This is a genomic window from Nocardioides sp. YIM B13467 (assembly GCF_042788075.1).
GTDB lineage: Bacteria > Actinomycetota > Actinomycetes > Propionibacteriales > Nocardioidaceae > Nocardioides.
This window is the reverse complement of sequence record NZ_JBHZPJ010000019.1, coordinates 1-56,802: the sequence shown is the minus strand read 5'-3', so window position 1 is coordinate 56,802 and position 56,802 is coordinate 1. Positions and strand designations below refer to the sequence as shown.

At 69.3% G+C, this 56,802-nt stretch carries 54 protein-coding genes, 1 tRNA gene and 1 pseudogene (1 of these 56 only partly in view); 31 read left to right on the top strand and 25 right to left on the bottom strand.

Annotated features, from left to right (window positions below):
* The 7 genes in view from ACFX43_RS04780 to ACFX43_RS04750 are tightly spaced (at most 5 nt apart) and all read left to right on the top strand, a layout consistent with a single transcriptional unit that may run on beyond the window.
* Positions 1–398, top strand: the 3' portion of a protein-coding gene (locus tag ACFX43_RS04780) for a glycosyltransferase family 2 protein (protein WP_378817681.1). It extends 283 nt beyond the left edge of the window; only the last 398 of its 681 coding nucleotides appear in the window; the start codon falls outside the window, past its left edge; it ends in the stop codon at positions 396–398.
* Positions 395–1,054 carry a DUF2064 domain-containing protein gene (locus ACFX43_RS04775; RefSeq protein WP_378817679.1) on the top strand — a complete coding sequence of 220 codons (660 nt, stop codon included), beginning with the start codon at positions 395–397 and terminating at the stop codon, positions 1,052–1,054. Before ACFX43_RS04780 ends, ACFX43_RS04775 begins: the two co-directional genes overlap by 4 nt.
* On the top strand, positions 1,051–1,743 hold the full coding sequence (locus ACFX43_RS04770; protein WP_378817677.1) for a methyltransferase domain-containing protein: 693 nt from the start codon (positions 1,051–1,053) through the stop codon (positions 1,741–1,743). Before ACFX43_RS04775 ends, ACFX43_RS04770 begins: the two co-directional genes overlap by 4 nt.
* Positions 1,740–2,882, top strand: coding sequence for a molybdopterin-dependent oxidoreductase (locus ACFX43_RS04765; protein ID WP_378817674.1), 1,143 nt, complete (start codon positions 1,740–1,742; stop codon positions 2,880–2,882). The genes ACFX43_RS04770 and ACFX43_RS04765 overlap by 4 nt, the downstream gene beginning before the upstream one ends.
* Entirely contained in the window at positions 2,882–3,316 is a 435-nt protein-coding gene (locus ACFX43_RS04760) for a hypothetical protein (RefSeq protein WP_378817671.1), read from the top strand. Before ACFX43_RS04765 ends, ACFX43_RS04760 begins: the two co-directional genes overlap by 1 nt.
* 5 nt (positions 3,317–3,321) lie before the next feature.
* Complete coding sequence (locus ACFX43_RS04755) at positions 3,322–4,011, top strand: response regulator transcription factor (RefSeq protein WP_378817669.1); 690 nt, start codon at positions 3,322–3,324, stop codon at positions 4,009–4,011.
* A complete protein-coding gene (locus ACFX43_RS04750) occupies positions 4,008–5,150 on the top strand; it encodes a sensor histidine kinase (RefSeq protein ID WP_378817667.1) in 1,143 nt (380 codons plus the stop codon). Before ACFX43_RS04755 ends, ACFX43_RS04750 begins: the two co-directional genes overlap by 4 nt.
* A gap of 10 nt (positions 5,151–5,160) precedes the next feature.
* On the opposite strand, the gene ACFX43_RS04745 is transcribed toward ACFX43_RS04750, so the two are convergent.
* Positions 5,161–5,754: a PadR family transcriptional regulator gene (locus ACFX43_RS04745; protein WP_378817666.1), complete on the bottom strand. Its 594-nt coding sequence runs from the start codon at positions 5,752–5,754 to the stop codon at positions 5,161–5,163.
* A 116-nt stretch (positions 5,755–5,870) separates the two neighbouring features.
* Between ACFX43_RS04745 and ACFX43_RS04740 the strand changes: the two genes are divergently transcribed.
* From ACFX43_RS04740 to ACFX43_RS04695, 10 genes are all read left to right on the top strand, one after another.
* Positions 5,871–6,974 (top strand): Rieske 2Fe-2S domain-containing protein, encoded by a 1,104-nt coding sequence (locus ACFX43_RS04740; protein ID WP_378817663.1) that lies wholly within the window; start codon positions 5,871–5,873, stop codon positions 6,972–6,974.
* Positions 6,975–6,984: 10 nt separating this feature from the next.
* On the top strand, positions 6,985–8,007 hold the full coding sequence (locus tag ACFX43_RS04735) for a PDR/VanB family oxidoreductase (RefSeq protein ID WP_378817660.1): 1,023 nt from the start codon (positions 6,985–6,987) through the stop codon (positions 8,005–8,007).
* A gap of 25 nt (positions 8,008–8,032) precedes the next feature.
* Positions 8,033–9,370, top strand: coding sequence for an MFS transporter (locus ACFX43_RS04730; RefSeq protein WP_378817658.1), 1,338 nt, complete (start codon positions 8,033–8,035; stop codon positions 9,368–9,370).
* A 103-nt stretch (positions 9,371–9,473) separates the two neighbouring features.
* Positions 9,474–10,169 (top strand): hypothetical protein, encoded by a 696-nt coding sequence (locus ACFX43_RS04725; RefSeq protein ID WP_378817655.1) that lies wholly within the window; start codon positions 9,474–9,476, stop codon positions 10,167–10,169.
* A 72-nt stretch (positions 10,170–10,241) separates the two neighbouring features.
* Positions 10,242–10,829: a superoxide dismutase family protein gene (locus ACFX43_RS04720; protein WP_378817652.1), complete on the top strand. Its 588-nt coding sequence runs from the start codon at positions 10,242–10,244 to the stop codon at positions 10,827–10,829.
* A gap of 50 nt (positions 10,830–10,879) precedes the next feature.
* Positions 10,880–11,368, top strand: coding sequence for a nucleoside deaminase (locus ACFX43_RS04715; protein WP_378817649.1), 489 nt, complete (start codon positions 10,880–10,882; stop codon positions 11,366–11,368).
* A 73-nt stretch (positions 11,369–11,441) separates the two neighbouring features.
* Positions 11,442–12,047: a TetR/AcrR family transcriptional regulator gene (locus ACFX43_RS04710; RefSeq protein WP_378817646.1), complete on the top strand. Its 606-nt coding sequence runs from the start codon at positions 11,442–11,444 to the stop codon at positions 12,045–12,047.
* A 95-nt stretch (positions 12,048–12,142) separates the two neighbouring features.
* Positions 12,143–13,735: an MDR family MFS transporter gene (locus ACFX43_RS04705; protein ID WP_378817643.1), complete on the top strand. Its 1,593-nt coding sequence runs from the start codon at positions 12,143–12,145 to the stop codon at positions 13,733–13,735.
* 92 nt (positions 13,736–13,827) lie between these two features.
* Positions 13,828–16,218: a DUF6351 family protein gene (locus ACFX43_RS04700; RefSeq protein WP_378817640.1), complete on the top strand. Its 2,391-nt coding sequence runs from the start codon at positions 13,828–13,830 to the stop codon at positions 16,216–16,218.
* Positions 16,219–16,255: 37 nt separating this feature from the next.
* On the top strand, positions 16,256–17,113 hold the full coding sequence (locus ACFX43_RS04695) for an alpha/beta fold hydrolase (protein ID WP_378817637.1): 858 nt from the start codon (positions 16,256–16,258) through the stop codon (positions 17,111–17,113).
* A 20-nt stretch (positions 17,114–17,133) separates the two neighbouring features.
* Here ACFX43_RS04695 and ACFX43_RS04690 read toward each other — a convergent pair whose 3' ends face one another.
* Complete coding sequence (locus ACFX43_RS04690) at positions 17,134–17,868, bottom strand: SDR family oxidoreductase (protein ID WP_378817635.1); 735 nt, start codon at positions 17,866–17,868, stop codon at positions 17,134–17,136.
* Between the two features lie 139 nt (positions 17,869–18,007).
* On the opposite strand from ACFX43_RS04690, the gene ACFX43_RS04685 reads away from it, so the two are divergent.
* Positions 18,008–19,309, top strand: a complete 1,302-nt coding sequence (locus tag ACFX43_RS04685; RefSeq protein WP_378817632.1) for an MFS transporter — start codon at positions 18,008–18,010, stop codon at positions 19,307–19,309.
* Between the two features lie 157 nt (positions 19,310–19,466).
* Here the strand turns inward: ACFX43_RS04685 and ACFX43_RS04680 are convergent, their stop codons facing one another.
* From ACFX43_RS04680 to ACFX43_RS04665, 4 genes are all read right to left on the bottom strand, one after another.
* Positions 19,467–20,957 carry a family 43 glycosylhydrolase gene (locus tag ACFX43_RS04680; protein WP_378817629.1) on the bottom strand — a complete coding sequence of 497 codons (1,491 nt, stop codon included), beginning with the start codon at positions 20,955–20,957 and terminating at the stop codon, positions 19,467–19,469.
* Between the two features lie 10 nt (positions 20,958–20,967).
* Entirely contained in the window at positions 20,968–23,523 is a 2,556-nt protein-coding gene (locus ACFX43_RS04675; RefSeq protein WP_378817626.1) for an alpha-L-arabinofuranosidase C-terminal domain-containing protein, read from the bottom strand.
* A gap of 9 nt (positions 23,524–23,532) precedes the next feature.
* Positions 23,533–25,809 (bottom strand): immunoglobulin-like domain-containing protein, encoded by a 2,277-nt coding sequence (locus ACFX43_RS04670; RefSeq protein WP_378817623.1) that lies wholly within the window; start codon positions 25,807–25,809, stop codon positions 23,533–23,535.
* Positions 25,810–26,393: 584 nt separating this feature from the next.
* Positions 26,394–27,524 carry a hypothetical protein gene (locus tag ACFX43_RS04665; RefSeq protein WP_378817621.1) on the bottom strand — a complete coding sequence of 377 codons (1,131 nt, stop codon included), beginning with the start codon at positions 27,522–27,524 and terminating at the stop codon, positions 26,394–26,396.
* 784 nt (positions 27,525–28,308) lie between these two features.
* On the opposite strand from ACFX43_RS04665, the gene ACFX43_RS04660 reads away from it, so the two are divergent.
* On the top strand, positions 28,309–28,545 hold the full coding sequence (locus tag ACFX43_RS04660; RefSeq protein WP_378817618.1) for an SPOR domain-containing protein: 237 nt from the start codon (positions 28,309–28,311) through the stop codon (positions 28,543–28,545).
* A gap of 260 nt (positions 28,546–28,805) precedes the next feature.
* On the opposite strand, the gene ACFX43_RS04655 is transcribed toward ACFX43_RS04660, so the two are convergent.
* Positions 28,806–29,528 carry a hypothetical protein gene (locus ACFX43_RS04655; RefSeq protein WP_378817616.1) on the bottom strand — a complete coding sequence of 241 codons (723 nt, stop codon included), beginning with the start codon at positions 29,526–29,528 and terminating at the stop codon, positions 28,806–28,808.
* A 424-nt stretch (positions 29,529–29,952) separates the two neighbouring features.
* Between ACFX43_RS04655 and ACFX43_RS04650 the strand changes: the two genes are divergently transcribed.
* Entirely contained in the window at positions 29,953–30,732 is a 780-nt protein-coding gene (locus ACFX43_RS04650) for a hypothetical protein (RefSeq protein ID WP_378817614.1), read from the top strand.
* 198 nt (positions 30,733–30,930) lie between these two features.
* On the opposite strand, the gene ACFX43_RS04645 is transcribed toward ACFX43_RS04650, so the two are convergent.
* From ACFX43_RS04645 to ACFX43_RS04635, 3 genes are all read right to left on the bottom strand, one after another.
* Positions 30,931–31,449: a hypothetical protein gene (locus tag ACFX43_RS04645; RefSeq protein ID WP_378817612.1), complete on the bottom strand. Its 519-nt coding sequence runs from the start codon at positions 31,447–31,449 to the stop codon at positions 30,931–30,933.
* Positions 31,450–31,690: 241 nt separating this feature from the next.
* A tRNA-Thr gene (locus tag ACFX43_RS04640) sits at positions 31,691–31,763 on the bottom strand.
* Between the two features lie 13 nt (positions 31,764–31,776).
* Positions 31,777–32,052, bottom strand: coding sequence for a hypothetical protein (locus tag ACFX43_RS04635; RefSeq protein ID WP_378817609.1), 276 nt, complete (start codon positions 32,050–32,052; stop codon positions 31,777–31,779).
* An 11-nt stretch (positions 32,053–32,063) separates the two neighbouring features.
* Here ACFX43_RS04635 and ACFX43_RS04630 point away from each other — a divergent pair, with 11 nt between their 5' ends.
* Positions 32,064–32,990 (top strand): LysR family transcriptional regulator, encoded by a 927-nt coding sequence (locus ACFX43_RS04630; protein ID WP_378817607.1) that lies wholly within the window; start codon positions 32,064–32,066, stop codon positions 32,988–32,990.
* A 100-nt stretch (positions 32,991–33,090) separates the two neighbouring features.
* On the opposite strand, the gene ACFX43_RS04625 is transcribed toward ACFX43_RS04630, so the two are convergent.
* The 4 genes from ACFX43_RS04625 to tmk form a co-directional block, all read right to left on the bottom strand.
* Positions 33,091–33,696, bottom strand: a complete 606-nt coding sequence (locus ACFX43_RS04625; RefSeq protein ID WP_378817604.1) for an excalibur calcium-binding domain-containing protein — start codon at positions 33,694–33,696, stop codon at positions 33,091–33,093.
* Between the two features lie 111 nt (positions 33,697–33,807).
* Positions 33,808–35,328 (bottom strand): alpha/beta hydrolase, encoded by a 1,521-nt coding sequence (locus ACFX43_RS04620; protein ID WP_378817600.1) that lies wholly within the window; start codon positions 35,326–35,328, stop codon positions 33,808–33,810.
* On the bottom strand, positions 35,325–36,485 hold the full coding sequence (locus tag ACFX43_RS04615; protein ID WP_378817597.1) for a DNA polymerase III subunit delta': 1,161 nt from the start codon (positions 36,483–36,485) through the stop codon (positions 35,325–35,327). The genes ACFX43_RS04620 and ACFX43_RS04615 overlap by 4 nt, the downstream gene beginning before the upstream one ends.
* A complete protein-coding gene (tmk, locus tag ACFX43_RS04610; protein WP_378817594.1) occupies positions 36,482–37,132 on the bottom strand; it encodes a dTMP kinase in 651 nt (216 codons plus the stop codon). Before tmk ends, ACFX43_RS04615 begins: the two co-directional genes overlap by 4 nt.
* 131 nt (positions 37,133–37,263) lie before the next feature.
* On the opposite strand from tmk, the gene ACFX43_RS04605 reads away from it, so the two are divergent.
* Genes ACFX43_RS04605 through ACFX43_RS04580 form a run of 6 tightly spaced genes read left to right on the top strand, consistent with a single transcriptional unit; the run spans position 37,264 to position 41,917 of the window.
* Positions 37,264–37,881 (top strand): DUF4178 domain-containing protein, encoded by a 618-nt coding sequence (locus ACFX43_RS04605; protein ID WP_378817591.1) that lies wholly within the window; start codon positions 37,264–37,266, stop codon positions 37,879–37,881.
* Positions 37,878–38,390 carry a DUF2617 family protein gene (locus tag ACFX43_RS04600; RefSeq protein ID WP_378817588.1) on the top strand — a complete coding sequence of 171 codons (513 nt, stop codon included), beginning with the start codon at positions 37,878–37,880 and terminating at the stop codon, positions 38,388–38,390. Before ACFX43_RS04605 ends, ACFX43_RS04600 begins: the two co-directional genes overlap by 4 nt.
* Positions 38,383–38,874 (top strand): DUF4247 domain-containing protein, encoded by a 492-nt coding sequence (locus ACFX43_RS04595; protein WP_378817586.1) that lies wholly within the window; start codon positions 38,383–38,385, stop codon positions 38,872–38,874. The genes ACFX43_RS04600 and ACFX43_RS04595 overlap by 8 nt, the downstream gene beginning before the upstream one ends.
* Positions 38,875–38,901: 27 nt before the next feature.
* Positions 38,902–39,324, top strand: coding sequence for a DUF350 domain-containing protein (locus tag ACFX43_RS04590; RefSeq protein ID WP_350660294.1), 423 nt, complete (start codon positions 38,902–38,904; stop codon positions 39,322–39,324).
* Positions 39,321–40,892 (top strand): polyamine aminopropyltransferase, encoded by a 1,572-nt coding sequence (locus ACFX43_RS04585; protein WP_378817583.1) that lies wholly within the window; start codon positions 39,321–39,323, stop codon positions 40,890–40,892. Before ACFX43_RS04590 ends, ACFX43_RS04585 begins: the two co-directional genes overlap by 4 nt.
* On the top strand, positions 40,892–41,917 hold the full coding sequence (locus ACFX43_RS04580; RefSeq protein WP_378817580.1) for an ion channel: 1,026 nt from the start codon (positions 40,892–40,894) through the stop codon (positions 41,915–41,917). The genes ACFX43_RS04585 and ACFX43_RS04580 overlap by 1 nt, the downstream gene beginning before the upstream one ends.
* A gap of 129 nt (positions 41,918–42,046) precedes the next feature.
* Here ACFX43_RS04580 and topA read toward each other — a convergent pair whose 3' ends face one another.
* A complete protein-coding gene (gene topA / locus ACFX43_RS04575) occupies positions 42,047–44,740 on the bottom strand; it encodes a type I DNA topoisomerase (protein WP_378817577.1) in 2,694 nt (897 codons plus the stop codon).
* A 292-nt stretch (positions 44,741–45,032) separates the two neighbouring features.
* Between topA and ACFX43_RS04570 the strand changes: the two genes are divergently transcribed.
* On the top strand, positions 45,033–45,788 hold the full coding sequence (locus ACFX43_RS04570) for a hypothetical protein (protein ID WP_378817574.1): 756 nt from the start codon (positions 45,033–45,035) through the stop codon (positions 45,786–45,788).
* Here the strand turns inward: ACFX43_RS04570 and ACFX43_RS04565 are convergent.
* The gene (locus tag ACFX43_RS04565; protein ID WP_378817571.1) at positions 45,736–47,214 is read right to left on the bottom strand and encodes a methyltransferase; all 1,479 of its coding nucleotides are present in this window, start codon (positions 47,212–47,214) and stop codon (positions 45,736–45,738) included. The genes ACFX43_RS04570 and ACFX43_RS04565 overlap by 53 nt on opposite strands.
* Before the next feature lie 51 nt (positions 47,215–47,265).
* Entirely contained in the window at positions 47,266–47,601 is a 336-nt protein-coding gene (locus tag ACFX43_RS04560; RefSeq protein ID WP_091044749.1) for an anti-sigma factor antagonist, read from the bottom strand.
* A 186-nt stretch (positions 47,602–47,787) separates the two neighbouring features.
* On the opposite strand from ACFX43_RS04560, the gene ACFX43_RS04555 reads away from it, so the two are divergent.
* Positions 47,788–50,100: a DEAD/DEAH box helicase gene (locus ACFX43_RS04555; protein ID WP_378817568.1), complete on the top strand. Its 2,313-nt coding sequence runs from the start codon at positions 47,788–47,790 to the stop codon at positions 50,098–50,100.
* Between the two features lie 9 nt (positions 50,101–50,109).
* Positions 50,110–50,406 carry a hypothetical protein gene (locus tag ACFX43_RS04550; RefSeq protein ID WP_378817565.1) on the top strand — a complete coding sequence of 99 codons (297 nt, stop codon included), beginning with the start codon at positions 50,110–50,112 and terminating at the stop codon, positions 50,404–50,406.
* Here the strand turns inward: ACFX43_RS04550 and ACFX43_RS04545 are convergent.
* The 7 genes from ACFX43_RS04545 to ssd form a co-directional block, all read right to left on the bottom strand.
* Positions 50,403–50,771 (bottom strand): Rv3654c family TadE-like protein, encoded by a 369-nt coding sequence (locus ACFX43_RS04545; protein ID WP_378817563.1) that lies wholly within the window; start codon positions 50,769–50,771, stop codon positions 50,403–50,405. The two genes, ACFX43_RS04550 and ACFX43_RS04545, sit on opposite strands and share 4 nt — an antisense overlap.
* Positions 50,768–51,151, bottom strand: a complete 384-nt coding sequence (locus tag ACFX43_RS04540) for a TadE family type IV pilus minor pilin (protein WP_378817560.1) — start codon at positions 51,149–51,151, stop codon at positions 50,768–50,770. Before ACFX43_RS04540 ends, ACFX43_RS04545 begins: the two co-directional genes overlap by 4 nt.
* 3 nt (positions 51,152–51,154) lie before the next feature.
* The gene (locus tag ACFX43_RS04535; protein ID WP_091044736.1) at positions 51,155–51,331 is read right to left on the bottom strand and encodes a DUF4244 domain-containing protein; all 177 of its coding nucleotides are present in this window, start codon (positions 51,329–51,331) and stop codon (positions 51,155–51,157) included.
* 276 nt (positions 51,332–51,607) lie between these two features.
* Positions 51,608–52,324, bottom strand: a complete 717-nt coding sequence (locus ACFX43_RS04530) for a type II secretion system F family protein (RefSeq protein ID WP_378817556.1) — start codon at positions 52,322–52,324, stop codon at positions 51,608–51,610.
* Positions 52,321–53,094, bottom strand: coding sequence for a type II secretion system F family protein (locus ACFX43_RS04525; protein WP_378817549.1), 774 nt, complete (start codon positions 53,092–53,094; stop codon positions 52,321–52,323). Before ACFX43_RS04525 ends, ACFX43_RS04530 begins: the two co-directional genes overlap by 4 nt.
* The gene (locus tag ACFX43_RS04520) at positions 53,091–54,257 is read right to left on the bottom strand and encodes a TadA family conjugal transfer-associated ATPase (RefSeq protein WP_378817547.1); all 1,167 of its coding nucleotides are present in this window, start codon (positions 54,255–54,257) and stop codon (positions 53,091–53,093) included. Before ACFX43_RS04520 ends, ACFX43_RS04525 begins: the two co-directional genes overlap by 4 nt.
* Entirely contained in the window at positions 54,254–55,309 is a 1,056-nt protein-coding gene (gene ssd, locus ACFX43_RS04515) for a septum site-determining protein Ssd (RefSeq protein ID WP_378817544.1), read from the bottom strand. The genes ACFX43_RS04520 and ssd overlap by 4 nt, the downstream gene beginning before the upstream one ends.
* Positions 55,310–55,433: 124 nt before the next feature.
* On the opposite strand from ssd, the gene ACFX43_RS04510 reads away from it, so the two are divergent.
* Positions 55,434–56,228 carry an HAD family hydrolase gene (locus ACFX43_RS04510; RefSeq protein WP_378817543.1) on the top strand — a complete coding sequence of 265 codons (795 nt, stop codon included), beginning with the start codon at positions 55,434–55,436 and terminating at the stop codon, positions 56,226–56,228.
* A gap of 269 nt (positions 56,229–56,497) precedes the next feature.
* Here the strand turns inward: ACFX43_RS04510 and ACFX43_RS04505 are convergent.
* A pseudogene (locus tag ACFX43_RS04505) lies at positions 56,498–56,802 on the bottom strand (oxidoreductase); the annotation flags it as partial.

Genomic DNA, 56,802 nt, shown 5'->3' with positions numbered 1-56,802 from the left:
CCGCGGCCGCTCTGCCTCTGGTCGAGGCGGTCAGGCGTGATGAGGCCGACCTGGCGCTGGGCTGCCGTAGGCCGGTGACTCGCAGCGCCCAGCCGTGGCACGCCAAGGTCGGCAACCGGCTGGTCCTGCGGGCGCTTCGGCGTAGCACCGGCCTGCAGGTGCGTGACATCGCCCCGCTGCGCGCGGCCCGACGAGAGGCGCTGCTCGAGCTCGGCGTGGAGGACCGGCGCTCGGGCTATCCGGTCGAGCTCCTCGACCGCGCGGCCCGCGCCGGCTGGCGGGTCCACGAGATCGACGTCGACTACCACCCCCGGACCGCCGGGACCCGATCGAAGGTCTCCGGCTCCGTGCGGGGCAGCCTGCGGGCGGCGTACGACTTCTGGCGGGTGCTCTCGTGACGGCGCCGACGCTCCTCCTCGTCGCCAAGGCACCGGTGCCCGGCCTGGTGAAGACCCGGCTCGCGGCCGGCGTCGGGGAGGCGACCGCCACCGCTGTCGCCGCGGCCGCGCTGCTCGACACGATCGAGGCGTGCACAATCGCGGTGGGAACGGACCGGTGCCGGCTCACCCTCTCCGGCGACCTCGCCGACGGGGTCCGGGCCGACGAGATCAGGACCGCGCTCACCGGGTGGACCATCGCCCCGCAGCGCGGGAGCGGGCTCGGCGAGCGGCTCGCGAACGCCCACGCCGAGGTCACCGGACCGGTGGTGCAGATCGGCATGGACACCCCGCAGGTGACCCCGGCCCGCCTCCTGGCCGTGGCCGACGGCCTGGACGCGGCCGATGCCGTGCTCGCTCCGGCCGAGGACGGCGGCTGGTGGGCCCTGGCGCTCCGCGACCCATCGGCGGCCACCGCGCTGCGCGACGTGCCCATGTCCACCCCCCAGACGTACGCAGCCACCCGCTCCGCCCTCGAAGCACTCGGCCTCCGGGTCGCCGCCGGGGAGCAGCTGCGCGACGTCGACCACCTCGCCGACATCGCGCCCGTCGTCGCAGCCGCCCCCGGGACCAGGTTCGCGAAGATCGCGGCCGAGATCGCGCGGGTCGCCCGATGACCGCCGTGACGGCCGAGTCGGCGTTCGCGCATGCCTTCGCCAGCGAGCAGTGCCGAGTGGTGAGCGTCGATGGCATGGCCTCGCGACTTCCGGTCGAGGACTGGACCCGCACCGCCGACGCTGCGGACCTCGCCCTGCTCTCCTACTGCGCCGGACCGACGGTCGACCTCGGCTGCGGCCCCGGGAGGATGACCGCCGCGCTGGCCGCCCGCGGGCTGCCATCCCTCGGCGTCGACATCGTCCCGGAGGCCGTTGCCCAGACCGAGGCTCGCGGTGGCCGCGCGATCTGTCGAGACCTCTTCGACCCGTTGCCCGGTGAGGGCTGGTGGACGACCGCTCTCCTCGCCGACGGCAACGTCGGGATCGGCGGGGACCCGCTCGCCCTCCTCGCCCGCGTACGCCGGCTGCTCGTGCCGGGCGGCCGAGTGGTCGCCGAGGTGCACCCGCCCGGGACGCCCAGCGGCCCACTGCTCGCGGAGCTGGTCTGCCAGTGCGGTGGCTCCTCGAAGTTCCCCTGGGCGGTCGTCGGGGCCGACGCGATCAGGTCGATCGCGGTCGAGGTCGGGCTCGCGGTGAGGCGGCTCGAGCCGCTGCCGCACCGCCGAGCACAGTCCCGCGGGTCAGCCCCCGCCCCGTTCACCCTCGCCGGCGACCGCTGGGTCGCCGTACTCGTGGAGGACGCCGCATGAGAATCCCCTCGGAGGACTCGTTCACCTCACGCCTGCGGAGCGCCGCGGTCGCCGCGCGGGTCGGACTCTGGCTCGGGATCTGCTTCCTGGTCGCGCTCGTGACCGGCCTGATCAGCCACTACGCCCAGCTCGACCATCAGCCGGTGCCACTTCCGACCAGCCCGTCGCGGCTCTACCAGCTCACCCAGGGTCTGCACGTCGTCGCCGGCACCGCCGCGATCCCGCTGCTGCTGGTCAAGCTCTGGGTTGTCTTCCCCAAGCTCTTCCAGCCGCTGCCGCGGCAGGTCCGCGAGGCACTGCCGACGGCGCTGGAGCGAGGCTCGATCGCCGTTCTGGTCAGCACCTCCCTGGCCCAGCTCACCACCGGCCTGCTCAACGTCGCGCAGTGGTATCCCTGGGGGTTCAGCTTCCGCAGCACCCACTACGCGCTCGCCTTCGTCGCCGTCGGAGCGCTGCTGGTGCACATCGCGGTGAAGCTGCCGGTCGTACGCGACGCCCTGAAGGGCGACGTCGACGACACCTCCCACGACCGGCCGAACGCGGTCCGGCCCGGGCCTGTCAGCCGGCGCGGCGTGCTGACCCTGGCCGGCACCTCCGCCGTCGCCGCCGCCGTGCTCTACGCGGCCGGCACCGTTCCCGGCGTCGGCCGCATCGCGGTCCTGTCCCCGCGGTCGCGGAAACACGGCATCCCGATCAACCGGACGGCCCACTCGGCCGGCGTGGTGGCCGAGGCGAGCAGCGCTGCCTACCGGCTCGAGCTCGTCCACGGCACCATGACCCGGTCGCTGACGCGCGACGACCTGGTCGCCATGGAGCAGCGCACCCACACCCTCCCGATCGCCTGCGTCGAGGGCTGGAGCGCCTCGGGCGAGTGGGGCGGCGTACGCCTCCGCGACCTGCTCGACCTGGTCGGCGCCCCGCGTGGGCGCGAGGTGCGGGTCCGGTCGATCCAGACGTTCAGCGCCTCCGCCGACACCGTGCTTCCGCCGAACTTCGCCGACGACGACCGGACCCTGATGGCCCTGATGCTCGACGGAGAGACGCTCTCGATGGACCACGGCTACCCGGTCCGCCTGATCGCGCCCGACCGTCCCGGGGTCATGCAGACCAAGTGGGTCTCCCGGATCGAGGTGCTCTGATGAGAGGAATCCGGGGAGCGCTGATCGTGCTCGGGGCGGTCGGGATGGCGTACGGCGCCTGGCTGCTGGTGAGCCGGCAGGACCTCGGCCAGATCGTCGAGGTCGCCGTCTGGCTGGCGGCGGCGGTGGTGATCCACGACGGGATCCTGGCGCCGGTGGTGCTCGGTCTCGGATGGGTCGGTGGCCGGCTGCTGCCCCGGGCTGTCGCCCGGGGCGCGGTGACGGTGCTCGTGATCCTGGGACCGGCGGCTCTGGTCGCGATCCCGGTCCTCGGCCGGTTCGGCGCGAAGCCGGACAACCCGACGCTGCTGGACCGCGACTACACCCAGGGTCTGCTGGCCTTCGCCGCCCTGTGCGTGTGTGCCGGTGTCGCCGTCGCGCTCGGCGAACTACGCTCACGACAGCCCGCCCAGGCGAACGTCGAGGAGGAGTAGGGCCCATGGCACGTGTGCTCGTGGTCGACGACGACCTCACCGTTCGCGAGGTGCTGGCCTCCTACCTGCGCGCGGGCTCGCACGACGTCGTCGAGGCCGGCGATGGCGAGCAGGCGCTGCGTGCGATGAGCGACCGGCCCGCCGACATCGTCATCCTCGACCTGATGCTGCCCGGCATCGACGGCCTGGAGGTGTGCCGTCGTCTGCGGCAGACGAGCGAGGTGCCGATCATCATGCTCACCGCGCTCGGCAGCGAGGCCGACCGGATCATGGGTCTCGAGCTCGGTGCCGACGACTACGTCGGCAAGCCGTTCAGCCCGCGGGAGCTGGTGCTGCGCGTCGACTCGGTGCTCAAGCGCACCGGCCACTCCGGCGAGGGCGGCGTCGTCTCCGACGGCACCCTGGTGGTCGACGCCGACCGGCGGGTGGCGACCAACGCCGGGGCGGAGCTGTCCTTGACCACCCGGGAGTTCGACCTGCTCCGCTACCTGATCGCCCATCCCGGCAAGGCCTTCACCCGGGAGGACCTGCTCGAGCACGTCTGGGGATGGACGATCGGCGACCGCTCGACGGTCACGGTCCACGTACGCCGGCTGCGGGAGAAGATCGAGTCCGACCCGACCCGGCCGGAGCGGCTGGTGACGGTCTGGGGCGTCGGCTACCGCTGGGAGACCGCGGAAGTGGGCGGCGCGTGAAGACCGCCGATGCGGTCCAGATCGCCCTCGTCGCCGCGGGCGCCGGTCTGGCCGTCGGTCTGGCCGGGCTCCTGGTCGCCTGGCTGACGCGCCGTTGGTCGATCCGCTGGCAGCTCACCCTGGTCGCCGCCGTCGCGGTGCTGACGGTCTTCGGTGGCGTACTCGGGATCGCCTGGCTCATGTTCCTCTCCGGCCACGACCTGCAGGTCATCACCGTGGTCACCTCGATCGCCGTGGTGGTGGCGATCCTGGTGGCGTTCGTCATCGGCTCCGCGATGGTGCGCTGGTCGGGCGCGGTCCAGCAGCAGGCCCGGCAGATGGCGCTCGGAGGTCATCAGCAGCCCGCGGAGAGCGGACCGCGAGAGCTCCGGTCGCTGTCGGCCGAGCTCGCCGAGACCCAGCGGCGGCTCGAGGAGGCGAGTGCGCGGGAGGCCCGGCTCGAGGAGTCCCGACGCGAGCTGGTCTCCTGGGTGGCCCACGACCTGCGTACGCCGCTCTCGGGGCTCCGGGCGATGGCCGAGGCGCTCGAGGACGGGATCGCCGCCGATCCCCACCGCTACCACCAGCGCATCCGCGTCGAGGTCGAGCGCCTGGCCCGGCTCGTGGACGACCTCTTCGAGCTCTCCCGGATCCAGGCCGGTGCCCTCACCCTGACACCGGAGCCGGTCCTGCTCGGCGACCTGGTCAGCGAGGCGCTGGCCGGGGCCGACCCGGTCGCCCGGGAGCGGCGGGTCCGGCTCGGTGGCCAGGTCGAGGACGGCCTCGAGATCACCGCAGACCCGGCCAGCCTGTCCCGCGTCGTCTCCAACCTGCTGATGAACGCCATCCGGCACACCCCCGCCGACGGCACCGTGGAGGTGCATTGCCAGATGGCCCCTGGAGACGTACGCAGCGTCGACCTCAGCGTCAGCGACGGCTGTGGCGGCCTGGATCCGGGCGACATGGAGCGGGTCTTCGACCTCGGCTGGCAGGGCAGCTCCGCGCGCACCCCGACCGCACCCGAGGACGCGGGCGCGCAGGGCGCCGGGTTCGGTCTCGCCATCGTCAAGGGTCTCGTCGACGCGCACCGCGGCAGGGTCTGGGTGGAGAACCTTCCGGCGGCGACCGGCTGCCGGTTCCACGTACGCCTGCCGGCATGACCACACCGGCTCAGTCGACGGTGGAGCCCTCCAGCTCGTCGACGAGCACGAGGCCGCGCTCGGCCCAGGCGACCGCGGCACGCGCCTGGTCGATCAGGCCGTCGTAGGCGAAGACCTTGTAGCGCACGATCCGGTCCCACTGGCTCGCGTCGTAGTGCTCGAGCCGCCGGGCCAGCGTGGGGTGGCTGCGGTCGACGAGCGTGGCACGGGTGGCCTCGAGCATCGCCAGGTGCTCGGTCCAGTGGTCGCGGAACTGCTCCAGCTCGGCGCGCGCGGCGCCGGGTTCGGCCCACTCCAGGTAGGCCGCCTTGAGGTAGGCGGGCTCCCGCTGCCGGCGGATCTCGATGGGCGAGTCCATCCACTCCCGGAAGGCCTTCACCCCGGCCTCGGTGACGGCGTACTCCTTTTTGGTGCCCTTCTTGCCCCACGGCACGACCGCGGACTCGAGCAGGCCGTCGCGCTCCATCCGGTTCAGCTCCGGGTAGATTTGCGAGTCGGGAGCGTGCCAGACGTGGGCCACCGACTGGCTGAACTGCTTGGAGACGTCGTAGCCGGTCATCGGGCGTGAGGTGAGCAGCGCGAGCAGCGCGAACCTCAGCGACATCGTGACCCCCTCTTCACGCAGTGATCGTGGCGCGAGCGTACCCGCCTCTTGCCACTAACTATAGAGATAGGTAGTTTGTGACGAGCACAACACCTATCTCCATAGGGAGTTTCCACATGACCATCCTGGATTCGCCTCCGGTCACCGCCGCCAGCAAGATCTTCAACTTCCCCCGCAACGCCTGGTACGTCGCAGCCTGGGACCACGAGGTGACCGCGAAGCAGCCGCTCGCCCGCACCATCGCCGACCGCCCACTCGCGCTGTGGCGCAACAGCGACGGTCGTGCCGTCGCCTTGGCCGACGCCTGCTGGCACCGGCTGGCGCCGCTGTCGAAGGGCAAGGTGCTCGGCGACGAGATCCAGTGCCCCTACCACGGGCTGCGCTACAACTCGGCCGGCCGCTGCACGAGCATGCCCGCGCAGGAGACGATCAACCCGAGCGCGATCGTCCCGTCCTACCCGGTCGTCGAGCGCTATCGCTACGTGTGGGTCTGGGTGGGCGATCCCGACCTCGCCGACCCCGACGCTGTGCCCGACATGCGCCAGATGGACTCCCCGGAGTGGGCCGGCGACGGCGAGACGATCTACGCGCCCTGCAACTACCAGCTGGTGCTCGACAACCTGATGGACCTCACCCACGAGGAGTTCGTGCACAGCTCGAGCATCGGGCAGGACGAGCTCTCCGAGGCCGAGTTCGAGGTGAGCCACACCGACCGCGGCGTGACCGTGACCCGCTGGATGCGCGACATCGACGCGCCCCCGTTCTGGCTCAAGAACATGCGCGACCGGTTCCCCGGCTTCAGCGGGAAGGTCGACCGCTGGCAGATCATCCACTTCGAGGCCCCCTCGACGATCCGCATCGACGTCGGCGTCGCCAAGGCCGGCACCGGCGCCCCCGAGGGCGACCGCAGCCAGGGCGTCAACGGCTTCGTGATGAACACGATCACCCCCGAGACCGCGCGCACGTCGCACTACTTCTGGGCCTTCATGCGCAACTACCGCCTGGAGAGCCAGACGATCACGACCCAGCTGCGCCAAGGCGTCCACGGCGTCTTCGGCGAGGACGAAGAGATGCTGGCCGCCCAGCAGCGCGCGATCGACGCCAACCCGGACCACGAGTTCTACAGCCTCAACATCGACGCCGGCGGGATGTGGGTACGCCGGATCCTGGACCGCATGCTGCAGGCGGAGGGTCTCCCCGCCGCCGCGGCTGCGAAGTGAGGCGGCCGCCATGGCAGTGAACACCCAGACCTGGTGGCAGCGGGGCCGTGTGGTCGAGACCGATGACCTCGCCGAGGGCGTACGCCGCATCGTGCTCTGCCCCGACCGCCCCGTCCACGCCGCGCCCGGCACCCACGTCGACCTCCGGCTCGAGCTCGACGGACACGTCCGCAAGCGGTCCTACTCGGTCGTACGCTCCGAGGACGGCGGCCGCCGGCTCACCCTCGGGGTGCAGCTGGCCGCGAGCTCTCGCGGCGGGTCCCGCCACATGCACGGCCTCCGCGTGGGGGACGTGGTCGAGATGACCGGTCCGGTCCAGAGCTTCCCGCTCGGGGTGGGCGCCGACCGCTACGTCCTGGTCGCCGGTGGCATCGGCGTCACCGCGCTGGTGGCGATGGCCGACACCCTGCGCCGCCGCGGTGCCGACTACACGCTCGTCCTGGCCGGCCGGCGGCGTGCGGTCATGGCCCACCTCGACGAGCTCGTCGAGGTGCACGGCGATCGCGTGCGCGTGTTCGTCGACGACGAGGACGTACGCCTCGACGTGGAGGCGCTGGTCGGCGAGATCGCCGCCTCGGCCGCCCCGACGCGGACCGAGATGTACATGTGCGGGCCGATCCGGCTGATGGACGCGATCCGCCGCGCCTGGGCGGCCCATGAGCTGCCCGAGCCCAACCTGCGGTTCGAGACGTTCGGCAGCAGCGGCGCCTGGGCGGCGGAGGACTTCGTCGTGCACCTCCCCCAGCTCGACCGCTCGGTCCGCGTCGGCAGGGACAGCTCGATGCTCGACGCGCTCGAGGACGCCGGCGTCGACGTGATGTGGGACTGCCGCAAGGGCGAGTGCGGGATCTGCCAGGTCAAGGTGCTCGACGTCAGCGGCCGGATCGACCACCGAGACGTGTTCCTGAGCCAGCAGCAGAAGGAGACGTACGCGTCCTTGTGCCTCTGCGTCGCTCGCGCCGCCCGCGGCGAACCCGGCGACACCGGCGAGGCCTCGGCCGAACCGGCCGCCGTGACCCTGCATCTTCCGTGAACCCCCACCCCGAAAGAGACCCGAGATGAACCTTCGTGCGCGCATCGACGCCGCCGCGATGACTCCCTACCAGTGGATGGTCGTCGCCCTCTGCGTCCTGCTGAACTGTCTGGACGGATTCGACGTGATGGCGATGGCCTTCACCGCCTCCTCGCTGACCGAGGAGTTCGCGCTGAGCGGCTCGGAGCTCGGCGTGCTGCTGAGCGCCGGGCTCGTCGGCATGGCGGTCGGCTCGCTGGCGCTGGCTCCGGTCGCCGACGTCATCGGACGCCGGCCGCTGATCCTGATCAGCGTCGGCCTGGCGACCCTCGGCATGCTGCTCTCCGCGGTCGCCCCGTCTGCCCTCCTGCTCGGCCTCGCCCGCGTCGTCACCGGGCTCGGGGTCGGCGGCATCCTGGCCAGCACCAACGTCATCGCGAGCGAGTACGCCTCGGCCCGCTGGCGCGGTCTGGCGATCGGCCTCTACACGGCGGGGTACGGCATCGGCGCCACCCTGGGCGGCGTGGCCGCGCGCGGCATGCTCGCCGACCTCGGCTGGCGCAGTGTCTTCGTCGCCGGCGGCGTCGCGACCGGGATCGCGCTGATTCTCCTGGTGGTGCTGCTGCCCGAGTCGGTCGACTTCCTGGTCCAGCGCCGGCCGCGGCAGGCCGTGGAGCGGATCAACCGGATCTTCGGGCGGCTCGGGCAGCCAGCGATCACCTCGGACGCGCTGGAGGCCGCGCCGCGGCCGACGACCCGCCACCGCAGCGGCAACCCCGGCGTACTGCTGAGCGCTGACCTGCGCCGCTCGACCCTGCTCATCTGGGTGGCGTTCCTGGCCACGATGTTCGGCTTCTACTTCGTCAACAGCTGGACCCCGCAGCTACTGGTGACCTCGGGGATGTCCGAGGCCGACGCGGTCACCGCCGGCATGATGCTGGCGCTGGGCGGCACCGCCGGCTCGGTCCTCTACGGCCTCGTCGCCTCCCGGCTGGACAGCCGCCTGGTCCTGATCGGCTTCACGGTGCTCTCGGCGCTGACGATGGTCGTCTTCATCACCAGCACGGCCCTGCTCACCGTCGCGCTGATCATCGGCGTGCTCGTCGGGGCGCTCATCAACGGCTGCATCGCCGGCCTCTACACGATCACCCCGGCCGTCTACGGCACCGAGATCCGCAGCACCGGTATGGGCTGGGCGATCGGCATCGGCCGCATCGGGGCGATCCTGTCGCCGATGCTCGCCGGGCGCCTGCTCGACGCCTCGTGGACGCCGGTCAACCTGTACGTCGGCGCTGCCGTCGTGGTCGCGATCTCCGCCGTCGCGCTGCTCTTCCTGCGGACCGGGCGGGCCGCTCGTACCGTTCCGGACATGGTCTCGGCCTAGGCGTCGAGAACCGGCCCGTCCCGGGTGCAACCGGGACGGGCCGTGGACCGTCTAGATCGGCAGGACGCCCGCTCGGGGCGTACGACCGACGAGGAGTCCACCCATGTCCACATCCCGCATCCAGCTCCGTGCCGCGCTCGCGGCGACCGCCGTTGTCGGTCTGCTCGGCCTCGCCGGGTGCGGGAGCGACCCGACCCCGTCGGCGGGCTCGCCCTCGGCAGCCCCCTCTTCGGCCCCGTCCACTCCGTCCTCAGCCCCGTCCTCAGCTCCGTCATCCGAGCCGCCCGCGACTCCCACGCCGACACCGGCCCCCTCAGAGGTCCCGGTCGCGGCCGAGCCGACGCCGAAGCTCGACTGGGGCGGCCCGCTGGCTCCTGGAGCCTTCGGGAGGATCAAGGCCGAGGGCAACGTACGTTCGCTCGTGCAGCAGGGCTGGATGACCCGCGACACCGCGCGCGAGAAGGCCTGCGAGGGCAAGCACTGGAGGTGGGCCGACCAGGTCGGCGACGGCGTCGACGTCACCTACGACCAGCAGGGCGAGATCGTCTCGTTCGGGATGAGCAAGCCCGTCCTGGAGACGGCTCGCGGCGTCACGATCGGCGACTCCCTGATGGTCCTCAAGGACATCTACGGGACCGGCGCCCAGCAGACCAACGACTACGGCCAGACGACCTGGGTCGTCAAGGACGGCGACCGCTGGATCGGCTTCCTGCTCTCCGGCAACACCCGCGACGCGAAGATCGAGTTCATCGAGGTCTCCGTCGGACGCCAGCCCGGCTTGCTCCGCGACGGCTGCTGATCCCTCACGCGGCAAGCAGCTCCCCCGGCGTACGGTGGGAATGACCGGATCCCGTTCTCGTGGAGGTATCCCATGTCCCGTCGCGCTACGGCTGCTGCTCTTGCAGCCTGTGGCCTGCTGACCCTCTCCGCCTGCGGGGAGGGGGCAGATGCCGACCCGGACGATCGCAACGAGGTGAGCGCGAAGTTCGCCGATCCCGACGGGAAGAACGTCGGCACCGTCGAGATCGAGGAGGACGACGGTGCCACCCAGATCAACGTCCGGGTGAGCGGCCTGTCGGCCGGCTACCACGGCTTCCACGTGCACACGACCGGCAAGTGCGAGGCCGACAGCGCTGCCCCGGACGACCCGTCGAAGACCGGCGACTTCCTCTCCGCGGGTGGCCACCTCAACCCCGACGACAGCGCCCACGGCGAGCACCTCGGCGACCTGCCGGCGCTCCTGGTGAACGAGGACGGCACCGCCAGCCTGGAGTTCACCGGCCCCTTCACGCTCGACGACCTCCGGGACGCAGACGGCAGTGCGGTGATGATCCACGCCGGCCGGGACAACTACGCCAACGTCCCGGAGCGGTACGCCCCCGAGGGCCCGGACGAGGACACCACCAAGACCGGTGACGCCGGCGACCGGATCGCCTGCGCGGTGATCGAGGCCGGCTGACCGTCGCGAAATGAAGCGACGTACGTCGCCGGGGACAGCAGACTGGAACGGTGACCACCGATCTCACCGAGACTGACATGACCCACCTGCGACGTTGCCTGGAGCTTGCGGCCGAGGCGCTGGCGGATGGCGACGGCCCGTTCGGGTCCGTTCTGGCCGACAGCGCCGGCAACGCACTTCAGGAGGGACGCAACCGGGAGCACTCGACCGGCGACCCGACCGCTCACCCGGAGATCGAGCTCGCGCGCTGGGCGGCGATTCACCTCGACCCGGCGACCCGGGCCGGGGCGACGATCTACACCTCCGGCGAGCACTGCCCGATGTGCTCGGCAGCCCACGGCTGGTCAGGGGTCGGGCGGATCGTCTACATCGCCTCCTCCGAGCAGCTGACGCAGTGGCGGGCCGGCTGGGGCGCCGGGGAGTCGCCGGTACGAGCGCTGCCGATCCAGGAGGTCGCGCCCGCCGTCGAGGTCGTCGGCCCCGTCCCCGAGCTGGTCGAGGAGATTCGCGCGCTACACCAGGCGGCCGCGGGGGCCTGAGCCCCTTCGGTGTAACTCCCAACACACTATTCTTGCATTGACTGCAACTTGCACTCACTGCAAGAATAGTCCCGTGTCCACGTCTGCCCCGCCTCCGAACGCCCGCGAGCGTCAGAAGCGGGAGCGTCGGCTGGCGCTGATCGAGGCCGCTCAGCGACTGGTCGGCGAGCGTGGTCTCGATGACGTCACCGTGGAGGAGATCAGCTCGGCGGCGGGATTGTCGACGCGTACATTCTTCAACTACTTCGACTCCAAGGACGACGCTGTCCTCGGCATCCAGGAGATCGACCTGGACGCCGACGTGAGGGCGGAGTTCGTCTCCGGCGGGCCGTCGGGGCGGCTGATGACCGACCTGGAGGCGCTGGTCGCCGGCTTTCTCACGAACGCCGCTCCCAACATCGAGCAGGGCGAGCGGGCGATGCGGCTGATGATCTCCGAACCCCGCCTCGTCCAGCGACACATCGCCTGGCACCAGCGCGTCATCGGCGAGCTCGAGCAGCTGCTCGCCGAGCGACGCACGGCACGGCCCTCCCCTGTCGACGACGACACGATCGGGATGGTCGCCGGGCTGCTGATGCGATCGAGCGCGCTCGCGTGGGCGCGATCGGGCTACGAGGGCGATGCGGCGGCGCATCTGCCCGAGGCCGTCGCCCAGCTCCGCCTGCTCCTCGACGACTAGCCGCAGCTCTCGGGACTTCTCATGTCACACGGGACCCGTGTGTCTCCACCTCTTCAACCCATGCCTGTTCAACTCCTGCCTGGAAGGTCCAACCCATGAGTCAAACGGTCGCGCCCGACGCGCCCGACAAGCCCTTGGTCGTGCTGACGCCGCGTACGATCTGGCTGATCTTCGGCGCCCTGATGGCCTCGATGTTCCTCTCCTCCCTCGACCAGACGATCGTGAGCACGGCGATGCCGACGATCGTCGGGGAGCTCGACGGGGTCGAGCACCAGGGGTGGGTGATCACCTCCTACATCATGGCGATCGCGATCGTGATGCCGCTGTACGGGAAGTTCGGTGACCTCTGGGGTCGCCGCTGGCCGTTCCTGGTCGCCGTCGCCCTGTTCACCCTCGGCTCGCTCTTCGGCGGGATGGCGCAGACCTTCCCCGAGCTGGTCGCCGCCCGCGGTCTCCAGGGGCTCGGCGGTGGCGGGCTGATGATCCTGTCCCAGGCGATCATCGCCGACATCGTGCCGGCCTCCGAACGCGGCAAGTACATGGGCCCGATGGGCGCGCTGTTCGGCATCTCCGCGGTCATCGGGCCGCTTCTCGGTGGCTGGCTCACCGACGGCCCGGGCTGGCGCTGGACCTTCTGGATCAACGTACCGGTCGGCATCATCGCGCTGGCCGTGGCCTGGTTCGCCCTGCGGCTGCCCTCGCACCGCTCCGGACGCCCGGTCGACTGGCTGGGGATCATGTTCATGGTGCTCTCCACCTGCGGCATCGTGCTGCTGACCTCGTGGGAGTCACTCGGCCAGGACGGCTACGACTGGTCCTCGCCGCAGCTGCTCGGCGTGCTCGTCGGCACCCTGGCCTCGGTGGCCGCCTTCATCGTCACCGAGACCCTCGCGCCCGAGCCGCTGATCCCGCTGCGCCTCTTCAAGAACCCCACTTTCACGGTGACCACGCTGATCGGTCTGGTGCTCGGGATGGGCATGTTCTCGGCGATGGCGATGCTGCCGACGTTCCTGCAGATGTCGACCGGCGCCTCGATCACCAGCTCCGGGCTGCTGATGCTGCCGATGATGGCCGGCCTGATGCTGACCGCGATCGGCTCGGGCATCGCGATCTCCAAGACGGGTCGCTACAAGATCTTCCCGATCGCCGGTCTGCTCATCACCGCGGCCGGGATCGCCTGGTTGACCACGATCACCGGCGACATGTCGATGGTCGTCTTCGGGCTGATGATCTTCGTGCTCGGCGCCGGGATGGGCCTGGTCATGCAGACCATCGTGCTCGCCGTCCAGAACGCCGTGGACCCGCACGAGCTCGGCACCGCGACCTCGGCGAACAACTTCTTCCGCGAGATCGGTGCGACCGTCGGTACGGCGCTGTTCACGACCGTGTTCACCACGCGACTGTCCGACAACTTCGGAGGCCTGGCCGAGAAGATGGCCTCCTCGGGGATGATGCCCGCCGACGCTGCCGGGTTCTCCGGTGGGAGCCTCACCCCGGCCGCTGTCGAGCAGCTGCCCGAGCCGCTCCACACCTGGGTCGTCGATGCCTTCACCGAGGCGCTCGCACCGGCGTTCTGGTATCTCGTGCCGCTGATCCTCCTCGGTCTCGCGCTCGCGCTGTTCCTCAAGGAGGTCAAGCTCTCCGACGAGGCCGGCATGGTCGCCCGCGGGGAGGCTGTCGCAGGCTGAGGCTTCCTTGACGGTCGCCGTGGCAGGGGGCATTCTCCTGTCACGGCGACCGTCCGCTCGAGGGACGTGCGCAGCTCTCGGAAAGGCATGCCATGCCCGCTCGCGCCCTGCCCCTCTCGATCGCGACGGTGTCCGCCCTCGTCGCCGGCCTGCTCGGCGCGATGCCGGCGTCGGCGTCTCCGGCGGCGGAGGCCGGGGACGTCGCCCTGGAGACGCTCTCCAACCGGGCCGACCTGGTCTCCGACGGCAACGCGCTGGTGCGGATCACCCTGCCGGAGGACGCCGACGCCGACGACCTGACGGTGGGCCTGACCGGCGACCGCGACGTCACCGCGGCCTTCGCCGAGCGGCCCAACGGCGAGATCGAGGGCGTCGTACGCGGTCTGCGGGTCGGGACCAACGAGCTGACCGCACGCCTGCCCGACGGTCGTGGCGCCTGGCTCACGATCACCAACCACCCACGCGGCGGGCCGATCTTCTCCGGACCCCAGCTGCAGCCGTGGCGCTGCCAGCCGACCGCGACGGACGAGCAGTGCAACCAGGGGCCGACGATCAGCTGGGTCTACCGGTCCACCAACCCGCTGCTCGACGGCCTCCAGCCCTACGACCCCGAGAACCCGCCTCGCGACATCGCCACCACGACCACCGACGAGGGCGTCACGGTGCCGTTCGTCGTACGTGTGGAGACCGGCTACCAGAACCGCGACCAGTACCGGATCGCCCTGCTCTGGCAGCCGGGCAAGCCGTGGCAGCGCTGGCGCCCGCAGCAGCAGTGGAACAACAAGCTGTTCATCCCCCACGGCGGCAGCTGCGGGGTGGACCACGAGACCGGGACCGCGCCGACCGCCGACTACGCCGGCACCTTCGACCTCGGCATCCCGGTCGTCGCGGACGCCCTCGGTGACAGCCCGACCGTCGCCCTCGGCCGCGGCTTCGCGATGCTCTCCACCGCGCTGGCCAACACCGGCCACAACTGCAACGTGACGAGCGCGGCCGAGTCGCTGATGATGGCCAAGGAGCATCTCGTCGAGACGTACGGCGACCTGCGCTACACGATCGGCAGCGGCTGCTCCGGCGGCTCGATCGCCCAGCAGACGATCGCGAACGCCTACCCCGGGATCTACCAGGGCCTGGTCGTGACCTGTTCCTACCCCGACTCGCTCTCGCCGGGCCTGCAGTTCTCCGACTACCACCTGCTCCGCAAATACTTCGAGAGCTCCGAGCGCCTCACCGACGGCAAGTTCTGGAACCCGCTGCAGTGGGCGGCGGTCGAGGGCCACCTGCTGCCGCTCAACGCGGTCACCGCCGACGAGGGCCTGTTCAAGCAGGCGGTCATGCCGACGCACCCCTGCGCCGGCGTCAGCGACCAGGAGCGCTACGACGCGAAGACCAACCCCGGCGGCGTACGCTGCTCGATCATCGACGGCGCGATCAACGTCTTCGGCCCGCGGCCGGAGAGCGTGTGGACGTCCCAGGAGAAGCAGATCGGGCGCGGCTTCGCGGGCTCGCCGCTGGACAACACCGGCGTGCAGTACGGCCTCGAGGCGCTGCGCTCCGGGGCGATCACCCCGGAGCAGTTCGTCGACGTCAACGAGAAGATCGGCGGGCTCGACATCGACGTGCAGCCGCGGGCACAACGCTCGGTCGCGGACCCGACGGCGCTCACCAACGCCTACCGCAGCGGGATGGTCAACACCGCCAGCAACCTGTCCGACGTGGCGATCATCGACCATCGCGGACCGGACCCGGGCGTCGCGCACGACGCGCGTTGGGCCTGGGCGATGCGCGACCGGCTGACCCGGGAGCAGGGGCACGCCGACAACCAGGTGATCTGGTACGGCGTGACACCTCTCATCGGCGACCCGAGCTACTCCAAGGAGGCGCTGCTCGCGATGGACCGCTGGCTGGCCTCGGTGGAGGCGGACGAGCGCGACGTGCCGCTGGCGGACAAGGTGGTCCAGGACCGCCCCGGCGACCTGCACGACCGGTGCACCCAGACCCAGGGCATCTCCAGCGAGGACGGCCTGTTCCTGCCGGTCGCGGACCCGCTCGTCGACGACCTGACGGGTGGCGCGCTCGACGGCCTGAACGGCGCCCTCAACCCGGTCCTGGACCCTGCGCTCAACCTCGTCGTCGACCCGGTCTCGGACGTGGTGTGCGGGCTCGGACCGGTCAGCGACCTGGTCAAGACCGACTTCGCGACGCCGCGGATCGTGGCCGGCGACAACAACTACTCCGACAACGCCAAGTGCCAGCTCAAGCCGCTGCGTCGCACCGACGACTACGGCGCCTTCGGCCTCAGCGATGCGCAGTGGGCCCGGTTGGAGGCGGCGTTCCCTGAAGGGGTGTGCGACTACAGCAAGCCGGGTGTGGGATTCACGAAGACCGAGCCGTGGCTGACCTATCAGCGGGCCGACGGCTCGGTCGTCTACGGCGGTACGCCGATGGGCGAGGCACCGCGGTCGGTGCCGTTCGATAATTGACCGGCACCTCTCGCTGGGCTGGCGCTAGGGTCTCGCCATGCCTTCCCCCGACCCGACCTTCGTCCTCGTCCACGGTGCCTTCGCCAACTCGTTCTCGTTCGCACCGCTGCAGGCCGAGCTGGCGCTGCGCGGGTTCCGCTCGCTCGCGGTCGACCTCCCCGGCCACGGCTTCGAGGCGACGTTCCCGGCGGCCTACCAGGCGCCCCAGGACCTCGCCGAGCTCGCTTCGGCCCCGGGCGGGATCAAGGGCGTGACCCTCGCCGACAACGTGGCTCGTCTCGTCTCGGCGCTGACCCGTGCCAAGGAGCACGGCCCGGTCATCGTCGTCGCGCACAGCCGCGGCGGGATCACCCTGACCGCGACCGCCAACGCCCGCCCGGACCTGATCGACTCGATGGTCTACGTCTCGGCCTGGGCCCCGGTGGAGCTGGATGCGGTTGCGCACAACGCCGAGCCGGAGATGGCCTCCTTCGACGCCTCCGTGCTGATCGGCGCGGCCGCCGCGAACCCCGCCGACGTCGGCCTGCTGCGCTGCAACTTCCGCACCGCCTCCCCCGAGGTCCTCGCCGGTCTCAAGCACGCCTTCATGGCCGACGGCACCGAAGACGAGTTCCGTACGTTCCTCAACACCTTCCAGCCCGACGAGAACCTCGACGCCGGCGGCCCCGAGGACCGCGCCCAGGCATCGACGTGGGGAACGGTGCCCCGTGCCTTCGTACGCCTCAGCGAGGACGTCAGCATGCCGACGGCGATGCAGGACCGGCTGATCCGCGAGGGCGACGCCCTCACCCCGGACAACCCGTACGCCGTCCACACTCTGAAGTCGAGCCACCTCGGCTGGCTCGTCCACCCCGCCCCGGCCGCCGACCTCCTCGCGGAGATCGCGGCCGGCTGACGAGGCCGCTCACACGGGACTCACCACGGCACCGGTCCGTTGACGTCGACGAACGTCCCTGACGGGGCGTCGTCGGGGAGGGTCGCCGCGCGAACGACCACCTCGGCGGCCTGGTCCGCCGTCGTGGGTGCGTTGTCCCGACTGATCGGGGTCAGGTCGGTCTGCACGAATCCGGGGCACACCGAGGTCACCTTGATGGGGGTCTCGGCGAGCGCCTTCGCCAGCGCGATGGTCACGTTGTTCAGCGCGGCCTTGGACGACTGGTAGGCGGGCACGACCGTGCCGTAGTAGGGAGATTCCGGGTTGGTCTGATCGGCCAGTGACCCCATCGTGCTCGTCACGTTCACGATCCGCCCGTCCTCGCTCTTGCGGATCAGCGGCAGGAACGCCTCCAGGACAGCGACCGCGCCGATCAGGTTGGTCTCGAAGGTGGTGCGGAACATCTCGAGGTCGACGACCTCGGCTGGGTCCGGGTTGGCGACCTCCGGAAGGATCCCGGCGTTGTTGACCAGCACGTCGAGGTGCCCGTACGTCGCGGCGACATGGTCAGCAGCGCGCTGCACGCTGTCGCGGTCGGTGACGTCCAGCTGGAGTGGCGAGACCGAGTGACCGTCGCGGTTGAGCCGTTCGACTTCGGCCTCGAGAGTCTCGGGACGGCGGGCGGTCAGGATGACGTGGCTGCCGCTCTGGGCCAGCTGGCGTGCCGTGGCCTCGCCGATACCGCGGCTGGCTCCGGTGACAAGGGCGACTTTCATGTGCTTCCCATCGTTCGAATTGGTTGCTTCATTAACCATTCAACCGCTGTCGGCCCGCCACTTCTGGCGGCAATCAGACGTCGCAGGAGCCCGACTAAAGCGTTTCCGCCCTTGATGTCACCCCTGGTTCACTGTCCCGGTGGCATCCTCCCCCGGCTCCCTCTGGCACACCCTGATCCACCTCCGTGGCAACCCACGCGCATGCGTGTGGACCGAGCCGATGTGGGGCCTGTCGATGGCGCTGGTGCTGCCGTACCTCTCCGTCTTCATGCTCACGCTCGGACTGCATGACGCACAGATCGGCCTGCTCGCGACCGCCGGGATGATCTCCCAGGTGTTCTTCGGGCTCGCCGGCGGCATCATCACCGACCGGATGGGACGTCGGCTGACGAACGCGGTCTTCGACGTGATCGCCTTCGTGATCCCGTGTCTGATCTGGGCGTTCGCTCAGGACTTCTGGGCTTTCCTGGCCGCGTCGCTGCTCAACGGCGCACTGCAGGTCACCGCGAACGCCTGGGACTGCCTGATGGTGGAGGACGCGGAGCGCGACCAGATCACCGGCATCTACTCACTCGTGCGGGTCGCGGCCGACTGCTCGGCGCTCTTCGCACCGATCGCCGCCTTCATGGTCGCGCAGTTCGGCATGGAGCCCGCGGTGCGGGTGCTCTTCATCAACGCCGCGGTCGTGATGCTGGCCAAGATCATCCTGTTGTACGCCGCCTCCCACGAGACCCGACAGGGCCGGATCCGGATGGAGCAGACCCGGCACGAGAGCCTCTGGCGACTCTTCACCGGCTACCGCGAGGCCGCGAGGCTGCTGGGCCGCTCGCGCGGCTCGCTGCTGGCGCTGGCCATCGCCGCCCTCGTCGCGGCTGTCACCCTTGTCAACGCCACCTTCTGGCAGGTCGTGGTCAACCAACACCTGCACGTGCCCGACTCGCTGCTGCCGTTCTTCCCGATGGTGCGTTCGCTGTTGTCGGTGCTCTTCCTCTTCACCCTCATCCGCCGGCTGACCTCGGGGCACGACCTCAAGCAGGCGACCTTGTGGGGCTTCGGCATCTATCTGGCCGGCCAGCTCGTGCTCGTCGCGATCCCCGCCGCCGAAGGTGACGCCGGCGTCGTGACGTACGCGCTTCTCGGGGTGTGCCTCCTCCTCGACAGCTTCGGCGCCGGGATGCTGTTCATGCTCTCGGAGTCGCTCGTCGCCTTCCACGTCGACGAGGCCGAGCGGTCACGAGTGATGGCGCTGCAGCGCACCGCGGTGATGCTCGCTGCCGCCCCGTTCGGCTTGATCTCCGGGTGGCTCTCCGGGATCGACCGCACCTATCCGTTCTGGATGACCGCCGCGTTGCTCGCGATCGGCTTGGTCACCACCGTCGTCTGGTGGACCGGGCCTCACGCCGAGCAGCCGGTCGAGGTCGTGTCGGCGGATCGGGCCTGACCATGGACGCGCCCAGGCGAAACTGGCGTGCGGTCCTGGACGCCCTCGCTACCGAGTGGGGGGACTCCAGCAGCACGGGCGCCCGGACCGCACTCGGAAGTGATAGCACGCATCCTGCGTCGAGCGTCGCCAAACCTCGACATCTGGTAACCGGTGTTCAGGTCAAGGTGAAGGTGCTGGAGCGCCGTCCCGCGGTGCCACCGACGGTGAGCGCACCGCGGTCGTGCTGGAGGTAGTCGCCGCGGTCCGTGGCCACCTGCAGCGAGATGCCGCCCTTGACCGGGATCCGGCGGAAGCTGGCCTCAGCTGCGTACGCCGGGCCGGGCTCGACCGGGTCGATCCGGACCGTGCCGCCGGCGACCCGGACATACCGGTCGGGGAAGTTGACCGACTGCAGCGACTCCGAGCCGTCGCCGGCCAGCCCGGGGACGAAGCGGAACTGGCTGTCGGCGAGCTCTTTCGGGGCATGGTCCACCCGCACGGCGTACTCGTAGTGGCGTACGAACGAGCCCGGCGCATCCAGCGGGGTGAGCCGCACGATCGGTCCGCCCTTCCCGACCGGGACCCCGAACATGGGTGTGCCGTCCGTGTGCCACACCACCTTCTGCACGCGAGCGTGCCGGTTCGGGTCGTAGAGGGGGTCGCCGGTGATGTCGCGGTAGTCCCGGGCGTGGTAGACGAGAACGTCGGTCACGCCGTCCTCGGCGACCGTGAACGAGTTGTGGCCCGGGCCGTACTGCCCGGTCTGCACGTTCGTCGTGAACACCGGGTCGGGGCTCTTGACCCACGACGCCGGGTCGAGCAGGTCGGCGTCCGCCGATGCGGTGAGCAGGCCCATGCAGTAGCGCGAGTCGGTGGCACTTGCCGAGAACGTCATGAAGACCCGGCCGTTGCGGACCAGCACGGCAGGCCCCTCGTTGACCTTGAAGCCCTGCACCTCCCAGCTACGGGTGGGGGTCGCGATCCGAGCCGGGAAGGTGCTGATCGCGAACGGGGAGCTCATCTCGGCGATGTAGAGGCTGGTGTTCACCGCGATCTCGGGCTCGCTCTGCGCCCAGACCAGGTAGCGGCGGCCGGCATGCTCGAAGGTCGTGGCGTCGAGGGCGAAGCTCAGCCACGGCGTGATGATCTGCTGCGGTGCGCCCCAGCCCGCGGGGTCGCGCGGGTCGGCGAGCGTCGACTCCATGACGTACATCCGGATCCGGAAGACGTCGTCGGAGTCGCCGGCGGCGAAGTAGACGTACCAGCGGCCGTCGATGCGGTGCAGCTCCGGTGCCCAGATGTGGCCGCCCATCTTCCCGCTGTCGGGGCGGCGCCAGATCACCGACTCCGCCGCGGTGGCGAGGCCGGCGAGCGAGGCCGACCCGCGGATCACCAGACGGTCGTACTCGGGGACGGAGCCGGTCAGGTAGTACATCCCGTCGACGGGTCTGGTGATGAACGGGTCGGCCCGACGCTCGACGAGCGGGTTGAGGGTCGGCACTCCCCAGATCTCGGCGTCGCTGGGCATCGGCGTGGAGGGCGCCGCAGCGGCGGGCGCGACCTGCCCGGCGAGGGCAGCCGCCGCTCCGAGGCCGACCCCGGCCTGCAGAAGGTGTCGCCTGCTGAGGCCGGCCCGGAGGCTGAGGTGGTTCAGGTGATCGGACATGGATGCTCCCCTACCGGGTCTGGATGCGGATGAAGGACACGGAGTACGGCGCGAACGTGCGCGTGAAGGTGCTGTCGACACCGCGGATGGTGCTGGTGACCGGCTTGATCGGCTGCGCCGTACGGGTGTTCTGCTCCTCCGGGTCGCCGCTGATGACGGTCATCTGCGCCCTGGAGGCGACCTTGACGCCGAGGTCGATGCGGGTGACCGCCGGCTCGGCCTGGGCGTTGACGACCTTGACGAGCAGGTCGCCGGTCGCCTCGTCCCGGGTGACCACCTGCGCGAACGGCTCGGTGACCTGGTCGTCGTCGAACTCCTGGAAGAGCTGGCCGTCGAGGAAGAGCCGGACGTGGGTGCCGCGGACCTCGATCCGTACGTCGTAGGTACGCCCGGTCTCCACCGAGTGACCCTCGCGGGCGACCAGGGTCTCCTTGCCGCCGTTGGTGGCCTTCTCGACGACGGTGCGGGTGTTGTTCCAGCCGCCGATGTTCCACCAGTAGAAGTTGCCGGAGTCCTTCACCCCGAACGCGACCAGGAAGCCCTCGGCGCCGGACAGCTTCTTGGCCTTGAGGTTGATGTCGTAGTCGCTCGCGGTGATGTCCGCAGCCCCGACCAGGGTGTCCTGGGCAGCGCCGTCCGTCTGGGTGTAGGCGCCGTCGACGACCGACCAGCTCCCCCGGTTTGCCAGAGGGCTCCAGCCCTCGGCGTCCCCGTCCTGGAAGTCGTCGGCGAACAGGGAGGTCCCGTCGGGTGCGGTGACCGACACGTCGTCGTACGCCGCGGAGGTGGCCCAGGTGGAGAGGCCGACGCCGCCGGTGATGGGCTTCGGCTCGATCACCTTGCCGGTCGCCTCGCTGGGCACGACCCGGTCACCGACGTTGTTCATGAACAGCTTCTGGACCTCGTAGTTGGCGGAGCTCCAGGACTGGTCGTTGTCGAACCAGATCATGTCCGGGCGCCACTGCACGTGGTCGATGTTGGCCAGCAGCGGGGCGTACGACGCAAGCCGCACGACGTCGGCGTTGCGCTCGAGCCCGGTCATGTACGCCGCCTCGGACAGCGCGTTGAAGAGCTTGTTGTCCTGGGAGGCGTACTCGCCGAGGAAGACCTTCGGCCCGTTGCGGTCGTAGCTGTCGTAGCGGTCGTTGTTCTGCAGGAACCAGGTCGGGGAGTTGTAGTAGTGCTCATCGACCATGTCGACGCCGGCGGCCCGGTTCTGTGCCCAGTGCTGGTCGAAGAGCGCACCCTGGTCGTCGGGGCCGGAGTTGCTGATGATCGTGATCTCCGGATAGCGCGCCTCGATGGCCGCGCGGAACCTCTCGAACCGCTCGAAGAACTCCGCCGGCAGGTTCTCCTCGTTGCCGACGCCGAGATGAGTGAGCCCGAACGGCTCTGGGTGTCCCATCTCCGCGCGCAGGGCGCCCCACTCGGAGTCGACCGGGCCGTTGGCGAACTCGATGAGGTCGAGGGTGTCCTGGATGTAGCGCTGCAGCAGGGCCTCGTCGTCGGTGACCCGGTTCTGGCCGCAGCCGGTGACCAACGCCGGCACGACCGGCAGCGGCATCGCCCCGACGTCCTCGGCGAACTGGAAGTACTCGTAGTAGCCCAGTCCGTAGGACTGGTTGTAGCCCCAGAAGTTCGCGTTCGTCGCGCGCTCCTCGACCGGGCCCACGGTGTCCTTCCACTGGTAGGACCGAGCGCGCTGCCAGCCGGAGGCGGCGTCGTAGCCGGCCATGCTGCCGGTGTTGACGAGACAGCCGCCCGGGAAGCGGACGAACTCCGGCTCGAGCGCCGCGATCTTCTCGGCGAGGTCCTTGCGAAGTCCGTTCTCGCGGCCCATGAAGGTGTCCTCGGGCATCAGCGAGACCATGTCGAGGCGGAGGGTGCCGACACCCTCCCCCTGCAACCACAGGCGTGCGGAGTCTGTCTTGGCGCTCGCGGTGAAGGTCCCGGCGTACTTCTTCCAGGTGTCCCCGTTCACCTGGAGCCGGACCGGATCGGCGTACGACGTGGTGCCGGACTCGTCGCGCAGCGACACGGTCAGGGGCATACCGCCGGCGGTGTCCGAGCGTGCCCAGACCGAGAAGTCGTAGCTCTTGCCGCCCTCGAGCGCGACGCCGTTGTTCCAGCCGCCGTTGGAGACGCCGTACGTTCCTCCGGCGGTGTTGGCCAGGGATAGCTGCAGATAGGTGCGGTTGCGCTCGTTGAGCCGGGAGCCGTCGTTGACCGGGGTCGCGGTGCCGTTGCCTCCGCCTTCTCCTCGCGGGGTCCAGGCGGTCAGCCCGGTGTAGGAGCGGTTGTCGGTCGGCAGGAACTCGAAGGAGCGGTTCTGCACGAGCTCGGCGTAGAGACCGCCGTCGGCCGCGTAGTTGATGTCCTCGAAGAAGACGCCGTACATCGTGTCGCTGATCTCGGGTCCGGACTGACCGGCGCGGGCCGTGATCGTGTAGTCGGGTTCGGGTGCAGCGGCTCGCCGGTCTGCGCCGAGGCTGGGCGCGGCGTAGGCCAGGGGCAGTGCGAGGACGGTGGCGGCGGACAGGACGGTCAGCAGACGGATTCTGTGCACGATGTCTCCTCAGAACACTCGGTAGGCGGTGCGGATGCGGTCCAGCTCGGCCTTCGTCACCGGCAGAACGGTCCCGTGGCGGGGGCGGCTGGGAAGCTGGTAGTCGCTGGAGATCCGGAAGAAGCCCGAGTCCAGGTCGGTGGTCTCGAACGGCACGTACCCGCGTCCGCCGAACTCGTCGATGAACAGGTACCACTTGTCCTCGGTGTTGGACTTGAAGATCGTCGGCCCCTCGCCGCGGTCGATGCCCGGGTTGTCGGCCGTCGCTTTGCCGATGCACTCCGCGACGAAGCTCCAGTCCAGGTCGAGCAGCGAGGTGGCCTTCTCCTCGACGATGAACTTGCTGCAGGGCGTGGTGGAGGTGTTGTTCCGCTCGTCCTTGGTGAACCGGTAGTAGGTCCCCTCGTGCTCGACGACGGTGGAGTCGATCACCGAGTAGCCCGGGTCGATCCACACCTGGGGCTCGCTGAAGGTCCGGAAGTCCCTGGTGGTGACGTAGACCATCCGGTTGTGGGTGTTGCCGGCGTGCTCGGGGTCGTCCTCGTCGTAGAGCTTGGAGGCCCAGAAGACGACGTACGCACCGATCCCCTCGTCGTAGTAGGCCTCAGGCGCCCACGTGTTCCCGGCCTGCGGCGAGGACACGCGTACGTGTCGCTGCTCGGACCAGTTCACGAGGTCCGTGGACTCCCAGATCTCGATGTAGCGGCTCCCGCTGCGCTGTGCCGCGTCCCAGTCCCCGTTGCCGTAGATCTTGAGGTCGGTGGCGATCAGGTAGAACTTGTCGCCCTCCGGGGAGCGGATGATGAACGGGTCGCGTACGCCCTTGTCGCCGTGCTGCGACCGCAGCACCGGCTGGCCGCCGTTGAGCTCGTCCCAGTGGAGCGGGTCGTTTCCCCTGCTGGCGGCGAGGTAGACCTGCTCGCCGTCGGCCGTCCCCTCACCGGTGAAGTAGGCGAAGGTGTAGCCCTCGAGCGGCTCCTGCTTCGGCAGCGGCAGGACCGTCAGCCGGAACTGCCGCTTCTCCTTGACCTTGCCGAGGCTCACGGTGGCGTTGAGTGCCAGGCGGACGGACTTCTCGCCGTACGCCGGCCGGTCGACCTCGCCGGTCGGGGTCACGACGGCAGGCTCGCTGGACGTCCAGCTGACTGTCGTGTCGTGCAGGCCCTGGGTCGGCAGGGTGATGTTGCCGCGGATCTGGTCGGCGTCCCAGACCTTGAGCGCGGCTGTGGCACGGGTGACCTTCTCCTCGTCGCTGATGTCGGCCGGCACGTTGACGGTGAACTCCTCGGCCTGGCTGGCGGAGCCGTGGGCTGCGGTGGCGGTGAGCGTCACGGCGGCATCGGGGCTGCCATAGGGCGGCCGGGTGACGTCGCCGGTCGCGGAGACGACGGCAGGGTTGGAGGAGGCCCAGGTGAAGGCAGAGCCGTTCGGGCCGCTGCTCGGGAGCGAGAGGTCACTGACGACGCGGGACGTGTCGCCCAGGTCGAGCCAGGCGAGGTCGCGCTCGACGCGCTGCTCGTCGGTGACGTGACCCAGCTCGTGGACCTCTGCCGCCGTCAGCGCGCGGTCGTACATCCGGAAGTCGCGCAGCTGGCCCTTCAGATGGCGGTCGCCGCTGTAGACGGATCGGCCGAGATAGTTCGCGGTCGTGACCCCGTTGCCGATCTGAGCGGGCGTGATGGTCACACCGGTGCGACGGGCGACCTCGATACCGTCCTCGTAGAGGACCGCGGTGCCGTCGGCGAGCGTATAGCTGATGGTCTTCCAGGTGTCGCGGACCAGGTTGCGGCCTGCCGTGACCGTCTGCTCGGTGCTCCAGTTGCCGGTGGCGATCGACGTCCGGTAGGCGTTGCCGGTCGTGAACAGATAGCCGTTGCCCGAGCCGTTGGAGCCGGTGTTGCCGAGTCCCCAGATGAAGTAGGGCGTGGCCTGGTCCGCTGCGATCTTCACCTCGAGCGAGACGGTGATCGACGTCAGGCCGGCCATCACGTCGTTCGGCAGCCTGACGTGCCCGCTGGTGCCACCGAGGGACAGCCCCTCGCCACCGAGCCAGGTCGCGTCACCGGCCAGAGTGCCGTTGCGACCGGCACCGGACTCGTCGACGACCGTGGTGCCGGTCGTCTGGTCGAGGGGGTAGTGGACGACGAGCCCAACGTCGCTCGCGCCTTGCGCCGGCGCGGTGGTCACCAGGCCGGTCAGAATCAGGGGCAACGACGCAAGCGCCGCCAGGGTGCGCCCGAGATGCTTCCGGCGCTGGTTGTGGGGGGTCATGTTCGACTGGTCCATCTGCGCTCCAGGGTCAGCTTTGGACAAACGCCGGTTCACTCATGTGTGACTGCGGTCACATGAATGTGAGCGCTAACATAACCAGGGGTCCGAGGCTGTCGTCAAGGGCCGCCAGACAAGTCCCGTGAGCGATCCCGCCGGCTGCTCACCGACGGGCGCGGTGGACGAAACGAAGGAACCCCAGCCGTTCCTGCCCTGTTCAGGCTGGTCAGACGAGCGTCTTGATCACGGCGGTTACCAACCGAGCAGCAGCGAAAGGGCGCCAAAATTGATGGTGCCTAGGTACAGGGCGACAACGAGTACGGCAATCATCCAGAGAGCCAAATCGACTGGCCAGAATCCGGTCATCGTCGGCCCCCAGGGCCTACGGCAGGTCCCCGCTTCAGGCGTTCACCCCACACCACGTACCCGATGAACTCGGAGCCGTTCAACAGCGATGTATGGCATCAGCGCAAGGAAGGGCACTCCCGTCCGACTGCGAAGGCGAGGTCGACTAACCTAGTGCGGCAATATGACCCGACCACGCGGGACACCCGTCAAGGAGTCATGCGCCGGCATTCGTCTACAAGGTCGCGGCGACGGTCTCAGCGTGCGATATCCTGGACCATCACGGCAACACCCGGCCACAGAGTGTGGAGGGTTCCGCATCCGTCCTCCTCCACCTGTACGGCACCGTCCTCACCTCGACGGTTCCGACAGATCAACAGCTCAGCTCCTGCTGATGACACCGCGAACGGGATCGGCGGGATCGAGTCCCAACGATGCTCATCGAAGGTCGGGTCGAGCTCCACGGGCCCTCGTTTCGCACGTTCAGCCCGCTCCGCGGGAGACACCGGGCGGCCCATCTGTGGTGGCGTACCGAGCCGTTCGATCCCGGCGAGGATTTCCTCGCTGGTGAACGGGCGATAGCCACCTGGAAGAATCCGGTACGCCGCCGGCCCGGTCGCACCGTCACAAAGCCTCATCAGGTCAGCGAGCTGGGACGGGACTCGTCGCCACCCATCACGCAGGGAGCCCAGCGCATCGCCCGGTGCGGGAGGTCGCAGTGTGGCGTACGCCTCGGGGTCCGCTCGCCGCAGCCGCTCCATGGCCTGCCGCCATGACAAGTCGGACCAGTATGTCGCACCCTCATCGGCAGAGTCCCACCACATCGCGCCGTCCCCGCCGAGCACCGGCACGTAGTCAGAGCCGCCGAGCCCACCGCTCACCGGGCTTCCCGTCTCCAGTCCGTCCGCGACCTCCTCGAGCATGGCAAGAAGACTCGGCCACACCTTCTTCCCGACATACCCGAACTCGTACTCGACGACCTTCACTGCACCTCGATCGTCTCCGTCACCGTGCTCGATCACCAGCGTCGCGCCACAGCCATCGACAGCGAACTCGATCCACTCGAGCTCATCCGGGATGTCACCGACCCAGTCTCGGACACCGTCGAGGAGCTCGAACCGACGAACCTTCGAGGCCGGCATCAGGTTGACGCTCGGCGCCAACAGGACCCCGGCGTTGAGTTCACCATCCACGACGGTGAGCAATGTCGCGAGCTGCGGGTCCAGATCGAACCTCGCCACTAGGTCCTTAATCACCTCGGCAGGAGCCGGCGGTCGGGCCATGCCCAGTTCGTACGGTGCCCACTCCTCCAACCACGCCCTGATGCGCTCCCAGGCAGCAGCGACCTCGGGAACGAACGGCACTTGCACGGAGGACTCAGAAGGCATGCCGCGCATCATTGCAGGCACCACCGACATCAACGTTGTGCCGCCAAGACACCTCAGAGCCGATCACGCTGACCCGAGGAGCACGGCCGCCGGGACATCCTGGTCTCCTCAGTCGACTGCCTGGAAGGAAAGGGCACACGTCCTCGCCCCGCTCGAAGACTGAGGCTGGAGCAGCGTTCCGAGTCCTCGCACGGCCCGTCCGGGCCAGTTCGGGTCACCGGGAACCACGAAGGCCTGCGTCCCGAGTTGCGGGCCAAACACTGCGCTTCGCCACACTCGGACCGAGATCGCAAATGGCCCCCGCCAGCGTTATCGCTGGTCAGAAGGCACTTTGCTGAGCCGCCTGTCGGAATCGAACCGACGACCTTCTCATTACGAGAGCATTCCTGGCGGTGGCCACGGCCTTCTACGCGCTCCTGGCCTCGTTGCATCCGTTGCGTTCCTCCGAACCTATTTCAGGGCCGGGGGCCACCGGGGGCCACGATTCTGGAGCACATGCCAAGTCCGTATCGCGGGGGCGGAGCGTCACCCATTCCCGCACCTGGCCCCCTCGGCGGGGGTCTGGGGGCTTGCCCCCACGCTGCCCAACACCAGCGAGCATAGAAGCACCGCGGGGAGTGTCCCGGCCGGCAGCCGCGCCCACCTCCCCCTCGTCATCAGCCGACTCCCTGGATCCGTGATCGCCTGGACATCGCCGGCATCACTGGTCAGGCTCGGGCTCTGCGTCGTGAGCGCTAGCCATAGCTCGGTCCGCTCGGCTTTGCACAGAGACGATAATCGGGCCGTGAGTATTGAAGGCGAACCTCCCAAGGGCTATGTGGAGCCGAGTGCGGCGTGGTGTGTTGAGTACGTCGATCCCCGGCAGCCGGGCGAGGGCGCATTTCAGGTGGGTGCGTTCACGACCGAGGTCGAGGCAAGGAAGCTTCTGGATCGCCTCCAGGCCGAGGGCTTCTTCGCCGAGCTGCGCCTGAACCTGATCGCGGTTCACGCTCGGATCGAGGACTGGGAGTGGGATCGCTGAGGTGAGGCGGACGCCGTCAAGCATGGCGGTCGCGTCAACGTTGGAGAGTGAGCGCTTGGTCTACGGACTGGGCGCTCTTCTCGTTTTCGGCCCGGTGCCGTCGGGACGGGGGTGCGCGGGAGGGACCGGCCGCCAGGCCGCATGCCCGGGAGCGCGGGGGTCCCTGGCCCGCCGGCGGCGGGCCCTGCGCGCGGAGCGCGCCTTGAGTCAGTAGAGAAAGTTCTCACGCCGCACGCATCGACCCGATGCGCATGACCCCATCATTCGGTGGACTCGGTGGGCGGCGGAGGCCGCAGCACGACACAGGCGTTGTTCTCTCCATAGTCACGCTTGCCCGGCACGTCGACCTCGTTCAGTTTGGCCGACACCTGGATGGGCTCGCCTTCGCAGAACCGCGCTTCGTCTCCAACTGCAGCCGTGACGACGTAGGAGACATACTCCTGGTCAGAAGGGAGTGGGACGTTGAACGTTGCTGTCGCAACGCCTTCAGCATTAGGGCCCGTATGGGCAGACGAGAGTTTGGTGCGAACCACATCGTCTCCTGTCGGGTATGCGTAGATGTACACCAGCAGGCTCCCGCTCGCTTTGAGGCCGCTTGCGCTTGCTGTGCCTTCAAGCGTCCACTGGCCGTCTTCAGCCTTCGTCAGGCCTGCCGAGAGGTTGGGGCGATCGGTGTTCTTAGCGGTGTCCACCGCCATGTACATGCCACCGCCGAGTGAAAGGACGAAGAGTAGGACTCCCGCTACGAGGAGACCCCTCGTTAGCCCTGCCTTCCAACCTTTGGTTAGCTGCGCCAACAGCGCGCATAGGACTGCAAGGAGCATGACAAGCAGAACAACTACGGCGAGGGTCGAGCTGTTCCTGAACATTCGTGCGATACCACCCGTTAAACCTCCGACCGCAGTGAGCGCTGTCGTTAGCACGACGAGGCCAGCGGGGAGGAACGTGATGAGCTTCAACTCGTCATCGTTGAGATCGTCCATCTCAGGCATCTCTAGGCGCGTGACGGAAGTTGGGCCGCTAGGCCCAAGCGCCACTGTGGGACGGAGTCGTGTATTCGGCTTGCGCGACGCCTTCGCGCCGGCCTCTCCGCCATTTGCAGTCACTTGAGGGCGCCGAGTCCGCAGGCGTCTTGTCCTCTCGCCCCAGGCCCGACGTGTTCACGGTCTGCCGAGATGGCCCCGCGGGGTCGACTCAGAAGCGATTTACATTCCACCTGACGGTAACGCACCTGAGTTATTCCTTGTAGGGAGGTTCGGCGCTCCCTCCCGGAAATACTCAGCATTGGGGGCGTCGCGCGGCCGCGGCGCCGTGAACGATCCGGGCTAGGACGGAGTACCGAGGATTAGGGACTCGCGGACGGTCGTTTCCGCCCGGGCCACGGGTTCGAACTGCAAAAATCGCCGCGTGGGGTCGATGGAGGATCAGCGGTCTAAGGCCGCCACGGTGCACGAACTCAATGGCGTCCTGCGCGGACTGGTGCTGCTCACAGGCCTTTGCGGTCTGGCCGCCGGGGGTATGGCTGTATTTACGTCGAACAATCAGGCGGGAACAGTCGGGCTGTTGGTCGTTGGGGCGGTGGCGATGCTTCTCGCGATCGTCGGCAGAGTGCCACTTCGGTGGGTGATCGGCGGCAACGAGTTCGACATGACGAAGGAGGCCGAGGCCGCTGAGGTCATGACAGAAGTGGTCGCAAGCGAACTAAGTCCGACCGCAACCAGGGCCGTCGCGGATCGGCTCATGCAATCGGACACCACTCGCGGAACCTCTGCGACGTACGCCATGCTGAACTGGGTCGCCTTCGAGACGAACGCGATAGGACGGGTCACCGGGGCTGTCACGTCGAGGCCTCGTTGGACCTTTACCGTGGCAAGTGACCAGGAAGGTGACCATGAGGGCCTAGATGGAACTGTGCGGGATCCCAATGGCAGATACGTGGGAGTGGAATTCAAGCTTGCCCGGAACCAGTCCGACTTCGCCAGATGGTTCAATCGACTTCAACCCGCGTCGCTCGCTAGACCAATCGTCCTTGTAGTTTCGAGTCTCTCGTCGCTGAGTATGGCGTCTAGAGATTACCTAGAGCACCAATCCCAACTGGGGATGGTCGAGGTTGTTGGGCTTGAGGATCCTGACTTCGAACGTCGATTCCTTGCAGCTTGCGACAAGCTCCTCGACAACGCGTCGTAGCAAGGTCAGCGCTGACAACCCGACACACCCAACGGAAGGGGTCATTCCATACATTGATATCGCTCTTCGCGACGCATCTCATTGGCACGCAGCCAGTCCACCAGTTCTCGGGATTGGCGTAAGCAAGTTCTCACGCGTTGTGGATCTGGAGAGCGAGGTCTCGCACCGCTGACGCCTTGTAGACGATTCCGAGGCCGATCAACTCCCGAGCGAATGGCAGCTGAGCAGCGGCCGTGTGCAACGGCACGTCGCGATGGTAGACCGCCGCAACCACGCCAAGAAAACGACCTTCGTCGTGGGCCCAAGCATGATGTTGCCATACTTGTCGGGCGTTGATGCTGGGACGATGAGGAACACAGGGCTACCGCTGGATCCCGGGAAGACAGACGCGTCCACCAGGAAGACCGGCTTGTTCCCGTAGTCAATCCTCAGAGCGGTTGCGCTGTGTCCTCGGCGAACGATGGGCAGAAGTGAGCCCGCGTCGTACAGGCCATCTGGATAGCCGACGAACGTGATGGGCTCGATCGGCTCAAAGCGACTGAGAAGTTCGTCAGTGGCGCAGTGGTCAGCGCCCACGGCCTTGAAAGAGACTCGGCGGCCAGCGTCCCAAAGCTGCTGGAGTCTGCCACCGATCGGCATGATCGCGATGTCGATATCTGGATCGGGATGTCCGGCGAACCTCTCCCCTGGATCCTCGACTGTGACGATCTCCTCCACTCCGAGGGCAGGGAGTCCGTCCTTCTCTGCGATGAAGTGGATGTCGGCCCTTGTGGCACCTGGCTGAACGAGGAGCGGAAGCCGCGCCCCAAGAAGGGCCGCAAGAATGGGCTTGGAACGGGCTCTGAGGAGGGTCCGGGGGCCACCGGGGGGACACAAGCGGCAGGTGAGGGCGAATGACAAACAACAAACCCGGCCTTCTCAGCCGTGTTCTGGCTGGTCGGGACCGGGTTTCTGTCGGAGCCGCCTGTCGGAATCGAACCGACGACCTTCTCATTACGAGTGAGACGCTCTGCCGACTGAGCTAAGGCGGCGTACCGTCAGCCGTTACCGCATGAAGCGGCTCTGGTTGAGCGGACCGGATGAGTGTACCGAGACTGCGCGCTCGACACTAAAACGGTGCGCCTCGACGTGCTCGTCGATGGTGATGCGGGTGGGCTTACCCTTGCCGATGAGGCGGCCCAAGCGGCGTACGCCGTGCTTCATTGTTGCTTTGCTCTTCTCTGAACGTGGGTCAACCACCGACTGCGGACGCAGGGGTGGTGATTCAATGATGACCGCCGGCGATTCATAGAGGTAGACGATCTTTCCTTGGAAAGTCATAGGATGTCTCTATGTTGTCGCTGCACCAGCTCCGCGTGTTCCTCGCGGTCTACGAGCATGGCTCGTTGACCGCGGCGGCCGACGAGCTCGGTTATGCGCAGCCGTCGATCTCGGAGCAGGTCAGGAGCCTGGAGCGTACGCTCGGCGTCCAGCTCTTCCGGCGCGTAGGGCGTGGCGTGGTGCCGACCGGTGTGGCCGACGAGCTGAGGCCGCACGCGGAGCGTACGGTCGCGGCCGCGGAGGACGCGCGCAAGGCCGTGCAGGCGGTGAAACAGTTCGAGACCGGGACGATCCGGTTCGGGATGTTCGGGATCGCGCGGCTCTACGGCGGCGCCGGGCTGGTGGCCGACGTGCTCGACCGGTATCCGGGCGTGCGCGTCGAGCTGATCGGGCAGAACTCCACCGAGGTCCAAGACGACCTGCGGCGCGGCCGGCTCGAGGCGGCGATGCTGCTCGTCGGCAGCGTCTCCGGTCCGGGGTTGAAGGTCACGCCGGTGGCTCGCGACGAGCTCGTCTACATCTCGGCCGACCCCGCTCACCTGGCCACACCGGTCACCCCGCACCGGCTCTCGCTGGCCTCGCTGGTCATGTCGGACACGAGCTGGAGCTCCGAGGACCCCACCCGGGTCACCATCCGCAACCTGCTCCACGAGACCGGGCGCAACCCACCCAGCCGGATCGAGGTCGAGGACATCGAGACCGCCGTCGAGCTGGTGGGGATGGGGTACGCCGACAGCGTCATCGCCAAGGGAGCAGCCGAACAGCTGCTCCCCCGGCTGGCACCGAAGGCCGGCTGGGTGTCACTGCGGCCCCGGACGTACGACACGTTCGCCGTCGTCCACCGCACCGACGCCACCCTCTCCCCCGCCGCCACGTTGATGATCGAGCTGGCCACCAAGCGGATCCAGGCCATCGCGGATTCGGTCCACCGGCGCTAGCAGTTCCTCCAGCAAGGTATGCAGCCGAAGGCTGACATCCCATGCGGAGTTCCGCTGGGGATGTGATCCCTGACCTGCATACCTTGACGAAGGCTCCAGATCACTCGCAGCCGTAGCCGTCGTTGTCGCGGTCGAGGCGCCACGGGTCCGAGCTGTTGTTGATCCGGACGGGCTTCTTGCCGGCCGGGATCTCACCGCAGTCGCGGTCGTTGGCCGAGGTGGCGTTGTAGACCTTCTCGCCGTTGGCGTAGGTGTAGTCCAGACCCGAGCCGGTGCTGCCGGACGAGCCTCGCTTCTTCAGGTAGAACGACGCGGACACGTCAGCCCGCCGGTTGGCGTCGCCGGCGAACTTCCAGCGGTAGTAGCGGCTGACCTTCGGCGTCACGATCACGGCGCACTTGCCGTACCTGTTCGTCACGCAGGAGGTCACGCTCATCCAGCGGCCGCTGGCCTTCTTCTGCAGGTGGATGCGCTTGCCCTTGATCGGGTTGCCGCCCGCGGTCAGCTTCCCGACGGGGCGGTAGGACCTGGTGCCGTACGTCTTGGCGGAGACCTTGACGACCTTGGTGATGACCTTGGCCGACACGGTCCCCGGGGGCGTGGTGGCGTGGGCGGGCTGGCTGATGACGGGGGCGACCGCGATCGCCAGGGCGGCGACCGCAGAGGCAGCGAATGCCTTCGTCGTCGAACGGACTCGCTGGTTCATGATCACGTACTCGTGACCCTTCTTCTCGAGTGAAAATTACGAGAAGTGATCCTCTAGGTCAGCGAGATCCGGCGGGCGGAGACGGTGAGGACCCACCCCACATGGGGTAAATCAGCACTCCAAGCCGTCGTCGGGGACCTTGCCGTCGACCAGGTAGGCGTCGACGGCGTCGTCGACGCAGCCGTTGCCCTGCATGTAGCCGGTGTGGCCGTCGCCGTCACGGGAGACGAGTACGCCGTTGTGGAGAGCCTTGGCGAGGGCCTCGGCCCACGCGTAGGGGGTGGCCGGGTCGCGGGTGGTGCCGATGACGACGATCGGGTTGGAGCCCTCGGCGTCGATCTCGGGCTCCGGCTCGGTGGCCTTGAACTTCTCCGCGGCGCAGCCGTTGAGCATCCAGGCCAGGGCGGCACCGAAGGTGGGAGCGGCCTCCTCGAAGGCGGGCACCTGCTTGCGTACCTCCTCCGGGCTGAGACCGGAGGAGTCGTCGAGGCAGTTGATCGCCCAGTTGGCCTCCATCGTGTTGTTGATGTAGCCGCCCTCGGGGTCACGGCCCGCGTAGTTGTCCGAGAGGCTCATCAGCTGGGAGCCATCCCCCTTCAGCGCCGCCTGGAGGGCGTCGGTGAGGTAGGGCCAGTAGGACTCGACGTAGAGCGGGGTGATCAGGCCGTAGAGGGCGTTGCCGGCGGTCAGCTCGCGGTCGCCGGCGGGCAGCGGCTCGGCGTCGATGTCGGCCATCAGCTTCTGGACGCGCTCCACGCCTTCGTCGACGCTGTCGCCGAGGAAGCAGCTGCCCTCGTCGACGCAGTTCTCGACGTAGGAGCGCAGCGCGACCTCGAAGCCCTTCGCCTGGGCGAGATTGGCCTCGAGGACGCTCAGCCCGGGCTCGATCGCACCGTCGAGCACGAACCGGCCGACCCGGTCGGGGTAGAGCTCGGCGTAGGTCGAGCCGAGCTGGGTGCCGTAGGAGGCACCGAAGTAGTCGAGCTGGTCCTCACCGAGCGCAGCCCGGAGTACGTCGATGTCCCGAGCCGCCTCGACGGTGCTGACGTGGGCGGAGATGCCGTCCTTCTGGGCCGCGCAGCCGTTGGCCATCTCGACGCCGGTGTCGACGTACGCCTTCTCCTCGGCCGGGGTGTCGGGGTCGGGGTCGACCGCAACGTAGGCGTCGAGGCTCTCGTCGTCGAGGCAGTCGACCGGGGTGCTCTGCCCGACACCCCGCGGGTCGAAGCCGACGATGTCGTAGGAGTCGCGGACGGTGGAGCTGAAGGACTGGTTGTTGTAGAGGGCGTACTCGATGCCGGAGCCACCAGGGCCACCCGGGTTGATCGCCAGCGAGCCGATCTTCTTCTCGTTGGCCGGGTCCTTGATGACCGAGACCTCGATGCTGCGGCCGGTCGGGTCGGAGTAGTCGAGCGGGACCTCGAGGGTCGCGCACTCGAAGGCGCCGTTGCAGTCCTTCCAGTCCAGCTTCTGGCTGTAGAAGGTCTGCAGCCCTTCGGTCGGAGCCGCAGTCGCCTCCGCGCTCGGGCTCACCTGGTCGGCGTCGGGGGTGCCCCCGTCGGCACCACAGCCTGCGGCGATCACGGTCAGAGCGGTCAGCGCGGCGGCGCCGGTCACTGCTTTGAGTTTCACTGATCTCCTCCGGGCGGCAACAGCGCCACCATCATCGCTTCCAGCACCAACTGGGGCTGCACGTTGAACTCCAGCAGCTGCTCGCGGGCTTCGAAGATCGCCCCGATCCGCTGCAGGTTGAGCTCGGGGGTCGAGGCCGCGACGAGCTGCTCGATCTCGCGCCGGTGCTCCTCGTTGACGAGGGTCACCGGAGCGCCGGCGGCCATCGCGATCGCGTCGCGGTAGACCGAGACCAGATCCATCAGCCCGCGGTCGATCACGTCGCGGTGGCGGCGGGTGGCGCGGCGCTTCTGGTCCTTCTCGAGCGCGGACAGCGCTGGGCCGTACTCACGCGGCCGGCGGCCGCGATCGACCACGCCGTAGCCGGTGTCGAGGTCGGCCTTCTCCTGAGCGTCGAGGTCGGCGGTGACCGCGTCGGCCTCCTCCTTCGAGACGGCAGCGAGCTCGCCCGCGGCCCGGAGCGCGTCGGCGAGGGTGTTCAGCCGGGCCGGGTAGGCCACCACCTGCTCGCGCCGGCGCCGGGTGTCGTCGTCGCGGGCCAGCGCCTTGGCCCGGCCGATGTGGCTCTGGCTCGCGCGCGCCGCGTAGGCCGCGCGCGCCTCGTCGACACCCAGCGTGCGCTGGAGAAAGACGGTCACGTCGGGCGCTGTCGGGGTGGTCAGAGTGACCAGCCGGCACCGGGACCGGATGGTCGGGAGTACGTCCTCGACCGTCGGCGCGCAGAGCATCCAGACCGTGCGGGCGCCGGGCTCCTCGACCGCCTTGAGCAGCGCGTTGTTGGCCTGCTCGGTGAGCCGGTCGGCGTCCTCGATGATCAGGATCTGCCAGCGGCTTCCGGCCGGGGTGAGGGCTGCCTGACGGACGAGGTCGCGGATCTCGTCGACCCCGAGGGTGAGCTTCTCGGTGCGGACCAGGTTGACGTCGGCATGGCTGCCCGCGAGCACGGTGTGGCACGCATGGCACTGGCCGCAGCCGCCGTTGGGGCACTGGAGCGCGGCGGCGAAGGCGATCGCGGCATTGGAACGGCCCGAACCCGGAGGTCCCGTGAACAGCCACGACTGGGTCATACCGTGGCCCGTCGCTGCGGTCTGCAGCGTGGAGACGATGTGGCGCTGGCCGACCAGGTTGTCCCAGACCGAGGTCGTGGCGACGTTCATATGCTCACCGCCTGGGTGAGCAGCGGCTCGAGGCGCGCCAGCACCGCGGCGTGGATCTCCTCGACCGGAGCGCGAGCGTCCAGGACCAGGTAGTGGTCGGGATTCCGCTCCGCCAGCCCGACGAACGCGGCACGCACCCGCTGGTGGAACTCGACCGACTCCTGCTCCATCCGGTCGCGCTCCTCGAACCGGGTGAAGCCGGCTGTCGGGTCCAGGTCGAGCAGCACGGTCAGGTGGGGCCGCAGATCGGCGGTCGCCCAGCGCGCGACCTCCTCGAGCTGCGCGGCGTCCAGCACCCGGCCGGCGCCCTGGTAGGCCAGCATCGAGTCGACATAGCGGTCGGTGATGACCACCTCGCCCCGCTCCAACGCCGGGCGGACCATCGACTCGATGTGCTCGGCCTTGTCGGCAGCGAACAGGAGCGCCTCGGTCCGGTCGTCGAGGTCGCCGGTCTCCGGGGACAGCACGATGCGGCGTACGTCCTTGCCTACGGCTGTGTCGCCCGGCTCGAAGGTCAGCAGGACCTGGTGGCCGCGGGCGGTCAGGGCCTCGTGGAGCAGGCGCGACTGGGTCGACTTGCCCGACCCCTCGCCGCCCTCGAAGCAGACGAAGACGCCGTGCTCTGCGTAGACACCCGGAAACCTCACGAGGCAAACCTACGGGGTCGTACCGACAACCCCGGAGTACGCCGCCCGCGGATGGGGCGATTCCCGGATGTCGAAGTCGCACCTCCACGTTAAGGTTCGGGTCGTCCTCACGCTGAACCAAGGAGTCTCCGGTGATCTACGTCCTGATCGTCCTGCTGTTGGCCGCCCTCGCGGTCGCGGCCTACCTGCTCTGGAAGAGCCGGCAGCAGCCGACGGCGCAGAAGGAGCCCGACGACTTCATCGGCGACCAGCACAAGCACGCCTCCGACCAGCTGCGCCAGGTGCGCAACGGCGACGTCATCGAATACCTCGGCCACAACTGGTTCGTCCGCGGGCGGATCGACTTCGACGAGCACGGCTACCGCTGGACCGAGCACATGCTCGACGACGCCGAGGGCAGGAAGTGGCTCTCGATCGAGGACGACGAGAGCTTCGAGGTCTCGCTGTGGCACGCGATCCCGCTCGGTGACATCGAGCAGGGCGCCGTCGGTGACCGCGACATCATCGTCGGCGGCGTCGCCTACCGGCTCCAGGAGAAGGGCTCCGCCGCCTTCACCGCCACCGGCGCGACCGGAACAGCGCCCTCGGGTACGGCCGAGTACGCCGACTACAAGTCGGTCGACGGCAAGCTGCTCGGCTTCGAGAAGTGGGGAAGCAACTGGGAGCCCTCCCTCGGCGAGGTGCTGCAGCCGTTCGAGCTGACCGTCTACCCCTCCACCGACCGGCCCGCGACCCTGGACGACGAGTGACGCTTCTCGACGTCCCGTTCGCGGACGTACGCGGTGACACCCTGCGCTGGACCCTCGCACCGACCCCCTGCACCCCGCTGGCCTCTCGGACGATCGGCCTCGGCAGCGGTCTCACGGTGACGCTGAGCGTCCTGGGTGCCAGCCACCAGGTCGTCGTACGCCGCCACGACCGCCCGCTCCTGCACGAGACGATCGCGTGCGGGATCGACGAGGCCGCGCCCCTTCCCGAGGCGCACGCGGCCGGCGGCTACCGCCTCGCCTCGCACGTGGAGGAGATGGGACCCGAGGAGCTCGCCGCGCAGGCATCGCGCCTCGTGGAGCGGTTGAGCGGGCGTACGGATGCCGTCCTCGCGCACTTCCCGGGCGACCCGCACGCGGTGACCGCGCTGGCCCTGGACCGGTCCGACGCCAGGCAGATCGTCTGGAGCACCTGGCACACCTACCCACAGACCGGCGAGATCGTCGCCACCACCACCAGCTACCGGCCCGAGGAGGGCACAAGTGTCTGAACCACATGGCTCCGGAGGCCCGAACCGCAAGCTGATCGGCTGGGCGATCGTCGCGGCGTGCGTGGCGCTCGCCATCATCATCGCCATCGCCGTGTCCGGCGACGGGAACAGCCCCGAGAAGTACCTGCGCAAGAACTTCGACCACGTCAGCGGCACCGACCCCGACAGCGAGGCCGGGATCGTCTTCGAGGACGACGGCTCCGTGAGCTCGGTCGCCAACCAGATCGCGAGCGGCACCGACGCCGACGAGAACCGCGCCGAGGGATCCAGCCACTATCTGCGCTACGACGACGACTGGCTGGTCGTCGTGGAGCCGCGTACGCCCTCGGGATCGACGATCACGCTCTACGAGTACGACCGTGGCTACCGCCACCACGCCACGGTGATCGGGCTGTGGGGCTGGAACAGCTACTACGGCCGCAACAGCGGTGGCGGCAGCAGCGGTGACTCCTTCCGCGGCGGCGGCAGCGGATCCGGCAAGTGACCACCCTCAGACTGGAGAGATGAACCGATGACTGACCTTGTGAGCGGACTGCTGTCCACCGTTGCCTTCGCCGCCCTCGGGCTGGTTCTGCTGATGATCGGCTTCTACGTGATCGACCTGCTCACGCCGGGCCGGCTGGGGCAGCTGATCTTCGTGGAGCACCGCCGCGACCCGGCGCTGCTGCTCGGCTCCTCGGTCGTCGCGATCGCGACGATCGTGGCCACCTCGATCTACACCGCGGAGGCGGACACGCTCCAGGGGCTCGCCGAGACGGCTGCGTACGGTCTCATCGGGATCGCCCTGCTCGCGTTCGCGTTCGTGATCCTCGACCTGCTCACCCCGGGCCGGCTCGGTGAGCTGATGACCGACGACAAGGACGACCCGGCGATCTGGGTCGCCGTCGCGGTGCAGCTGGCCGTCGGCGTGATCGTGGCGGCCTCGATCACGTGAGTCTGACCCTCCCGTCGTTGTCCGCGCTGCCCGAGGGACGTGCGGCGCGGCTGCTCGTCCTCGCGGCGGTGTTCGTCTGCGCTGCCTGCGGCCTCGTCTACGAGCTCGCGTTGGTGACGCTGGGGAGCTATCTGCTCGGCAACTCGATCGCGCAGACGTCCCTGGTGATCGCGGTGTCGATGTTCGCGATGGGCATCGGCGCCGTGCTCGCCAAGCCGCTCACCGCGCGGCCGCTGCGCTCGTTCGTGGGCGTGGAGATCGCGCTCGCCGCGGTCGGCGGCGCCTCGGTGCCGGCGCTCTACGCGGCGTTCGCGTGGCTGCACCTCTACACCCCGATGATGCTGCTGGTGACGTTCCTGATCGGTGCCTTGGTGGGCGCCGAGATCCCGCTGCTGATGGAGCTGCTGCAGCGGCTGCGGCGCCAGCAGGCCTCGCTCGCGGTCGCCGACATCAACGCGGTCGACTACGTCGGGGCGCTCATCGGCGGGCTGGCTTTCCCGTTCGTGCTGCTGCCGACCCTGGGCCTGCTGGTGGGGACGGTGGCGACGGCTGCCCTGAACGTCCTCGCCGCCTGGACGGTCGGGGTGGCGCTGGCCGGCTCACGCCGGCAGCGTGGGACGGTCACGGCGATCTGTGGCGCGCTCGCGGTCGCTCTCGGCCTGACCGCGGTGACCGCCGACTCCTTCGAGCTCAACGCCCGGCAGGCGCTCTACCGCGACCCGATCATCCACTCCCAGCGCTCGGCCTATCAGGAGATCGTGGTGACCCGCGGCGCTCCGGTCGGGCCGGAGTTCGATGACGTACGCCTCTTCCTCGACGGCGACCTGCAGTTCTCCTCGCTCGACGAATACCGCTACCACGAGATGCTCGTCCATCCGGCGATGAACGGGCCGCACCAGCGGGTTCTGATCCTCGGTGGTGGCGACGGGCTCGCGGCGCGGGAGGTGCTGCGCTATCAGTCGGCCTCGTCGGTGACGCTGGTCGATCTCGACCCGGCGGTGGTGTCGCTGGCGCGCTCCTTCGAGCCGGTCTCGTCGCTGACGTCCGGGTCCTTGGAGGACCCCCGGCTGACGTACGTCGCCGACGACGCGTTCTCCTGGGTGCGCGACTACTCGGGGGCTCCGTTCGACGTGGTCATCGCCGATTTCCCGGACCCGGACTCGACCGCTCTGGCCAAGCTCTACTCCGTCGAGAACTACAGCATGATCGCGCGGCTGCTCGCCCCGTCCGGACGGATGGTCGTGCAGTCCGGCAGCCCGTTCTTCGCGCCGGATGCGTTCTGGTCGGTGCGGCACACCCTCACCGAGGCCGGCTACCGGACCACGCCCTACCAGGCGGACGTACCGTCCTTCGGGAACTGGGGCTACGTCCTCGCCTCCCGCGACGGCTCGGCCCCTGAGCTGGCGCTCGACGACGAGGCGCCGGGCGGGCTGCGCTACGCCAGCGACGCCGTGCTCGCGGCCGCTTCGTCGTTCCCGCCGGACCGCGCCGAGCGGCCGACCTCGGTCACCACGCTGCTGGATCCGGCGATCCTGGACTACGCCCGGAACGGTTGGGTGGGCTACTGATGTTCTTCCTGATCAGACTGGCCCGGCGCACCTCACGGCACTACGCCTGGGTGCTCCCGCTCGCGATCATCGGCTTCGTCTTCGTCACCGGCTGGATCGCGATGGCGCTGGCCCAGCCGGGGAGCGACATCGTGCGCCCCGCCCACTACTGGTGGTGGTTCCTGGTCACCGCGACCACGGTCGGCTACGGCGACCTCTTCCCGGAGACCACCGGTGGTCGGCTCGTCGGGGCGTACGTCGTCTTCGGCTCCATCACCACCCTCGCCATCTTGTTCAGCCGGATCTCGGCAATCATCGAGAACGCCAAAGGACGCCGCATGCGTGGAGAGATCAGCTTCAGCGGACAGAACCACATCGTGATGCTCGGCTACGCCGCCGGGCGCACCGAACGGATCCTCGTCGAACTGCTCTCCGAACCGGAGCGGGAGGTCGTGCTCGCGACCTGGGAGGACCAGCTCTCCGAGCACCCGATGCCCGGGGAGGACCGCCTTCATTTCGTACGCGGCGACATCACCGATCTCGACGTGCTCGCTCGCACCGGGCTGTCCAACGCACACAGCGTGCTGATCGACCCGCGTGACGACAACGAGGCGGTCACGCTCACCGTCGCCGCCAACACCGCGGCTCCTTCGGTGCACACGATCGTGGCACTGCGGGACCTGCGCGTGCAGCGCACCATCTTCCGCGTCGACACCACCGTCCACTGCGTCCAGTGGCACAACACCCAGCTGATCGCCGAGGAGCTCAGCGACCCCGGGATCGCGGAGGTCTACCAGGAGCTCGCCACCGCGGGCGGCAAGGGCACCTACTCGCTCACGGTGCCCCCTTCGGCCTCGACCGTGGACGTCGGCGCCTGGCAGGCCGCTCTCGGCCGTTCGCACGGCGCCACGCTCCTCGCCGTACGCACCATCCACGGCATCCAGGTCAGCCCGCCCTGGGACCTGCCCGTCTCCCCTGGCGCGAGGCTCTTCTACATCGCGGCCGACCGGTTGGACTACGACGAGGTCGTCGGGTCGCTCGGCTGACGGGTCGGTTGGAATACCCGGTTAACCGGGTATTCCTGCACTTCTCGGGCATTGCAACACCTGAGAAGTGCAGGAAACACCTGAGAAGTCAGGCGTTCTCCTTGTTCGCCACGCTCAGGTATGACCTGATCACGACTTCTTGGTCGCAGCCTTCTTGGTCGTCTTCTTGGCGGTCGACTTCTTCGCCGGGGCCTTCTTCGCGGTCTTCTTCGTCGCCCGCTTGGTGGTCTTCTTCGCCGGTCCCTTGGCGCGCTTGTCGGCGAGCAGCTCGGCGGCACGCTCGGCGGTCAGGGTCTCCAGGTCGTCGGCGGCCCGGAGGGTGGCGTTGTATTCACCGTCGGTGACGTAGGGGCCGAAGCGACCGTCCTTGACGACCATCGGCTGCCCGGAGACCGGGTCGGGGCCGAGCTCCTTGAGCGGCGGCTTGGCGGCGGCACGGCCGCGCTGCTTCGGCTGGGCGTAGATCTGCTCAGCCTCCTCCAGCGTGATCGTGAGCAGCTGGTCCTCCGAGCTCAGGGTCCGGGAGTCGGTGCCCTTCTTCAGGTAGGGCCCGTAGCGGCCGTTCTGGGCGGTGATCTCCTCGCCGTCTGCGGCGGTGCCGACGACCCGGGGCAGGGTCAGCAGCTTGACCGCGTCCTCGAGCGTGATGGTCTGGAGGTTCATCGACTTGAAGAGGCTCGCGGTGCGGGGCTTGGCGCCCTTCTTCGCGTCCTCGGGGAGCTGCTCGGTGACGTAGGGACCGAACCGCCCGCTCTTCGCGACGACGGTGAGCCCCGTCTCGGGGTGGACGCCGAGGTTGAGCTCCTCGCCGGCCGGGTTGGCGAAGAGCTCCTTGGCCTTCTCCAGGGTGAGCTCGTCGGGCGGCAGGTCGTCGGGGACGTTGGCACGCACCGCGAACGGGGTGCCGTCGTCGCCGGGGCCCTCGATGTAGGGGCCGTAGCGGCCGACCCGGAGGTTGACCCCGGACTCCGGGCTGCCGACCGGGAAGGTCGCCAGCTCGCGGGCGTCGATGTCGCCGAGACCGTCGACCAGCGGCTTGAGGCCCATGACCCGCTCGGAGCCGAAGTAGAACTCCCCGAGCTCGGTGGTCATGTCCTTGTCGCCCTTGGCGATCTCGTCGAGGATCTCCTCCATGCTCGCCGTGAACCGGTAGTCGATCTGGCGCGGGAAGTGCTCCTCCAGCAGCCTGACCACCGAGAACGCGACCCAGGCGGGCACCAGCGCGGTGCCCTTCTTGAAGACGTAGCCGCGGTTGATGATGGTCTGGATGATGCTCGCGTAGGTCGACGGACGGCCGATCTCGCGCTCTTCGAGCTCACGGACCAGGGTCGCCTCGGTGTAACGGGCAGGCGGCTTGGTCTCGTGACCGTCCGCGGTGAGGCTCGCGGCGTTCACCCGGTCGCCCTCGGTGAGGTTCGGGAGGCGGGTCTGCTGGTCGTCGGAGGTCTGGTCGGCGGAGTCGGTGCCCTCGACGTACGCCTTCAGGAAGCCGTGGAAGGTGATCACGCGCCCGGTCGCGGAGAAGACCACGTCCTCGCCCGTGGCCGCCGTGGCGCCGAGACGGATCGCGACCGAGTTGCCGACCGCGTCCTTCATCTGGGAGGCGACGGTGCGCATCCAGATGAGCTCGTAGAGGCGGAACTGGTCGCCGGTCAGACCGGTCTGCGCCGGAGTGCGGAAGGAGTCACCCGCGGGGCGGATCGCCTCGTGGGCCTCCTGGGCGTTCTTGACCTTGGAGGCGTACGTCCGGGGCGCGTCGGGCAGGTATTCGGCACCGTAGAGCTCCCGGACCTGAGCGCGGGCCGCGCTGACCGCGTCTCCGCTCAGGGTTGTGGAGTCGGTACGCATGTAGGTGATGAAGCCGTTCTCGTAGAGACGCTGGGCGACCGACATCGTGGTCGACGCGCTCATCCCGAGCTTGCGGCTGGCCTCCTGCTGCATCGTGGTGGTGCGGAAGGGGGCGTACGGGCTGCGCTTGTAGGGCTTCGACTCGACCGAGCGGACCTCGTAGGTCTGGCCCTCGAGGCCGGCGACGAGGGACTCGGCTCGGGTGCGGTCGAGGTGGACGACCTTGTCGCTCTTCAGCAGGCCGTCGGGGCCGAAGTCGGTGCCGCGGGCGACGCGGCTGCCGTCGACGGAGGTGATCCGGGCCGGGAACATCCGAGGCTCGTGGTCGGAGCCGGCGTCGAAGGTGCCGGCGAGATCCCAGTACGAGGCGGTGCGGAAGGCGATCCGCTCACGCTCACGGTCGACGACGAGCCGGGTGGCGACCGACTGGACACGGCCCGCACTCAGGCGGGGCATGACCTTCTTCCACAGCACCGGGGAGATCTCGTAGCCGTAGAGACGGTCGAGGATGCGGCGCGACTCCTGGGCCTCGACGAGGTCCATGTCGAGCTCGCGCGGGTTCTCGGCGGCAGCCAGGATGGCGGCCTTGGTGATCTCGTGGAAGACCATCCGCTTGACCGGGATGCCCTTCTTCGGCTTCAGCTCGTCGAGAAGGTGCCAGGCGATCGCCTCACCCTCGCGGTCCTCATCGGTGGCGAGGTAGAGCTCGTCGGCGTCCTTGAGGAGCGACTTGAGCTTGGCGATCTGCTTCTTCTTGTCGCTGGGCACGACGTAGTAAGGGGTGAAGCCGTTGTCGACATCGACGCCGAAGCGCCCCCACGGCTTGTCCTTGATCTTGGCAGGGGTGTCTGCCGCGCTCTGCGGAAGGTCGCGGATGTGCCCGACGGATGCCTCGACGACATACCCCTGTCCGAGGTATCCGCCGATCTTCTGAGCCTTCGCCGGGGACTCGACGATCACCAACTTGTGTGCCACTGACGTCCTTATCTCACTGCAGCAGAGCCTGGCACCACTGACAAGCTCTGGCGAGACACGTTAGCGCGTGTCTCCAGCCGGCATGGGTCCAGTCACCGCGGTTCATGCGGCACTGAGCTCTCGGACAACATGGCGTGTTGCCTTGGGCGCCGCGAAGACAATACCTAGCACGCTGGGGAGCGGGAGCGTGAAATCGGTGTCTCATCCGGCCATGTCCAAAAACTGTCGGTGCTCGTCCGTATGGTGGCTTTCGAGGACGGCGAGACCAATCCGAACCGAGAGGTCTCTGCTGATGATCGACGCCGAATACATCGACTACATAGAGGGTCTGGCCACGCCCCCGGAGCACCTGGTCTGCTCCGAGTGCGCGCAGCTGCTCACCCGGACCAACGTGATCCTGGAGCGCCTGGAGGCCGAGCTGACCCGGCCCCGCTGGGCGGAGCCGGATACGCCGCCACGACCCGACCACGAGGTGGCCCTGGACTGGCTGGCCGCGCTGTGCGGCGGCCACGAGGCGGTCACCGCGCTGGATGCCGCGCCGCTGGCCGAGGACGGGCTGGACCTGCCGGTCGTGGAGGATGCGGCGGGACGTACGCAGCTGGAGGCGGTTGCCGCGCTGCTCGACGAGGTCGCGGCCGACTTCCCTGTCGAGGAGGTGGGCTTCGCGCTGCGACGGGCCCTGCTGCGGCTGTGGGAGATCGACCCGCTGGTCGTCGACCGGCCCACGCAGCCGGCTCAGGTGGCTGCCGGGATCGTCTGGACGGTCCTGGGCGCCAACGGGCTCGCCGGGCCAGGTGGCCTGGTCACCGCGACCGAGCTCAAGGAGCGGCTGGGCGTGAAGAAGATGCCGTCGGCCTACGGCAAGCAGCTGGCGGCCGCGCTCCGTGGCTTCTGGCCGTGGCAGACGCAGCGGCCGTGGGGCATGCGCGACCTTCCCGACCTCGAGCCATTGGGCTATCCGGACCTGCTGGTCTCGAGCGTGCGCAGACGCCTGATCAGGCTGCGGGACCAGGCGTGCCTGGTGCGGGACGGAGGAAGCCCTCGCTGACCAGCTCCTGGGCGATCGGCAGGTAGCTGCTGCGCACGACCGCGGGGTCGCGGTCGAGGATCTGTGCGAGCGCGTCGAGGATCTGGCCGACGGTCAGGTCGCCGTCGCACGCGCCCGCGAAGGCGGCCTCGATCGTGTCCGCCTGGCGTGCGCGACGCAGGCCGCGCTGCTGGCGCAGGATGACGGTGCTGGGGTCCTCGGCGCCGGGCTGGCCGAGGGTCTCCTGCTGGACGTCCTCGACGATCACCAGCGTGGAGTCCTCGGTGACCTCGACGCGGGCCGCGTCGCCCCACGCCTTGAGCGCCGGGGCGATCGGCTGCTCGACGTCGTAGGGCCACTCGAGGAGCTCGCGCCTCGGGTTGGCCGGGCCGGTGCGGTGCAAGTTGATCCAGCCGAACCCGACACCCTCGATCTTCTGCTCCTCGAACCAGGACAGCCACGTGTCGTAGCGGGTCAGGTAGTCCTGGGCGCCGTGGTGGCCGGAGTCCTTGAGCCACAGCTCGACGTACGCCGCGGGGTCGAGCACCTCACGCTGGACCACGAACGCGTCGACCTCGTCCCCGAGCCATCCCTCGAGGCGGTCGTCCCAGGGCTGGTTCTCGGAGATGATCCAGTTGCCCAGGATCTGACACCAGCCGCCCTCGGTGAGCATGCCGGGAGCGGCCCTGACGATGTCCTCGACCACCCGGTCGCCGGGAAGCCCGGAGTCGCGGTAGACGAGGCGCTCACCGGTTGCCGGGCTGATCACGAATGGCGGGTTGGTGGCGATCAGGTCGAAGCGCTCACCGGCGACGGGCTCGAAGAACGACCCGTTGCGTACGTCGATCCGATCCGCCACGTCATTGAGGGCAGCGTTGAAGGTGGTGATCCACAGGGCTCGCTGGTTGACGTCGGTCGCGACCACCCGGTCGCTGTGGGTGGCGAGGTGGAGGGCCTGGACGCCGCAGCCGGTGCCGAGATCGAGCGAGGTGCCGACCTGGTCGCGGATGGTCAGCTGCGCCAGAGAGGTCGAGGCGGGGCTGATCCCGAGCACGTGCTCGTGGCCGACGCGCTGGGGGCCGCCGTCGAGCCCCGGCGTGAGGTCGGAGACGACCCAGAGGGCGGTGTCGTCGGTGGCGTACGGACGTACGTCGAGGCGGGCCGCGACCTCGCCGACCGACTGCTCCAGGATCCCCTCGACGGCGAGCCGGTCGACGAGCCCGGGCAGAGCTGCCTCGGCGTGGTCCAGGGGCACGGTCGTCTGCAGCAGGAAGAGCCGGATGAGCGTCTCCAGCGGGGAGCCTCCGTGGGTGCGCCGCCGGCCCGGCAGCGTCTCGTTGCGACTCAGCGCACTGTGCGCGGTCGGACCGAGCAGCTCGGCGACGGAGTCGTAGGAGAAGTCGGCCTGCTGGAGGGCGTCACGGAGCCGGTGCGGGAGGTCACTCACACCTGGAGCCTAATGCCGCGCTTCGCGCGCTCAGTCGTCTGTGGCCCTGGGTCAGCCCGCTGCCGCGCCCTCGGCGCTGGCGTGGATGTCGAAAACCTTGGCGAGACCGGTGATCCGGAAGATCTTGAGCAGCCGCTCCTGCGTGCAGACCAGGCGAAGCATGCCGTTGTGCTGGCGCACCTTCTTCAGGCCACCCACCAGGACGCCGAGGCCGGTCGAGTCGAGGAACTCCACGGCTTCGAGGTCGACGACGATGTCGTAGTGACCCCGCGCGACGAGCTCGGTGATCTTGTCCCTCAGCTTCGGCGCGGTATAGACGTCGATCTCGCCGCCCACGGCCACGATGGTGGCCGAGTCGAGCTCGCGAGTCGCAAGCGTCAGATCCACTTCGAAGTTCTCCTGCCAAGGAACGTGAGACAACCAGCTCCGGTCGGCATGCCTGGTGTCCGATACCCGGAGTCGATCGTAATGTAACCACGGCTCACCAGGATGCGCGCAAGAAACTCGCAACGTCATGGACACGATGCGGGGCCGCAAGCGTGGCGGCCACCAGGATTCTGGGAGAATAGGCAGGTGTTGACGACAGCGACCGGTGATCTCGTACGCCGGCTCGCTGACGTCCCGGGCCGCGAGGACCGGCTGGCTCACCTCGAGCAGGTCCCGCCGCGAGAGGCCGTCTTCGCCGACTGGCCGACGTGGGCTTCGGCCGATGTGGTCGCCGCCTTCGCCGCTCGCGGGATCGAGCGTCCTTGGCGGCATCAGGCGGTGGCCGCCGAGGCCGCCCACGAGGGCACCCATGTGATCGTCTCGACCGGCACCGCCTCAGGGAAGTCGCTGGCCTATCAGCTGCCCGCACTGACCGCGATCCGAGACGGGCGTGGTCCACGTGGTGAGCGCGGCGCCGGAGTCCTCTATCTCGCACCCACCAAGGCGCTCGCTCAGGACCAGCTGACCGGGCTGCGCGAGCTGGGCGTCGACGTGCGCGCGGTGACCCACGACGGTGACAGCACCCGGGAGCAGCGGGACTGGGCTCGCGACTTCGGCGAGTACATCCTGACCAACCCCGACATGCTGCACCGGTCGTTGCTCCCCGGCCATCAGCGATGGACGGCGTACTTCCGCTCGCTGCGCTACGTCGTCATCGACGAGTGCCATCACTACCGCGGCGTCTTCGGGGCGCACGTCTCGCACGTGCTGCGGCGGCTGCGGCGCATCTGCGCGCTCTACGGCTCGTCGCCGACGTTCATCCTCGCCTCGGCGACCGTCGCCGAGCCGTCGATCGCGGGCGAGCGGCTCACCGGCCTTCCGGTGCTCCCGGTGACCGCCGACACGTCACCACGCGGGGAGCTCTCGATCGCCCTGTGGCAGCCGCCGCTGACGTCGCACGCGGGCGAGAACGGCGCTCCCGTGCGCCGCGCGGCCTCTGCCGAGACCGCCGACCTCCTCGCCGACCTGGTCTCCTCGGACGTACGCACTCTGGCCTTCGTACGCTCCCGGATCGGTGCCGAGCAGGTCGCCCTGACCGCGGCCGCCGAGCTGGAAGAAGTCGATCCGTCGCTGCCGGGGCGGGTGGCGTCCTACCGCGGTGGGTATCTGCCCGAGGAGCGGCGGGCGATCGAGGCATCGCTCCGCTCCGGCGACCTGCTCGGGCTGGCGGCGACGAACGCACTCGAGCTCGGCATCGACATCAGCGGTCTGGACGCCGTCGTGCTGGCCGGCTATCCCGGCAGGCGCTCGGCCTTCTGGCAGCAGATCGGCCGGGCAGGGCGGGGCGCGGGTGACGCCCTCGGCATCCTGGTCGCCCGCGACGACCCGCTGGACACCTACCTCGTCACGCATCCCGATGCGCTTCTCGGCCAGCCGGTCGAGGCCACCGTCTTCGACCCCGCGAACCCGTACGTCGTCGGCCCCCACCTGTGCGCCGCCGCGCAGGAGCTGCCGCTGACCGAGCCCGACCTGCCGCTCTTCGGCCCGGGTGCCCGCGAGATCCTGGACAACCTGGTCGCCTCGGGGCTGCTGCGCAAGCGGCCCCGCGGCTGGTACTGGACCGACCGCCGCCGCGCGGCCGACCTCGCCGACATCCGCTCCTCGGGCGGATCTCAGGTGCAGCTGATCGAGGCTGAGACCGGCCGGGTCGTCGGCACGGTCGACGCAGCGAGCTCACACGCGAGCGCGCACGCCGGCGCCGTCTACGTCCACCGAGGCGAGACCTATCTCGTGCACGAGCTCGATCTGGAGGAGAACGTCGCGGTCATCTCCCGCGACGACCCGGGCTACTCCACCTTCGCCCGGGAGATAACCGAGATCTCGATCGTCGCCGAGCGGGAGCAGGTCGCCTGGGGAGAGTGCCGCCTGGCGTACGGCGACGTCGACGTCACCCACCAGGTCGTCTCCTTCCTCCGCCGCCGACAGCCGAGCGGCGAGGTGCTGGGTGAGGAGCTTCTCGACCTCCCCGAACGTACGCTGCGCACCTCCGCAGTCTGGTGGACCGTGCCCGCCACGGCCCTCGAGGCGGCCGGCCTGGAGACGGCGGACATCCCGGGCGCAGCCCACGCTGCCGAGCACTGCTCGATCGGGCTGCTCCCGCTGATCGCCACCTGTGATCGCTGGGACATCGGTGGCGTCAGCACCGCGTCCCACCCGGACACCGGCATGCTCACCGTCTTCGTCTACGACGGACATCCCGGCGGGGCCGGATTCTCCGAGCGTGGGTTCCGTGCCGCCCGGGAGTGGCTCGGCGCCACGCTGGAGACCATCGAGGCGTGCGAGTGCGATGACGGCTGTCCCTCCTGCGTGCAGTCGCCCAAGTGCGGCAACCAGAACAACCCTCTCGACAAACAGGGCGCGATCGTGTTGTTGCGGTTGCTTCTCGGCAAATGGGCCTAATGTGGAGAAATGTTGATCCTTGGCCTCGTGCTGATCGTCGTTGCCGCAGTCCTCATCGTTCTGGGTCTCTTCACCACCGGCAACGGTGACCTCGACGATCCGACCGCGACCCTGCTCGGTCTCCCGGTCGGCTCGACCACGATCTTCGTGATCGGCCTCGTCGCCGGCGTACTCCTCCTCTTCGGCCTGTCCCTCACCAAGTGGGGCGGCAAGCTCCAGGCCAAGAACATGAAGGAGAGGCGCCAGATGCGGAAGCTGACCAAGACGCTGCAGGACGTCACACCCGAGTCAAAGGACGACAACTAGCCCGGAGTCTCGGTCGGGCCGGCCCTCGCCTTGGCGACCGGGTCCCCCGGCTGACCGAGCCAGCGCGGTCCGTCGACCCGCACGGTGACGGTGACGTCCTCCCCTGCGATCTCGCACGACTCCAAGGTGGCGCCGTTGCGGTCGGCGATCGTCGTCGCCGCCGCACATGCGTCCTGGGAGACCTGGAGCGCGTCGGCTCCCGCCAACGCCGCCAGATCGGCCGCGGACTGTGCGGTGCGGTGGGCGACGAAGACCGCGCCCACCACACCCAGCGCCGCACCGAGGAAGAGCAGCAAGCCGATCGCACCGACCGCGAACGGGGCTGCCGACCCGCGTTCGTCCTTGCCGGGCCCGGCGGTGCTCACTGCTCCCCCTGCGTCGCCTCGGTCGCAGCGACCGCCTCACCGCGCACGGTCACACCCGGCAGCCAGCTGAAGATCCCACCTGGCCCGGTCACCCGGGCTCGGGCCGAGGCGACGACCTCCTCGGCGCCGGCGCTGACGCTCACCTGTGTGCCCGCAGGCCCGACCCGACGTCCGCGGGCGGCAGCGGAGCCGCTGTCGTCCCCTCGGGCGACGGCCCGGGCGGTCTCCCTGGCCGCATCGACCACCTGGATCTGCGCCGCTCCCACCGACAGCAACCACACCAGCCCAATGGTCACGGCCACCAGGAGCGGGATCACCATCACCAGCTCCGCGGTGGCGGCGCCTCGCTCGTCCCGCTTGTCCCGTTGCCCGCGGACCACGGGTCAGATCCCCAGCAGGCTGAGCACGTGCTGGAACAGCCTGTTGAGCAGGTCGTTGCCGAAGCCACCGGTGAGCAGCTTGTAGAGCAGGCCGGCGAGCCCCGCGCCGGCTGCCGTCCCGACGGCGTATTCGGCCGTCGTGATCCCCTTCTCGTCCTTCCGAAGATGTGCCTTGGCCATGGTTGGTCCTCTCTGGTCGATGGCCGTCGTTACGGCCGTTCACGACGACAATGACCCGCTCCACCGACATCCGCGACCGCCATGTCGCCGGCTGTGGACAACCCGATCCCGAACCCACCCTGTGGATGACAAACGGCCCGTTGATCAGGGAAAACAAGCATGCCGAGACGTCACGTACGTCGGTCGAGTCGGCATTCGGCTGCCAACTCGGCCGACGCGCGTGACGTCTCGGCCGACGGGGGTGACGCCTCGGCGGGGTTGCCCCGGCAGGCGGGGTCAGATGCCGAGGTTGGAGAGGAGGCCGCCGACGACGGGAACGACGCCCAGCAGCAGGAAGGCGGGCAAGAGGCAGATGCCGAGCGGGACGGCCGCCTTGACGCCCACCGCGCGGGCGCGATCCTCGACCTCGGCGCGGGCGTTTCTGGTCAGGTCGTCGGCCAGGCGCTCGACCGTCGTGGCGACCGGGGCTCCGGTCGCCTGAGCTCGGGCCAGTGCCCGACCCAGCGGCGCCAACGCGGGATCGTCCACCAGGGTGCGCCACGTCTTCTCCGGATCGGCTCCCAGACGAAGCCGCGAAGCCGCCGGCAGGAGTCGGGCGGCTGCCGGCCCGGGCAGCGCTGCGGCGACGGCCACGAGCGCCTCGGCGGGCGCCGCGCCGGAGGAGAGTGCGGCGGAGAGCAGACGGACCAAGGCAGGCAGCTCGGCCTTCGCGGCCTCCCGCTCGCGCCGGACCTCGGCGGGCTCGACCCGGCCGATGACCAGCCAGCAGACGACACCCGCCGGAGCGGCGAGTACGGCACCCGCCGTGCCGCCGACGAAGGAGTAGACGGCGCCGGCGGCGAGCAGCGCCAGCAACGCCCGCCAGCGCATCATCCAGCCGCCGGGATCGCCCCGATCCGCAACGGCCACGGCCCGGTCGGGAAGCGGGGAGGCCGGCGCGGGAAGCAACGCTGCTGCCAACCCGAGCGCGACGGCCGCGAGCCAGGTGCTCATCGCGCCTCTACCCCACGCGCGATGCCCTCGATCCACCACAGTCCCAACCAGCCGAGCAGCAGTCCGAGCCCGAGGCAGGCCAGACCCACCGGCGATCCGAAGAGGAACGCCAGCGGGTCGCCGCCTACGCCGCTGCCCATCGCCAGGGCAGCCACCGGCAGGCCCGCGATCAGGCGGGCGGTGGAGCGCGCCGAGCCGAGCTCGCCGTCGACGACACGCTGGGTGGCCGCCGCTGCCCGCAGGTCGAGCGCCACCCGGTCGAGTGCGTCCGCGAGACCGCTCCCGGTCTGATGGGCGATCTGCCAGGCCGCGGCGACCACCCTGAGCGATCCCGCACCTGGAACTTCGGCGACCTGCCGCCACGCGGCGGGGACGTCGGAGCCCATCCGCTGCGCCTCCGCGACCGGCTCGATCACCGGCCACTCCGTGGCAAGCTGCGTCAGCGCGGGACCAGGCGGGTGCCCGGCGGCGAGCTCGGCGGCCATCTGCTCGCAGGCCTCGACGACGCGGTTGGCCGTACGCCCAGCCTCGATCCGCTCGCAGCGGCGCCGCCACAGCGCGACACCGCCAAAGGTGGCGATCCCGAGCAAGACAGCCGCGACGACCGCCTTGCCCGGGAAGACGATGGGGATCAGAGCGACCAGGAGGAACGACCACCGCGGCACCCGCCACGCAGGCGACCGTGGTGCGACCGCTGCTCGAGGGCGGAGCGTCAGCGCGGCGGCGCCACCGAGCAGGCCGGCGACCAGCCCGAGGCTCAGCCCGCTCACCGCTCGGCTCCCAGCAGCGCTTCGAGCCGGTCCGAGGCCGGTCCGGTGACCACGACGTCATCGGCGGCCACCGAGAAGGCGGTCTCCATGCGGACCAGCCCATCGGCTCCGCGACACGGGACCGCGATCTCGGTCAGCACCCGGCGGCCGTCACGTCGGCGCAGGTGCACGACCACGTCGACACCGGAATCGAACTGGCTGTGCGCCGCCTCCCTGCCGAGACCGGCGGCGAGCGCCAGCGCCTCCACCCGCGCCGGGACATCGGCGGCGGAGTTGGCGTGCAGCGTGCCGCAGCCGCCCTCGTGGCCGGTGTTCAACGCGGCGAGGAGATCGACGACCTCGGCACCACGCACCTCACCCACGACCAGCCGGTCCGGCCGCATCCTGAGGGCCTGGCGGACCAGCGTATGGAGCTCGACGGCGCCGGCCGCCTCGATGTTGGCCGGGCGCGCCTCGAGGCCGACCACATGCGGATGGTCCGGACGCAGCTCAGAGGCGTCCTCCACCAGCACCAGCCGCTCCTCCGGCGGCACCAAGGACAACAGCGACGCCAGCAAGGTGGTCTTCCCGGTGCCGGTGCCTCCGGAGACGAGAAACGCCGACCTCGCCAGCACCAGCCGGCGCAGCAGATCGGCCACGCGGGGAACCACCATCCCCGAAGCCTCCAGCTCGGCGAGCGTGAACGCCCGCGCCGACGGCACGCGCAACGAGATCACCGTGCCCGGTCGCGCCAGCGGCGCCAGCACCGCATGGAACCGGCTGCCGTCGCCCAGCCTCAGGTCGACGTAGGGCGAGGCATCGTCCAGGCGACGGCCGGCCCCGGCAGCCAACCGCTGCGCCAGCCGCCGAACCGCGTCGTCGTCAGGAAACGCGACCGGAGCGGGCTCCAGACCGGATCCGCGGTCGATGAAGACCTGATCGGGCCCGTTGACGAGGACGTCGGTCACCCCCGGCAACCGCAACAGCGGCTCCAACGGCCCCGCGCCGACCACGTCGCGGCGCAGCATCTCGAAGACCGCCAGCACGGTCGCGTCACCGACGATCCGCCCCTCCGCACGGAGCGCCTCCTGGACCCGGTGTGGGGTGAGCTCTCCCGGCGTACGCGCCAGGTGGTCGCGGACGAGGTCGACGACCTGGGGCGCGATGTCGACGGCCCCGATCATGCGACCATCACCCCCGCGCGGACCCGGCAGCGCATCAGCACCTCGGCCGCGGCACGGGCCAGCGGCGCCCGCTTCGAGCGGATCGGTCCCAGGCCCAGGTCGATGGCCTCCGAGAGCCCGCGCTGGTCGGACATCGAGGCGATCACCGGGAGCCCGAGCGCACGCCCGACGGCCTCCGGCTCGGCCGCGCGGCCGCGGACGACGACCCGCACCCGATCCCGCTCGGGGAGGCGGGAGACCAGCCGGGCGGCGGACGCGGTGCCGGTGACGTTCGCCCGAACGACGACGAGGACGATGTCGCATCCGGTCAGCAGCGCCTCGGTCCCGGCGTCGGACTCGCGTGGCAGGTCGACCACGACCAGGTCATGGCCGCGACGCGCCGCGGCGAGCACCTCGCGCACCACCTCCGGCCGCGGTGGCACCACGTCGCCGCCCGGCCACCCCAGCAGGCCCAGCGACCCGACGTGCGGCACCGCCTCCCGCAACGCCCGCGCACCCAGCCGCCCGGCGGTCTGCCCGAGATCTCCCCAGGTCACGCCCGGGATCTCGTCGAGGCCGAGCACCCGCCCGGCTCCGGGACCGAGCCGGTCGGCGTCGATCAGCAGCGTCGACCCGCGGTCGGCTCCCAGGCTGGCCAGGGCCGCGGCGTACGTCGTCGCACCGGCGCCACCCGATCCGGCCAGCACGCCGACGACCATGCCGTCGCCGCCCTCACCATCGCTGACGTCGGCGAGCAGCCCGGCAACCACGGTCTCGGCCGACGGCAGCTCGAGCAACGTCTCGGCACCGACCTCCAGCGCGGCCCGAAGCAGGGGCTCACCGGTCGAGCCCCATCCCACGACGTACACCCCGTCTCTTCGAGGTGGGCGCAGCGATGCCACCTCCGCCAGGAGGTCGGCGCCGACGAGGATCAGTGGTGGACGTTGCCATCGACGCAGGGCGCCGACGGCGTCGGTGCACTCCTCGACGGTGACGCCGGAGGCGGCGGCCAGGCGAGCCGCCTCAGCGGCCAGCAACGAGTCCGAGGTGATGACGAGCGGTTCCGAGGTCATGGCAGCAGGATCCGCCGGGACACCGACAATTCCACTCGCATATCCAGGACCTGTGGATAACCCGGTACTGGACCCGCCCTGTGGATGGTGATCGGCCCGCCCAGCGGGCGTCTACGATGTGCCCATGACACGCATCGCTGCGTTCTTCGACCTCGACAAGACGATCATCGCGAGGTCGAGCACGCTTGCGTTCTCCAAGCATTTCCAGGCCGGCGGCCTGATCACCCGTGCGGCCATGATCCGCTCGGCCTACACGCAGTTCGTCTACGTCGTCGGCGGTGCCGACCACGACCAGATGGAGAAGATGCGCAAGGCGCTCTCCGAGATGGTCACCGGCTGGGACGTCGCCACGGTCAAGGAGATCGTCGCCGACACCCTCCACAACGTGGTCGACCCGCTCGTCTACGAGGAGGCCGTGCAGCTCATCGAGCAGCACCACGCCCAGGGCCACGACGTCATCATCGTCTCCGCCTCCGGCACCGAGCTGGTCGAGCCGATCGGCGCGATGCTCGGCGCCGACCATGTCGTCGCCACCCAGATGGAGATCGAGGACGGCCGCTACACCGGCGAGATCGCGCTCTACGCCTACCGCGAAGAGAAGGCCCGCGCGGTCCAGCAGCTGGCCGAGCGCTTCGGCTACGACCTCGAGCAGTCGTACGCCTACTCCGACTCCGTCACCGACCTCCCCATGCTGGAGGAGGTCGGCCACGCGTTCGCGGTCAATCCCGACAAGGACCTCCGCAAGGCGGCCAAGGAACGCGGCTGGGACATCCTGGTCTTCAACAAGCCGGTCGCGCTGCGCAGCCGGGTGCTCACCCCGTCCACGCCGACCCTGGCCGCACTGGCCGTCGGGGGCGCGGTCGCGATCGCCGGCGGCGTCATCTGGGCGGGCACGAAGCGCCGTCGCCTCGGCGCCTGATCCGATTCTGCAGAAGCGTCATCATCCTCCTCATCCTGCAGAATTTCCAGCCTTGAATCTGGCTGCCGATCAGCGTAGAAACAGAGGTGTAACAAGACGCACACGAGTGACAGGCACCCACGCGGCGATCCACCCATCTGATGGGGTGCTGTAGCCGGGGAGAAATCCCGACGCAGTGACCAGACCTTGCACGCTTGGTAACCAGAAACACTCGTGTCAGCGGTGGCACCCGGTGCTCACAACCCACCGGGTGCCACCTGCTTTTGCCCCTACTCGGCCGCGTCCAGGCGCAGCGGCGAGGCCTCGGCTCCGGCGGCGTACGCCTCGGCTGCGTAGAGCAGCCACGAGTGCGCCCCCGCCTGACCACCCTCGCGGAAGCCGCGCAGGTTCGACTCGTAGGCGGCGCGCAGCGCCAGATGGCCGGCCTCCGGCACGACCAGCGACTTCTCGTCCACACCACGCGCCACCAGGATGAGCCGCTCTGCGGCACGCGCGACCAGCCCGTTGTGGGAGGCGAACGGAGCAGCGGTCGCCAGATCGGCGTGCGTGAACGCCGCCACGACCAACGCCGGCG

Bases quoted from the DNA above. Each gene is read 5' to 3' on its own strand.
- ACFX43_RS04520 (WP_378817547.1), bottom strand. From the start codon at position 54,257: ATGATCGGGGCCGTCGACATCGCGCCCCAGGTCGTCGACCTCGTCCGC.
- ACFX43_RS04705 (WP_378817643.1), top strand. From the start codon at position 12,143: ATGAGTCAAACGGTCGCGCCCGACGCGCCCGACAAGCCCTTGGTCGTG.
- ACFX43_RS04690 (WP_378817635.1), bottom strand. From the start codon at position 17,868: ATGAAAGTCGCCCTTGTCACCGGAGCCAGCCGCGGTATCGGCGAGGCC.
- ACFX43_RS04535 (WP_091044736.1), bottom strand. From the start codon at position 51,331: ATGGCCAAGGCACATCTTCGGAAGGACGAGAAGGGGATCACGACGGCC.
- ACFX43_RS04665 (WP_378817621.1), bottom strand. From the start codon at position 27,524: ATGCCTTCTGAGTCCTCCGTGCAAGTGCCGTTCGTTCCCGAGGTCGCT.
- ACFX43_RS04695 (WP_378817637.1), top strand. From the start codon at position 16,256: ATGCCTTCCCCCGACCCGACCTTCGTCCTCGTCCACGGTGCCTTCGCC.
- ACFX43_RS04615 (WP_378817597.1), bottom strand. From the start codon at position 36,485: ATGAACGTCGCCACGACCTCGGTCTGGGACAACCTGGTCGGCCAGCGC.
- ACFX43_RS04655 (WP_378817616.1), bottom strand. From the start codon at position 29,528: ATGGACGATCTCAACGATGACGAGTTGAAGCTCATCACGTTCCTCCCC.
- ACFX43_RS04740 (WP_378817663.1), top strand. From the start codon at position 5,871: ATGACCATCCTGGATTCGCCTCCGGTCACCGCCGCCAGCAAGATCTTC.
- ACFX43_RS04510 (WP_378817543.1), top strand. From the start codon at position 55,434: ATGACACGCATCGCTGCGTTCTTCGACCTCGACAAGACGATCATCGCG.
- ACFX43_RS04530 (WP_378817556.1), bottom strand. From the start codon at position 52,324: ATGAGCACCTGGCTCGCGGCCGTCGCGCTCGGGTTGGCAGCAGCGTTG.
- ACFX43_RS04755 (WP_378817669.1), top strand. From the start codon at position 3,322: ATGGCACGTGTGCTCGTGGTCGACGACGACCTCACCGTTCGCGAGGTG.
- ACFX43_RS04725 (WP_378817655.1), top strand. From the start codon at position 9,474: ATGTCCACATCCCGCATCCAGCTCCGTGCCGCGCTCGCGGCGACCGCC.
- ACFX43_RS04720 (WP_378817652.1), top strand. From the start codon at position 10,242: ATGTCCCGTCGCGCTACGGCTGCTGCTCTTGCAGCCTGTGGCCTGCTG.
- ACFX43_RS04765 (WP_378817674.1), top strand. From the start codon at position 1,740: ATGAGAATCCCCTCGGAGGACTCGTTCACCTCACGCCTGCGGAGCGCC.
- ACFX43_RS04670 (WP_378817623.1), bottom strand. From the start codon at position 25,809: ATGGACCAGTCGAACATGACCCCCCACAACCAGCGCCGGAAGCATCTC.
- ACFX43_RS04570 (WP_378817574.1), top strand. From the start codon at position 45,033: ATGATCGACGCCGAATACATCGACTACATAGAGGGTCTGGCCACGCCC.
- ACFX43_RS04635 (WP_378817609.1), bottom strand. From the start codon at position 32,052: ATGACTTTCCAAGGAAAGATCGTCTACCTCTATGAATCGCCGGCGGTC.
- ACFX43_RS04700 (WP_378817640.1), top strand. From the start codon at position 13,828: ATGCCCGCTCGCGCCCTGCCCCTCTCGATCGCGACGGTGTCCGCCCTC.
- ACFX43_RS04590 (WP_350660294.1), top strand. From the start codon at position 38,902: ATGACTGACCTTGTGAGCGGACTGCTGTCCACCGTTGCCTTCGCCGCC.
- ACFX43_RS04680 (WP_378817629.1), bottom strand. From the start codon at position 20,957: ATGTCCGATCACCTGAACCACCTCAGCCTCCGGGCCGGCCTCAGCAGG.
- ACFX43_RS04630 (WP_378817607.1), top strand. From the start codon at position 32,064: ATGTTGTCGCTGCACCAGCTCCGCGTGTTCCTCGCGGTCTACGAGCAT.
- ACFX43_RS04770 (WP_378817677.1), top strand. From the start codon at position 1,051: ATGACCGCCGTGACGGCCGAGTCGGCGTTCGCGCATGCCTTCGCCAGC.
- ACFX43_RS04745 (WP_378817666.1), bottom strand. From the start codon at position 5,754: ATGTCGCTGAGGTTCGCGCTGCTCGCGCTGCTCACCTCACGCCCGATG.
- ACFX43_RS04625 (WP_378817604.1), bottom strand. From the start codon at position 33,696: ATGAACCAGCGAGTCCGTTCGACGACGAAGGCATTCGCTGCCTCTGCG.
- ssd (WP_378817544.1), bottom strand. From the start codon at position 55,309: ATGACCTCGGAACCGCTCGTCATCACCTCGGACTCGTTGCTGGCCGCT.
- ACFX43_RS04735 (WP_378817660.1), top strand. From the start codon at position 6,985: ATGGCAGTGAACACCCAGACCTGGTGGCAGCGGGGCCGTGTGGTCGAG.
- ACFX43_RS04580 (WP_378817580.1), top strand. From the start codon at position 40,892: ATGTTCTTCCTGATCAGACTGGCCCGGCGCACCTCACGGCACTACGCC.
- ACFX43_RS04730 (WP_378817658.1), top strand. From the start codon at position 8,033: ATGAACCTTCGTGCGCGCATCGACGCCGCCGCGATGACTCCCTACCAG.
- ACFX43_RS04760 (WP_378817671.1), top strand. From the start codon at position 2,882: ATGAGAGGAATCCGGGGAGCGCTGATCGTGCTCGGGGCGGTCGGGATG.
- ACFX43_RS04550 (WP_378817565.1), top strand. From the start codon at position 50,110: ATGTTGATCCTTGGCCTCGTGCTGATCGTCGTTGCCGCAGTCCTCATC.